The organism is Microbacterium sp. BK668 (assembly GCF_004362195.1).
Taxonomy (GTDB): domain Bacteria; phylum Actinomycetota; class Actinomycetes; order Actinomycetales; family Microbacteriaceae; genus Microbacterium.
Genome location: NZ_SNWG01000001.1, coordinates 340,294 through 397,964, shown reverse-complemented (window position 1 = coordinate 397,964; position 57,671 = coordinate 340,294). Strand labels below are relative to the sequence as shown.

The window sequence follows — 57,671 nt, the reverse complement described above, 5'->3', positions numbered from 1 at the left end:
CGCCGGCATGGGCGGTGCCGGGATGCGTTCGTCGCCGTGGTCGACGACGTGGCCGAAGCGATCCGAGCCCGACTCCCACGCGCTCCGCGCCTCGACGATCTCCTCGTGGGAGCGCCCGACGAAGTTCCACCACATGACGATGTCGTCCTCGAAGGGCTCCCCGCCGAGGAGGAACAGCGCCGCGCCGCCCGGCGCCTCGATCTCGAGCTCCTCGCGGTCCATGCCGAGGTAGAGCAGATGGCTGCGGTCGAGGTCGACGGATGCCGCGGCATCCGTCGCTATTCGAGCGACCCCCTCGACCCCCACGAGCGCGTACTCCCACGACGGATCGAGCGGGAGGCGCACGCGCGAGCCCGCCGGGATCTGCAGCTCCGCCCCGACGATCGGCGTGTACGCCGACGCCGGGGAGACGACGCCCCCCAGCGCTCCCATGACGACGATCGCCGCGCCGGCGTCGCCGCGGGTCGCCTCGAGGGGGAGACGAGGCAGCTCCTCGTGACGCTCGAAGGCGGGATCTCCGTGCCGTCGCGACTCCGGCAGCGCGACCCACAGCTGCAGTGCGTCGAGGGGCACGGCGTCCTCCCCGACCGAGTACTCGGAGTGGGAGATGCCGGCACCGCTGGTCATGAGGTTGAGCGCGCCGCGCCGGACGACGACGTCGCTGCCGACCGAGTCGCGATGGCGCACGTCGCCGGCGAAGGGCCAGGTGACGGTCTGCAGACCGATGTGCGGATGCGGCTCGACGCGCATCTTCGTCTCCTGCGGGCCGAAGCGGTCGAGGAAGCACCAGGCGCCGACCGTGGGCAGGTCGCGCTGGGGGAGCGCCCGGTGGACGGCCATCGCGCGCACGCCGCCGAGCGGCACCTCGCGGGACTCCAGCAGCAGCGCCCGCGGACCGCACGCACCGGCTGCCTGGGCGAGCTCGGGCGCCTCGGCGTCGAGACGGGTCATGATCGCGCGCTCATTCCGGCCGCGGGTGCTCGGGCCAGTCCACGGAGAGTCCCGGCACGTCCTGGCCGCGCAGGTACGCGGACACGACCGGGCAGTGCGGCACGACCGTCTCGCCGCGGGCCGCGACATCGGTCATGGCGTCGCCGACCAGCCGCTGCGCGAGGCCCCGCCCACGGAAGGAGGGATCCACCTCGGTGTGCGGGAAGTGCAGGCGACCCTGTGGATCCGTGCGGAACATCGTGAAGCCGGCGACCGTGTCGCCCACGCGGATCTCGTAGCGGTGCGCGGTGTCGTTGCGGGTCACGGTGACGTCATCAGGCAGGTCGGCCACAGGCATCCTTTCGTCGTCACCCCACGGTAAGCGCGCCGCACCGTTTCCGCCACGGCAGGGGCCTGGTGGATGCCGCGGCACGGGTCTATCGTCTGCCTCGTGCACGGCATCCGTCCGCGCACCGCTCTTGGGGAGTGAACAGACCGTTCGCGCGATTCGAAGGGGAATCATGAAACGACGCATCATCGCCGCGCTCGCGGCGCTCGGCCTCGCGGCCGGGATGGCGCTGGCCGTCGCGCCCGCCGCACAGTCCGTCGAACCCGCCGGGTCGCCGTACGTCGCGCTCGGCGACTCCGAGGCGGCCGGCACGGGCAACCTGCCCTACGTCGACCAGTCGTGCCTGCGCTCGAAGAAGGCGTATCCCTCCGTGCTCGCGGCAAGCCTCGGCACCTCGGTCGTCTCCGCCGCCTGCGCCGGTGCCGACACCGACGACGTCCTCCTGCAGGTCGCGACGCTCGCCGCCACGGGAGACCTCGGACCCGCGACGCAGCTCGTGACCTTGACGGCGGGCTTCAACAACGTCGACTGGGGGGCGGGTCTTGCGGCCTGCGGCGAGAACGGCGACCCGCTCTCGTGCCAGCAGGCGCTGCTGGCGGCACAGCAGGCGGTGCAGGCGCTGCCCGTCCAGATCGCCACGATCATCGGGGCGATCCGCACGGCCGCGCCGAACGCGCAGATCGTCGTGACGGGGTATCCGCTCCTGTTCGGCGACGTCACGAACTTCTGCGCCGTCGGCGCTTCGCAGGGCGCCCCCGTCAAGTTCACGGCGGAGCAGACGATGCTGGTCAACTCCTTCATCGAGGGCGTGAACGCCGCCGTGGCGGGAGGCGTCGCGGGTTACCAGCAGCAGACCGGCGACCCCGGCATCCTGTTCGTCGACGTCGCGGCGGGCTTCGACGGCCACGGCCTGTGCGACACGGGCGACCGGTGGATCAGCGGGCTCGTGTCGGGCAAGACGACGTCGGATCGCGGGCTGCACCCGAACACGGCCGGCCAGCAGGCCTGGGCCGCGCTCATCGCCGACGCCCTCGTGCCCTAGCCCTCGTGCCCTAGCCCTCGTGCCCTAGCCCTCGTGCCCTAGCCCTCGGCCCCGGCTCGAGCATCCCGTCGTCTGCCGGGGGCGGGACGTTGCCGCGACCCTGGCAGACTCGGGTGGTGCCGCTGAATCTGCTCGACGCCGTGCCCGCGGGGGCGGATCCGGATGCCGCGTACACCGGCTTCGTCGAGTGGGCCGGCGACCGCGGCTTCGCCCTGTACCCCGCGCAGGACGAGGCGGTCATCGAGATCGTGTCGGGCTCCCACGTCATCCTGTCGACGCCGACCGGGACGGGCAAGTCGCTCGTCGCGATCGCGGCGCACGCCCACGCGCTCTCGCGCGGGGGCCGCACCTACTACACGGCTCCCATCAAGGCCCTCGTGAGCGAGAAGTTCTTCGCTCTCGCGGACATCTTCGGCGCGGGCAACGTGGGAATGGTGACCGGCGACTCGTCCGTGAACCCCGACGCCCCGATCGTGTGCTGCACGGCCGAGATCCTCGCGAACCTCGCCCTGCGCCAGGGCCCGGACGCCCCGGTCGACCAGGTCGTCATGGACGAGTTCCACTACTACGGCGATCCCGACCGGGGCTGGGCGTGGCAGGTGCCCCTGCTCCTGCTGCGCCGTGCGCAGTTCATCCTCATGTCGGCCACCCTCGGCGACGTCACGACGATCGCCGAGGACCTCGAGCGCCGCACCGGACGGCCGGTCGCCCGCATCACCGGCGTCGAGCGGCCGGTGCCGCTGCACTTCTCCTACGCGCGCACGCCCGTGCACGAGACCGTCGAAGAGCTGCTCCAGACGGGGCAGGCGCCGGTCTACATCGTGCACTTCTCCCAGGCGGCCGCGATGGAGCGAGCCCAGGCGCTGTCGTCGGTGCGCATCGTGTCGCGCGAGCAGCGGGACGCGATCGCCGACGCGATCGGCGGGTTCCGCTTCACGACGGCCTTCGGCCGCACCCTCTCGCGCTACGTCCGCGCGGGGATCGGGGTGCATCACGCCGGCATGCTCCCCCGCTATCGGCGCCTGGTCGAGACCCTCGCGCAGCGCGGACTGCTGCGCGTCATCTGCGGCACCGACACGCTCGGCGTCGGCATCAACGTCCCCATCCGCACGGTCCTCATCACGGCGCTCGCCAAGTACGACGGGCAGCGGATGCGGCAGCTCACCGCCCGCGAGTTTCATCAGGTCGCCGGCCGAGCCGGCCGTGCGGGGTACGACACCGCGGGAACCGTCGTCGTCATGGCGCCGGAGCACGAGATCGAGAACGCGGTCGCCGTGGCCAAGGCCGGAAGCGACCCGAAGAAGCTCAAGAAGGTCGTGCGCAAGAAGGCCCCGCAGGGCTTCGTGAACTGGGGCGAGGCATCCTTCGAGCGACTCGTCGCGGCAGAGCCCGAGCCGCTCGTGCCGCAGCTGCAGCTCACGGCGGCGATGCTCATCAACGTCATCGCGCGCGGCGGCGACGTCTTCGAGAATGTGCGCGCCCTCGTCCGCGACAATCACGAGCCGCGCGCCCGGCAGTTCGACCTGGCCCGGCGGGCTCTGGCGATCTTCCGCACGCTGCTGGCCGCCGACGTCGTCGAGATCGACCGCGCGAGCGGGGAGATCCGCCTCACGGTCGACCTCCAGCCGAACTTCGCCCTCAACCAGCCCCTGTCGCCGTTCGCGCTCGCCGCGATCGATCTGCTCGACCCGGCCGACGTCGGAGACTCGCCTCGCCGCCGGATCGATCCGCCCGAATCCTCCGACGCGGGCGGCGATCTCCGACCGGCGGAAGGGCTCCGCCGCAGCGCGGGGACCGGTCATTACGCCCTCGACGTCGTGAGCGTCATCGAGGCGACGCTCGACGACCCGCGGCCCGTGCTGTCTCAGCAGCAGTTCCTCGCGCGCGGCGAGGCCGTCGCGGCGATGAAGCGCGAGGGTCTCGACTACGAGGAGCGGATGGACGCCCTCGAGGACGTGACCTATCCGAAGCCGCTCGAAGAGCTCCTCGCCCAGGCGTACGAGGTCTTCGCGTCGAGCCAGCCGTGGGTGCGGGACTTCGAGCTCTCGCCCAAGTCCGTCGTGCGCGACATGTTCGAGCGCGCGCTGTCGTTCGCGGAGTTCATCTCCACCTACCAGCTCGCCCGCAGCGAGGGCCTCGTGCTCCGCTACCTGAGCGACGCCTACCGCGCGATCCGTCAGACCGTGCCGGCCGAGGCGCAGACGGAGTCGCTGCACGACCTGGTCGCCTGGCTCGGCGAGCTCGTGCGTCAGGTCGACTCGAGCCTCGTCGACGAGTGGGAGGCGCTCGTCAATCCGGCGGCGTCGCCGGATGCGCCGGTCGTCCCGCCCGCTCCGCCCTCTGTGCTCACCAATCGCCGGGCCTTCGTCGTGCTCGTGCGCAACGAGCTGTTCCGCCGTGTGCAGCTCGCGGCGCTCCAGAGGGACGACGAGCTGGAGGCGCTCGACCCCGAGGTGGACTGGCCCGCAGCGTTGGACGCCTACTACGACGAGCACGACGAGCTCCTGACCGGCGGTGCCGCGCGCTCGCCGCGGCTGGTCGAGATCGACGAGGCGGATGCCGCATCCTCCGGCGTGTGGCGCGTCGAGCAGATCCTCGACGACCCCGCCGGCGATCACGACTGGCGGATCCGCGGCGAGGTCGACCTCGCCGCGTCCGAGGAGGCGGGGACGGCCGTGGTGCGGATCACGCAGGTCCTCCGGCTCTGAGCACCTGTCCTCCCCAGCCGTCGCGCCGCCGGGGAGACGAGGGATTGATGCCGCGGCCCACGCGCTGTCCGCGCACGCGGTTATCGTGAAGAGGTGACTCCCCGACCCGGCTCCTCCTCGTCGTGGGACGCCGACCCGTACGCCGATCTGGCGTGGAGTCCCGACGACCTCGTTCCGCCCGACGACCTCGACGCGCCGCCCGACGACGCGTGGGGGTCGGGACCGGCCGCCCCCGCCGGAGTGCCCGCGGGTGCCGCGGGGCGACAGCGCGATCTCGTCGGCGCCGACCCTCGCGCGATCCTGCACGAGGTCTACGGGTACGACACGTTCCGCGGCGAGCAGGCGGCGATCGTCGAGCATGTCATCGCCGGCGGCGACGCCGTCGTCCTCATGCCGACCGGCGGCGGCAAGAGCGTGACGTACCAGGTCCCGGCGCTCGCGCGGCCCGGCACGGGGCTCGTCATCAGTCCGCTGATCGCCCTCATGCACGATCAGGTCGACGCGCTCCTGGCCAACGGCGTGCGCGCGGCCTATCTCAACTCCACGCAGTCTCCCGGCGAGCGCGGCGCGGTGGAGCAGGCGTATCTCGCAGGAGAGCTCGACCTCCTCTACGTGGCCCCGGAGCGCCTGTCCGCGGCATCCACCACGTCTCTGCTGCAGCGCGGCAGGCTGAGCGTCATCGCGATCGACGAGGCGCACTGCGTCTCGCAGTGGGGGCACGACTTCCGGCCCGACTACCTCGCGCTCGGCGACCTCGGAGAGCGATTCCCCGGCGTGCCCCGCCTGGCCCTCACGGCGACGGCGACGCGGGAGACGCACCGCGAGCTCACGAAGCGGCTGAGCCTCCCGGACGCCCGGCACTTCGTCGCGAGCTTCGACCGCCCCAACATCCAGTACCGGATCGAGCCGAAGAACGAGCCGCGCAAGCAGCTCGTCGCCTTCATCCGCGCCCTGCGCGAGGCGATCCCCGACGAGGGGACCGCCGGCATCGTCTACGCCCTGAGCCGCAAGTCGGTCGAGCAGCTGGCCGAGTACCTGCAGAGCCAAGGGATCGAGGCGCTGCCGTACCATGCGGGTCTCGACTCCGCGGTCCGCGCGCATCATCAGGCCCGGTTCCTCCGCGAGGAGAACATCGTCATGGTCGCGACGATCGCCTTCGGTATGGGGATCGACAAGCCGGACGTGCGGTTCGTCGCGCACGTCGACCTGCCGAAGTCCGTCGAGGGGTACTACCAGGAGACGGGTCGTGCCGGCCGCGACGGCGAACCGGCGGTGGCCTGGATGGCGTACGGCCTCGGCGACGTCGTGCAGCAGCGCCGGCTCATCGACCAGAGCCCCGGCGACCGCGCCTTCAAGATGCGCCTGGGGCAGCACCTCGACGCGATGCTCGCGCTGTGCGAGACGGTGTCGTGCCGTCGCCAGAACCTGCTCGCCTACTTCGGCCAGGAGTCCGAGCCGTGCGGCAACTGCGACACGTGCCTCCAGCCCCCCGAGACCTGGGACGGCACCGTCGCGGCGCAGAAGCTCATGTCGACGATCGTGCGACTGCAGCGGGAGCGCGGGCAGTCGTTCGGCGCCGGCCAGCACATCGACATCCTGCGAGGGAACCTGACCGACCGCGTGCGGCAGCAGCGCCACGACGACCTCGCGACCTTCGGGATCGGCGCCGATCTCTCCGAGCAGGACTGGCGCGGAGTCGTGCGGCAGCTGCTCGCGCAGGGCCTCCTCGTCTCGCGCGGCGAATACGGCACCCTCGGGCTCGGCGAGGCGGCGGCCGACGTGCTCCGCGGAGATCGGCAGGTGCCCCTCCGCCGTGATGTGCTCGGCCGGCGGGGCGGGTCGTCTGGCGTCCGCCGTGCGACCGTGTCCGAGACGATCGAGCCCGAGGACCGCGGCCTGTTCGAGGCACTCCGGGCCTGGCGTGCCGAGACCGCCCGGGCCCAGGGCGTGCCGGCGTACGTCGTCTTCAACGACGCGACGCTGCGCGCGCTCGCCGCGGCCCGCCCGGCCGCGCTGAGCGACCTCGACGGCATCGCGGGCATCGGCGCGAAGAAGCGCGAGACCTACGGCGAGGCCGTGCTCGCGGTCGTCGCCGCCGCCTGAGGCTCGGAAGGCCCCGGGTCCGGTCCCTTGCCGCGGCATCCCCACTCTTCACTGGCCGCGGCATCCCTCCCGTCCACTTGCCGAGGCAGGCCTCCCGTCCACTTGCTGCGGCATCCCCCCTGTTCACTGGGCGCGTTTCGTCGCTCGGATGCCGCGGACCCGGCGGTGTGCGCCAGGTGAAGCGCGGCGTCGGACGGCGGCGTCGGACGGCGGCCGCGGCATCCCCCCGTTGATTGGGCGCGTTTCGTCGCTCGGATGCCGCGCACCCGGCGGTTTGCGCCAGGTGAAGCGCGGCGTCGGACGGCGGCGTCGGACGGCGGCCGAGGCATCCGGCGCCGTAGGCTGGCGACAGCGTCGTCGATGAAGACGGATGGAGGGCTCGTGGGTCTCAGCAACATCGAGATCGCGCAGGCGGCCGAGATGCTGCCCATCGCGCAGATCGCCGCCCGGCTCGGCATCCCGGAGGAGAGCCTCGAGCCGTACGGCCGCCACAAGGCGAAGATCTCGCTCGACCACCTCGAGTCCCTCCACGATCGGCCGCAGGGCAGGCTCGTCCTCGTGACGGCGGTCTCGCCCACACCGGCGGGCGAGGGGAAGACCACCACGACGGTCGGCCTCGGCGACGCCCTCACGCGCATCGGCCAGCGGGCCGTGGTGTGCCTCCGCGAGCCCGCGCTCGGCCCCGTCTTCGGCATGAAGGGGGGCGCAGCCGGCGGCGGATACGCGCAGATCGTGCCGATGGAGGACATCAACCTCCACTTCACCGGAGACTTCTCGGCCATCGCCGTGGCGACGAACCTCCTCGCGGCGCTCATCGACAACCACATCCATCAGGGCAACGCGCTCGGCATCGACGTGCGGCGGGTCACCTGGCGCCGCGTCCTCGACGTCAACGATCGCGCGCTGCGCGACGTCGTGACCGGGCTCGGCGGGCCCGGCAACGGCTACCCGCGCGAGTCGGGCTTCGACATCGTCGTCGCGAGCGAGGTGATGGCCGTGTTCTGCCTCGCGACCGGCATCGCCGATCTCAAGGAGCGCCTCGGCGACATCGTCATCGGCTACACACGTGAGCGCCGGCCCGTCACGGCGCGAGACCTCCACGCGCAAGGCGCGATGACGGCGATCCTCCGTGACGCTCTCGCCCCGAACCTCGTGCAGACTCTCGAGCACACGCCGGCCCTCGTCCATGGCGGCCCCTTCGCCAACATCGCGCACGGGTGCAACTCCGCCATCGCGACCCGATCGGCCCTTCGGCTCGCCGACTACGTCGTGACGGAGGCCGGGTTCGGCGCCGACCTCGGAGCCGAGAAGTTCGTCGACATCCTCTGCCGCTCCACGGGCCTTCGCCCATCCGCGGCGGTCATCGTCGCCACGGTCCGCGCCATGAAGTACCACGGCGGTGTCGAGGTCGCAGATCTGCCCGTCGAGAACGTCGCGGCCCTCGAGCACGGCACGGTCAACCTGATCCGTCATCTGACGACGGTGCGCGAGACGTGGGGCCTGCCGGCCGTCGTGGCGATCAACCACCGGGCGGAAGACACGGATGCCGAGGTCTCGGCCCTCATCGCGGCCGTCGAGCGCGCCGGCTCGACGGCGATCGTCGCCAGGCACTTCGCCGAGGGCGGTGCGGGCGCGGAAGAGCTCGCGCGCGAAGTCGTCCGGCTCTGCGACGAGCCCGGCGATCTCCGCTTCACGTACGCGGACGAGGCGACGCTGTGGGAGAAGATGCGCACGATCGCCACCCGCGTCTACGGCGCGGCCGACATCACCGCGTCGACCGCCGTGCGCGCGCAGATCCGCCGCCTGCAGGACGACGGCTACGGCCACTACCCCGTCTGCGTCGCGAAGACGCAGTACTCGTTCTCGACCGATCCGCGACTGCGGGGAGCCCCGAGCGGGCACGTCGTCGACATCCGCGAGGTCCGGCTCGCCGCCGGGGCGAAGTTCGTCGTCATGATCTGCGGCGACATCATGACGATGCCGGGCCTCCCCGCGGAGCCGGCCGCGAACACGATCGACGTCGACGACGCGGGGCGGATCGTCGGACTCTTCTAGCGGCCGCGGTCCCCCGCCGCGACGGCGGGCCGCGACGGTGGGCCGCGACGGCGAGCCGCACCGGCGAGCCGTGCCGGCACGCCCCGTCGGCGCGCCCCGTCGGGTCAGGCGAGCACGAGCATCGCGACCGCGAGCCACGCGACGACCGAGAGCCCGACCGTCATCGTGCCGAGCGCCCGCGCGGAGGTTGCCGGCGTCCGGCGCCACGCGCACACCCAGCCCACCGCGACGATCGCGAGCGCCGCCAGCGTGACCGCCCGCACGCCGATGCCGACATCGCCGGCGGCGACCCCCGCTCCGATCTGCGAGAACCCGATGACGCCCCACGGCACGATCCCCACCACGGCGCCCCACGCGCCGGGCCGACGCCAGGTGGGAGCAGTGCCCGGATCGATCCCCACGAGCACCACCGCCACGCCCGTGGCCGCATAGATCGGGACGAGCGACGTCAGCTCGGCGATGCCGTTCGCCTGCGCGACGAGGAACGTCAGGATCGCCGCCCCCTGCGACCAGCCGGCCACGAGCAGCGCATCCGTGCCACGCGTGGCCGGAGAGGTGCGGGATGCCTGGGCCGCCGCGGCTCGCGCTTCCGAGCGAGCGGATGCCGCGGCCAGCGCGTGGGCCACGGCGCCGCCGGCGAGCAGTGCCACGAGGGCGTAGCCCAGATCGACCGTCGCGATCACGGCGGTCACGGCATCCTGCCCGGCACGGAAGGTGGCGACGACCGGAGCCTGCGCGCGGGCACCGCTCGTCGTCAGCACGATCGCGAGCACGACCGCCTCGACGCCGTACGCCGCCGCCGCGAGCACGAGCGGCAGCTCAGCGGCCCGGGGCCGCCGACGCGGAGTCCGACCCGTCGACATCTCAGCGACCGGACGTCGCCGGCGGGTACGTGCGCACCCACGCCACGCGGAACCGGTGCGGCAGCGCCGCGGCATCCCGTTCCCCCTCCGCGGGCGGGAACTCGTACACGTCGAGCATGAGCTGCACGGGGTAGTCGATGGTCTGCGCGACCGTCTTGACCCATCGGTGGTCGATGAAGAAGCGCAGGCGCTCCGGCGTCCACTCGACGGCGTACTCGTGGAACTGCGTGAGGTCGCCGTCGACGCGGATCTTCTCGAAGTCCTCGCTCAGGCGCGGGTCGTTCTGCGGCTTGACGCCGACTCCGACCCATCCTCCCGTGTCGTCGATCTCGGCCCCGAAGATCTCGGCGATGCAGATCTCGCCGCAGTCGTCCGGGGCGTCCTCGAAGCCGATCGGCCAGAGCGCGACCATCGCGTCCGGGTGATGGATGGCGGCGAGCCGCGCCTCGACGACGCCGAACCGGGCGAGCCAGAGCCTGCGCTCCGGCTGCGCCTCGCGAACGACGAGACCGGGTCGGAACCGGTGCTGCCCGATCCCGGAGCCGAGCGGACCCGACGACTGGCCGGTCTGCAGATGCGACACGCGCAGCTCGCCGTCGAGGTCCGGAGCCCAGGGCGGCGTCTCCGCCTCGATCCGCAGCTCCAGGCCCGGTGCTCCCACCGTGTAGCGCGCCGCCGCCCGCTCGCGGGAGGACCAGTGCGGGGTGTAGAAGGGCCACCACAGCGTCTCGTCGAGGACGCCCTCGTCGAAGCGCTCCTCGATGTCGGGCGTCCGGCCGGTGAGGTCGAGCGGCGACATGTCGAGCACCCAGACGTTGAAGGTCAGCTCGCCGTCACGCCAGGGCCGGCTCGCGGATCCGCGGTGCTCGAAGCCCGCCCGGCGGCACAGCGCGTTCGACGCGGCGTTCTCGACGCCGGGGTACGCCACGAGCAGGTGCCGATCGCCGGCCTCCCGCACTCCGCCGATCACCAGCCTCAGCGCCGCTCCGGCGACGCCGCGACCCTGGAACTCGGGGACGACGCTCCATCCGGTCTCGTAGGCGGGCATGCCGTCGTGCTCGACCGTCCACCATCCGATGCCGCCGGCGGGCTCGCCGTCGACCTCGATCCGGAACATGCGCGCGTGCCCGGCCTCCCACGACAGGAGGTAGCGCTCATGCCGGGCGAGAAGTTCGTCGCTGTTCTCGGGGCGACCGAGGTACCGGGTCATCTCCGGGGTGTTGAGCCGCTCGAGCAGGGGCAGGTCATCCGGCCCCCAGGGCGCGATCGTGACGCTCATCGCATCGCCTCGAAGATCCAGATGTTGACGGGCATGTCCCCCTCGGGGGCCGGGAAGACACCGGTGCCGCGCAGTTCGAACCCGATCCGGCGGCAGAGGGCGTTGGATGCCGCGTTCCCCGCCCCCGCATACCCCACCACCGGGTGGTCTCTGCGAGCCGCGGCGGCCATCACCACGCGGGTGAGCGCCTCGGTCGCGACGCCGCGTCCCTGCCACGCCGGCTCGACGGCGCAGCCGATCTCATAGGCGGGCGCCCCATCGTGCTGTTCGAGCCACCAGCCCGCGTAGCCCGCGGGGATCCCGTCGATCTCGATGCGGAACATCGCTCCCTCGCCGGAGTCGGCGAACGCGAGGTACTGCTCATGCCGTGCCGCGAGTTCGTCGTGCGATTCGATCCCGCCGAGGAACCGCGTCATCTCAGCGGTGTTCGCCCGTGCGAGCACAGCGAGGTCCTCGGCCCGCCAGGGCTCGAGGGAGAGGTGGGGGGATGCTGCCACCGAGCTCACGCCGGAAGTCTAGGCGTGGCGACCCCCACCCCGCAGGGCGGTACGCAGCGCCGGAACAGGCGATCTGCCCAAGGCCGGATGATTCCGCGCCCGAAGGTCCTGCCTCGGGCAGATCGCCTGTTCTCAGCCGCGTCGATGGGCCGGATGTCAGGTTCGCACAATCGAGCACCGATCGGCGGCGCGGCATCCTTGTGATCTCCAGCCAACCGATTAGGGCCGACGTTGTGGGACTCCTACCGTTGAATCCTGACTTTCCCGTTCCGCGCCGAAAGGTGAAACATGGCTGACGCCGCCGTCCGTCCCAAGAAGCCCGCCACGAGCAAGCGCACGCCGGCAGGGGGTGCGCCCACCGCGCCGCACACCGCCGCCGAGGCATCCGAGCCCCGCATCGACATCGCTCGCGTGACCGATCTGATCCTGGGCACGTGGGCCGCCACGCGCCGGGAAGCGCGCGAGGTGATCAAGGACCCGGCCTTCTGGCGCGTCGAGGGCCAGCCGATGCCCGAGCACCGGGAGCGAGTTCTCGCGCAGCTGCACGCCCTCGTCGACGCGGGAGGCTCCCGCCGGGCGTACCCCGAAGAGTACGGCGGGCACAACGACAACGGCGCCAACATCGCCGGATTCCAGGAGCTCGTGCTGGCCGACCCCAGCCTTCAGATCAAGTCGGGCGTGCAGTGGGGCCTCTTCGGCTCGGCGATCCACCAGCTCGGCACCAAGGAGCACCACGACAGGTGGCTTCCCGCCGTCATGAGCCTCGATCTCCCCGGCGCCTTCGCCATGACCGAGACCGGCCACGGCTCCGACGTCGCCGCGATCGGCACGACGGCGACGTACGACCCCGACACCGAGGAGTTCGTCATCCACACGCCGTTCCGCGCGGCGTGGAAGGACTACCTCGGCAACGCGGCGCTGCACGGCAAGGCCGCGACGGTCTTCGCGCAGCTGATCACCGGCGGCGTCAACTACGGCGTGCATTGCTTCTTCGTGCCGCTGCGCGACGATGCGGGCGAGTTCCTCCCCGGCATCGGCGGCGAGGACGACGGCGTCAAGGGCGGCCTCAACGGCATCGACAACGGGCGCCTGCACTTCGACCACGTCCGCATCCCCCGGACGAACCTGCTCAACCGCTACGGCGACGTCGCCGCCGACGGCACCTATTCCAGCGACATCCCGACCCCGGGCCGGCGCTTCTTCACGATGCTCGGAGCCCTCGTGCAGGGACGCGTGTCGCTCGACGGCGCCGCCACGACCGCTGCCGCTCTCGCCGAGTACATCGCCGTCACCTACGCCAACCAGCGGCGTCAGTTCGACTCCGGTGCCGGCACGCCCGAGGTCGTGCTGCTGGACTACGGCAAGCACCAGCGGCGCCTGCTCCCGCGTCTGGCCCAGACGTACGCGCAGTTCTTCTCGCACGATGAGCTGCTGAGGAAGTTCGACGGCGTCTTCAGCGGCCGCACCGACACATCCGCGGAGCGCGAAGACCTCGAGACCCTCGCGGCGGCGCTCAAGCCGCTCTCGACGTGGAACGCCCTCGACACGATCCAGGAGTGCCGCGAGGCGTGCGGGGGCGCGGGCTTCCTCGCCGAGAACCGGCTCGTAGGGCTGCACCAGGACCTGGACGTATACGTCACGTTCGAGGGGGACAACAACGTCCTCCTGCAGCTCGTGGGCAAGCGGCTCCTGTCGGACTACGCCAAGCAGTTCAAGGGGAAGGATGCCGCGGCCCTCGCCCGCATCGCGGTCGGCCAGACCGCGGGCAAGGTCTTCCACGGCGCGGGCCTGCGCCAGCTCGGCCAGTCCGTCGCCGACTTCGGCTCGACGGCGCGCTCGGTCGAGCTGGGCCTGCGCGCCGACCAGCAGCACGAGCTGCTGTCGGGTCGTGTGCAGCAGATGATCGCCGACATCGCGGGACGTCTGCGCCCGGCGTCCAAGCTCTCGCGAGAAGAGGCGGCTGCGCTCTTCAACGCCAATCAGGCCGAGCTCATCGAGGCGGCACGGGCGCACGGCGAGCTGCTGCAGTGGGAGGCGTTCACCGACGCGGTCAACGCCGTCACCGACGAGGGCACCAGGCGCGTCCTCGTCTGGCTGCGCGACCTCTTCGGCCTCAGCCTGATCGAGAAGCACCTCGCGTGGTACCTCATCCACGGCCGCCTCTCGGCACAGCGCGCCGGCGCCGTCTCCGCGTACATCGACCGGCTGTGCGCGCGGCTGCGTCCGCACGCTCAGGACCTCGTCGACGCCTTCGGGTTCGCGCCCGAGCACGTGCGCGCCCCCATCGCCTCCGGAGCCGAGGCCGATCGCCAGACCGAGGCGGCCGCGTACTATGCGGCGCTCGCGGCGTCGGGCAGCGCTCCCATCTCGGAGAAGTCCCTCAAGAAGTAGTCCGGCCGTCGGCCACCGGCCCCGTCCGCGCGCGCGGGCGGGGCCGCGTCGTTCCGCCCCGCGTCGACGCCGACCCGCCGGTCGCATGTCGGCGGGCGGTCCTAGGCTGTCGGGATGAACGCCGCCCTCCGCACGGATCCCGACGGGGTCGCCCGCTGCGCCTGGGTCGGCGACGACGCCGAATACCGCCGCTACCACGACGAGGAGTGGGGCACCCCCCTCCACGGCGACCGGGCGCTGTTCGAGAAGATGAGCCTCGAGGGCTTCCAGGCCGGGCTGTCGTGGATCACCATCCTGCGCAAGCGCCCGCGGTTCCGTGAGGTCTTCGCGGGCTTCGAGCCCGGGGCCGTCGCGCGCTTCGACGACGACGATGTCGAGCGGCTCATGGGCGACGCGGGGATCGTGCGCAATCGCGCCAAGATCCTCGCCACGATCGCCAACGCCCGGATCGTCACGGCGATGTGCGAGGGAGAGCTCGACGAGCTGCTGTGGTCGTTCGCCCCCTCCACCGAGCGACCGCGCCCGCAGAGCTTGGCCGACGTGCCCGCCACGACATCGGAGTCGGATGCCGCGTCCCGCGCCCTGCGCACGCGAGGCTTCCGATTCGTCGGGCCGACGACGATCTACGCGCTCATGCAGTCGACCGGGATGGTCGACGACCACATCGAGGGGTGCTGGCGCGCCGGGTGAACCCGCGGCCGGGCCGCCCGCCGTCCCGTCGTCGGATCACGCTCCCTTCCGCGCACCGAATCCGAACGGTCACCCGTTCGTAACAAAGCGGTGCAGTTTCCGCTGATAGCTTCGGCGCAGCGAGCAACACAGCTGACTCGGCGGGGCTGCCATTCGGACCGCCGGGGTCGTTCCGAATCGCCCCTCGCCGCATCCCGAATCACCCGAGTTCACTGAGGGGGCAACTCGTGAAGTACAAGCATGTTCGTGCATCGAGTCTGGCGGCGGTAGCCGTCGTCGTCGGACTTCTCAGCGCAGTAGGAGCCACTGGGGCGGCTTCCGCGGCGGACGAGACCATCAGCGGCGAGGGCCGCGTGACACTGGACTTCAGCGTCACCCCCGGCTCGGTGTCGGTAGAGGTCTGGACGCACAGTCTGTCCACGGTCCCGGCCTACGGCGCTGCCATCGTCCAGGATGTCGACGGCCAGCGCTACAGCTACGGGCCGGAGCTCTACCAACCCGATGAGGAGAAGACCTACTACCGGGTGCTCGCCGGTCGCACGTGCGCCGACCTCGGAGGCGGCGCGATCGCCTTCGCGTTCGGCTTCGGCAGTCTCGAGGCGACCGCGCCCGACTGGATCGGCGAGCCTCTCTCGTACCCCGACCCGCGCATCACGGTCGTCGGCTGCGACGCCCCGCCGCCGCCTCCGCCGGTCGACCCCGTCACACCGCCCGTCGTGGTCACGCCGACCGACGGCGGCACCACGGCGCCGGTCCCCGGCACCACGCAGCCCGTCGCCACCAACAAGCTCCCCGCGGCCAAGACCGACGGCGCGGAGCTCGCGGGTTCGTCCCCGTCGCCGCTCCTCGGCTTCGCCGTGACGATCGGAGCGATCCTCGCCGCCGCCATCGGCGGCCGAGTGACGGGATCGCTCACGCGCCGATGATCCACGGAGCGACCCGCGCCCGCGGGGCGCTCGTCGCCGCGGCCCTCGCCGTCTGCGTCGTCCTGCCGGGGTGTGCGACACCCCGGCAGGACGACGCGGGCCTCGCCGGATCGGCGCCGACGACCACGCAGGCGCCCCCACCGTCCGCCACGCCGTCCCCGGCGGCCCCTTCGCCGTCGGCCGCCCTCGGGCTGGTGCCTGTCGCCGTGCCCACCCGGCTCGTCTTCCCGGCGGCCCGGATCGACGGACCCGTCGAGGAGTACACGGCGGACGACGCCGCGGCCGAGGGCGGGATCAACCCCGCCGGACTGGACACGATCTCGTGGTACTCCGGCGTCGCCGATCCCATGCCCGGCACCGACGCCCGCAACACGGTCTACATCTTCGGCCACTCCTGGATCGAGCCGGCGGTGTTCAACGACCTGAAGAGCGTGCGACCGGGCGACGAGGCCACCCTCACGACGTCGAACGGCGAGCTGGTCTACCGCGTCGACGAGATCCTCACGATGTCGAAGCCCGACTTCACGCAGGATCCCCGCGTCGCCGCGATCGTCCCGGGCCGCCTCGCGCTGGTGACCTGCTTCCGCCCGGAGGGGTGGGATCCGAACGCCCGCGCTCCCGACAACACCGTGGTGCTGCTTCAGCTCGTGGGAGCGCGGCCCGCCGACTGAGGACGCGAGGTGTCCTCGGTGTGCGGCAGACTGGCGGGGGTTTCAGCCGGCCGAGGAGGGCACATGGCACAGGGGCAGCAGTCGGAGACCGTCCACGTCGCCGATTCGCACGAGGTGATCCGGGTCGTGGGGGCCCGCGAGAACAACCTCAAGAACGTGAGCGTCGACATCCCGAAGCGGCGCCTGACGGTCTTCACCGGCGTGAGCGGCTCGGGCAAGTCCTCGCTCGTCTTCGCGACGATCGCGAACGAGTCTCAGCGGCTCATCAACGAGACCTACCCCACCTTCGTGCAGCAGTTCATGGGTCAGCTCAACCGGCCCGAGGTGGACGCGCTCGAGAACGTCAGCCCGGCGATCATCGTGGATCAGGAGCGGATGGGGTCCAACGCGCGGTCGACCGTCGGCACCGCCACCGACGCGCACGCGATGTTGAGGCTGCTCTTCAGCCGGCTCGGCCGGCCGCACGTGGGATCGCCCCAGGCGTTCTCGTTCAACATCCCGTCCGTCTCCGGCGCCGGTGCCGTCACCTTCGAGAAGGGCGGCAAGAAGGTCAAGGAGCGGCGCTCCTTCGAGATCACGGGCGGCATGTGCCCGCGGTGCGAGGGGCTGGGCGAGGTGAGCGAGGTCGATCTCGATGAGCTGTACGACCGGGAGAAGTCGATCGCCGAGGGCGCGCTCACGATCCCCGGCTACAGCGTCGACGGGTGGATGGTGCGGCAGTTCGCCGAGTCGGGCTTCCTCGATCCCGACAAGAAGATCAAGGACTTCACCGAGCAGGAGCTCGCCGACTTCCTCTACAAGGAGCCGGTCAAGGTCAAGATCCAGGGCATCAACATGACCTACGAGGGTCTCGTCCCCAAGCTGACGAAGTCGATGCTGCAGAAGGACCGCGAGTCGCTGCAGGCGCATGTCCGTGCGTTCGTCGATCGGGCGGTCAAGTTCACGGCCTGTCCCGACTGCGGCGGGACGCGGCTGAACGAGGGGGCACGGTCGTCGAAGATCCGCGGCGTCAGCATCGCGGATGCCGCGGCCATGCAGATCACGGATCTCGCGACGTGGCTCGACACCGTCGACGACCCGGAGGTGGCGCCTCTCCTGAAGACCCTCCGCGAGACCATCGCCTCGTTCATCGAGATCGGGCTCGGCTACCTCTCCCTGGACCGCTCCTCGGGCACCCTCTCCGGAGGCGAGGCGCAGAGGACGAAGATGATCCGGCACCTCGGCTCACCCCTCACCGACATCAGCTACGTCTTCGACGAGCCGACGGCGGGCCTTCATCCTCACGACATCCAGCGCATGAACCGCCTGCTGCAGCAGCTGCGCGACAAGGGCAACACCGTGCTCGTCGTCGAGCACAAGCCCGAGGTCATCGAGATCGCCGACCACATCGTCGACCTGGGGCCGGGTGCGGGGCGCGCGGGCGGCGAGATCCAGTACGAGGGGGATGTCGCGGGGCTGCGCACCTCGGGAACGATCACGGGCCGCCACCTCGACGATCGTGCCCGCCTGAAGGAGTCGACCCGGGCTGCCAAGGGCGCCCTGCCGATCCGCGGGGCGGCGCAGCACAACCTGCGCGACGTCGACGTCGACATCCCGCTCGGCATCCTCACGGTCGTCACGGGTGTCGCCGGTTCGGGCAAGTCGTCGCTGATCCACGGCAATGTGCCGGCCTTCGACGATGTGATCGTCGTGGACCAATCGCCCATCAAGGGCAATCGGCGTTCGAGCCCGGCCACGTACACGGGCATCCTCGACACCGTGCGCTCGGCGTTCGCCAAGGCGAACGGAGTCAAGCCGGCGCTGTTCAGCGCGAACTCGGAGGGCGCCTGCCCCGCGTGCCGCGGTCTCGGCGTCATCATCACCAACCTCGGCTTCACGCAGACGGTCGAGACGCTGTGCGAGCTCTGCGGGGGCTCGGGCTTCAGCGACGAGGTGCTCGAGTACCGGCTCGATGGCAGGAACATCGCCGAGGTGCTCGCGATGTCCGCGTCCGAGGCCGCGGAGTTCCTCGGCAAGGGCCCGGCCCACTCGATCCTCGTGCGGATGATCGACGTGGGGCTCGGGTACATCACGCTCGGCCAGGCTCTCAACACCCTCTCCGGCGGAGAGCGGCAGCGGCTCAAGCTCGCGATCTCGATGGCGAAGAAGGGGGCGGTCTACGTCCTCGACGAGCCGACCACGGGGCTGCACCTCGCCGACGTCGACAACATGCTGGCGATGCTCGACCGGCTGGTCGACGCCGGCAACAGCGTCATCGTCATCGAACATCATCAGGCGGTGATGGCGCATGCCGACTGGATCATCGACCTCGGGCCCGGCGCCGGCCACGACGGAGGCCGGGTCGTCTTCGAGGGGACACCGGCCGACCTCGTCGCCCGGGGCGAGACGCTGACCGCGACGCACCTGAAGGCGTACGTCGGGGGCTGAGGCTTCTCGGGGTGCGGCGCGTTCCGTATGCGGCGCTTCGCGCCCCTCGCTCGACGGCCGGAACCGCCCGGGCGCTGAGCGTCAGCCGAGGGCGTCGTGGAGGTGGCGGGCGCCGTGGCGCAGCACTTTGACGACGACCCCCCGTCGGGCGAGCTCCGCGATCGTGCGCGTCTCCTCGTCGGTGTCGCGGCCGAGAGCGTGGACGTTCGTCACCACCAGCACATCGCCGCGCGTGAGCCGGCCGAAGAGCCGGAAGAGGCGCTCCTCCCACGACTCGAGCGTCTCGGGCGCGGGGTGGCGGAATCCTTCGATCGGCACGCCGAAGCGGGTCAGCTCGTCGCGCTGCTCGACGATCGAGGGCATGTCGTCGCGTGCGACGACCAGTCCGACGAGGCGGGATCCCGCCGGCCGCGCGAGCCACCAGTCCCGGTCGCGCTGCAGCTCCGTGAAGCACTTCGGGCACTCCGTGGCCGCGTGCGGCAGGTGGAGCGGAGCCGTCTCGGCGCGCACGGCCGCAGGCTCCGTCGTCTCGAACAGCTCCGCCATGGCGCACCTCCGCTCCCATTGTGCCTCGCGAAGCGCGCCTTCAGTGACGCAGAAGCCGATCAGTCACCGTCCTCGAGGCGCAGCTCGAGGCTCAGCTGATCCGCGTCGAGCTCTGCGAGGGCGTGCCGCAGAACGGCGGTGCTGTAGATGCCGCCCGACGACAGCTCGGTGAGCCGGCGCCGCATCACCTCGATCATCGCCAGCCGAAGCTCGAGCACCTCGCGGACGGCGGCGGTCTCGGCGTCGTCGGGAGGCTCGACGAGCCGAGATCCGACGCGCTCGACGAGATCCGCCGGGAAGGCCGAGCCGTCGCGCTTGGCGAGGGCCGGGCCGGAGAGCGCGGATGCCGCGGCCCGGCGGAGCTCGTCGTCGAGACGCACCTGCTCTGCCCGGCTGACGGTGTCGGCCGCGGAGTCGTCGATGCGCAGCATCCTGACCAGCCACGGAAGCGTGAGTCCCTGGAGCATGAGGCTCCCCACCGCGACGAGGAAGGCGACGAAGACGAGCAGCGGCCGGTCCGATGTCTCGACCGGAAGCGTCTGCGCGGCCGCGAGGGTGACGACGCCGCGCATCCCGGCCCAGACGATGACCGTCCCGTGCTTCCAGCCGAGCGGCGACGCCTGGTAGTAGTCCAGGTCGGCGAGCGCGCGGGAGACGCGCGTGCGCATCATGCCGATGCGGCGCTGCCGGCGCTCGGGATCCGTCCGGCGCGGCTCCGGCCGCGCCGTCCGCCCCGGAGGCGCCCCACGGCCCGGCGGTGGCAGTGCGCCGCTCTCGATGGCGTCGATGCGCTCATGGAACGACTGGAGTCTGTCTCGCGACGCCAGCTTCCGCCGGGCGCGCCGGCTCTGCAGCCACACGAGGAGCGAGACGTAGGCGGCCCGCACCGCCAGGATGATCCCGAACGCCGTCACCGCGAGCCACGCCGCGTGTCCGATGCCCTGCTCGTCCTCGAAGTTGGCCAGGAGCAGATCTTTGAGCTCCAGGCCCATGAGCAGGAAGACCCCGCCTTCGAGCACGAGTTCGATCGTCCGCCAGTTGAGCTCGTCCGACAGTCGCTGCTCGGGCGTGAACCAGCGCGCGGCGCCCTGACCCGTGACGATGCCGGCGACCACGGCGGCGACGAGCCCCGACCCCTCCAGCTGCTCGGTGGGGATGTATGCGATGAAGGGGACGACGATGCCGATCGCCGTGTTCGCCGCGGAGTTGTGCACGAGGTGGCGGATGCGGAGGTTGATCCAGCCCACCACGGCGCCGATCACGACGGCGATGAAGACGCCCCAGAGGAACGACCCGAGCACGCCCCCCTCGGGAACGCTCCCGGTCACGGCGATCGCGACGGCGACGCGGAGGATCACGAGGGAGGTCGCGTCGTTCAGCAGGCTCTCACCCTCGAGGAGCGTCACGACGCGCCGGGAGATGCCGAGCCGCCGCACGATGGCGGTCGCGACGGCATCCGTCGGGCTCAGGATCGCCCCGAGTGCCAGCGCGAGGTAGAAGCCCAGTCCCGGCACGACGGCCGAGAAGAAGAAAGCGAGCGCGACCGAGCTCAGCAGAACGAGGAGCACCGAGAGTCCGGCCACGGCGCCGAAGTCCCGGCGGAACTCGATCGCGGGCAGCTGGACCGCCGCCGAGTACAGCAGCGGCGGGAGGATGCCGACGAGGATGATCTCGGGGTCCACCGTGAACGCCGGGACGAACGGCAGAAGGCTCACGCCGAGGCCGAGGCCCACGAGCAGCAGCGGCCCCGCGATCCGGACCTTCGGGGCGATGGCCGTCGTCACCGCGATCGCGAGGATCGCGACGACGGCTAGGACGAGGGCCTCCATCGATCAGAGGACGCCGAGCGCGCGTACGGCGTCGCGCTCCGCCACCAGTTCGGCGACGGATGCCTCGAACCGCGCGCGCGATCGATCGTCGAGGTCGAGGCCCTCCACCACGCGATAGCCCGAGCCGCCGGAGGTCACGGGGAACGAGCAGACGAGTCCCTCCGGGACGCCGTACTCCCCCCGGGAGACGACGGCGGCGGAGGTCCACCGGGGGCCGGTGCCGGCCTGCTCGTCACGCACGTGCTCGATCGCCGCGTTCGCGGCCGAGGCGACCGACGACGAGCCCCGGACCTCGATGATCTCGGCGCCGCGCTTGGCGACGCGCGGGACGAAGCTCTCGTCGAGCCAGTCGATCGCAGCGTCTCGGCCGCCGAGCCGCTCGGCCAGAGCGTCGACGACGGGCACTCCTCGCGCCGTCGCATGCGAGACGTCGGGGAACTGCGTGGCCGAGTGATTCCCCCAGATCGCGACGCCCTCGATCTCGTCGGCGCGGACGTCGAGCGCCTCGATGAGCTGCGCGACCGCGCGGTTGTGATCGAGACGCGTGAGCGCCGTGAAGCGATCCGCGGGCACGGCGCCGGCGCGCGCCGAGGCGAGAAGCGCGTTCGTGTTGGCCGGGTTGCCCACGACGACGACCCGGACGTCGGATGCCGCGGCCTCGCCGATCGCCTCGCCCTGAGGTCCGAAGATGCCGGCGTTGGCGGCCAGCAGATCGGCGCGCTCCATGCCCGGTCCCCGCGGCCGAGCGCCGACGAGAAGACCGACGCTGCACCCCTCGAACGCCGTGCGCGGATCGTCGGTGACCTCGACGTCCTCGAGAAGCGGGAAGGCGCAGTCCTGGAGCTCGAGGGCCGCACCCTCCGCCGAGCGCAGGCCCTGGGGGATCTCGAGGAGCCGCAGACGCACGGGGCGATCGGGCCCCAGCATGTCGCCGGCGGCGATCCGGAACAGCAGGGCGTAGCCGATCTGGCCGCCGGCGCCCGTGATCGTCACGGTCGTGGGTGAGGTCGCCATGGCACCGAGCCTATTCCCGGGCCTGTGCGCAAGGGGGGCGCCGTTTCGAGTGCGGGCGGGCCGCTCGGGGTACCGTGACCCCATGACGTTCAACGACAACGCCCGGGTCGGGGGCAACACGGCGAAGCGCCGCGGTGCCGGGGTCGCAGTCGCCGGCGGCGGCGTCGCGGGTCTCGGTGCGCTCGCGGTGCTGCTGTTCAGCCTCTTCACCGGTACGGACATCTCGGGGGTCGTCGGCCCGCTCACCGGTGGCGGGGGCAGCGGCCAGGAGAGCGAGGTCGCGAACTGCGAGACCGGCTCGGATGCGAACGCGCGCGACGACTGCAGGCTCGCCGCGGCATCCCTCAATCTCGACCAGTACTGGTCGGAGAACATCGAGGGCTATCGGCAGCCGCAGCTCATCATCGTCGATGGACAGACCTCGACCGCATGCGGGACCGCCTCCAACGCCACGGGGCCCTTCTACTGCCCGCCCGAGGAGACGGTGTACGTCGATCCGACGTTCTTCGCGCTTCTGCGCGAGCGGTTCGACGCGACCGCGGGCCCGCTCGCCCAGCTCTACGTGCTCGCGCACGAGTACGGCCACCACATCCAGCACCTGAGCGGCGTCATGGACCGCTACCCCGACAACGGATCGGGGCCCGACAGCAACGGCGTGCGCACCGAGCTGCAGGCGGACTGCCTCGCGGGGGCGTGGGTCGCGCACGCGGGCGAGCAGACGGACGAGAACGGCGTCGCATTCCTCCAGCGGCCGACGCCCGAGCAGGTGCGCGACGCGATCAACGCCGCGCAGTCGGTGGGCGACGACCACATCCAGCGCGAGTCGGGAGCGCCCGTGAACCCGGAGTCCTGGACCCACGGCTCGAGCGAGCAGCGGGAGCGCTGGTTCGAGACCGGGTATCAGGGCGGCTACCAGGCCTGCGACACCTTCTCGGTCTCCGGAAGCCGGCTATGAGCCCTCCCGCGCACCTCGACGACATCCTCTACCCCCGGATCAAGCCGTACGAGCGCGGTCAGCTGATCGTGGGGGACGGTCAGCGGGTGTACTGGGAGCAGAGCGGCAATCCGGAGGGCAAGCCGGTCGTCTTCCTGCACGGCGGTCCCGGCGGGGGGACATCGCCGTGGCATCGCCGGTTCTTCGATCCCGAGAGGTACCGCATCGTGCTGCTCGACCAGCGCGGCTGCGGACGCAGCACCCCGCACGCGAGCGAACCGGACGCCGACCTGCGCTTCAACACGACGTGGCACCTCGTCGCCGACATCGAGCTGCTGCGGCGCAACCTGGGCATCGAGCGGTGGCAGGTGTTCGGCGGGTCGTGGGGGAGCGCCCTGGCCCTCGCGTACGCGCAGGCGCACCCGACGTCGGTGAGTGAGCTCGTGCTGCGCGGGGTCTTCACGCTCCGTCGCATGGAGCTGGAGTGGTTCTACGAGGGCGGGGCGTCGGCGGTCTTCCCCGACCTGTGGGAGGAGTTCCTCGCGCCCATCCCCGTGCTGGAGCGCTCGCGCATGATCGAGGCCTACGCGCGTCGGCTGGCCGACCCCGATCCGGCCGTCCACGAGCCGGCGGGCCTGGCGTGGACCCGCTGGGAGGCCTCGACCCTCACGCTCCTGCCCAATCCCGACCTCGTCGCGACGATGACCGATCCGAAGAAGGCCGTCGCCTTCGCGCGGATCGAGAACCACTTCTTCATGCACGGCGGCTGGTTCGAGGAGGGGCAGCTCATCGCGGGCGTGGACGCGATCCGCGACGTCCCCGCCGTCATCGTGCAGGGTCGCTACGACGTGTGCACGCCGCCCATGACGGCGTGGGACCTCCACCGCGCGTGGCCGGAGGCCGAGCTCGTGATCATCCCGGATGCCGGGCATGCGGCGTCGGAGCCCGGCATCGCCCGGGCGCTGCGCGAGGCCACCGACCGCTTCGCAGCCTGATCGAGCCCCTGATCAGGGGTCCTGGTCAGGAGCCCTTCGATCACCGACCCCGGATGAGGTCGGCCGCCCGCTCGCCGATGACGATCGCAGGAGCGTTGGTGTGACCGCGGATGATCGTGGGGATGACGGATGCGTCGGCGACGCGGAGCCCGTCCACTCCGCGGACGCGCAGCTCGGGGTCGACGACGGACGCGGCGTCCGTCCCCATCCGCGCAGTCCCGACCGGGTGATAGAGGGTGTGCGAATAGCGGCGCAGGGACAGCTCGGCCCGCTCCTGGGCGCTCATGCGCTCGCCGCCCTCGGGCTGCACCCACTCGCCCGTCGTGACGGCACGAAGGGCATCGGTCGCGATGAGCCGTTCGCACTCGGCGAGTCCGGCGAGCATCGTGGCGCGGTCGATGCCGTCCGGGTCGGTCAGGTAGCCGGGGTCGATGAGGGGCTTCACCGTCGGGTCGGCGGAGGCGAGCCGGATCGTGCCCCGGCTGCGCGGCCGGAGGAGGATCGCTCCGACCGTGAGCCCCTCGGCCGGCAGCGGGACGAGCCCCTCCCCCACGTACGGCGCCGGGGCGAAGATGATCTCGATGTCCGGCAGGTTCGCGGCCATGCCGGCGCGGTCGGCCACCTCGGTCCGGATGAAGCCGTAGGCCTCCCCGACGTTGGACGTCAGCATCCCCCGCCTCGCCGCGAGATAGCGGGCGAGCTCGGTCAGCCTCTCCGCGGTGTAGAGCGTGCCGCCCTTCGCGGCCGGCGCGAGCCCCGCGACCAGGTGGTCCTGGAGATTCGCGCCGACCTCCGGACTGTGCACGAGGACCGGGATGCCGTGCCCGGCGAGGTGATCGGAGGGTCCGATCCCGCTCAGCAGCAGGAGCTGGGGGGTGTTGACGGCGCCGCCGGCGAGTACGACCTCGCGGGTCGCGAGGGCATGCCGGGGGATGCCGTCGATCTCGACGTAGACCCCCGTCGCACGCGGCTTCTCGGCGGTGGCTCGATCGAAGGTGACCGACCGGACGTGGGCGCGCGTCACCACCCGGAGGCTGCGTCGTCCAGCGGCCGGACGGAGGTACGCATCGGCTGTCGACGCCCGCGCGCCGCGGCGCTGCGAGACCATCGTCTGGGCGAACCCCTGACCGCTCGCGAGGTTCGGCGGGGTGACGGGATGCCCCCGCTCGGCCGCCGCCCTGAGGAAGGACGCCGTGTGCGGGCGGGGATCGCGCTGGTGCTCGACGTGCTGCGCTCCGTCACTGCCCTGCGTCTCGTCGACCGGGTCCTCCGTCCGCTCCACCCGCCGGAAGTACGGGACGAGGGCGTTCCACGACCAGGCGGGGCCGGCGACGTCCGCCCACTCGTCGTAGTCCGCCGCGAACCCGCGGATCCACATCATCGCGTTGAGCGACGATGAGCCGCCGAGCGTCTTGCCACGCGGCCAGTAGATCGCGCGGTCCTCGAGCTCGCGCTGGGGGACGGTGTCGTACGACCAGTCGTACTCGCCGCGGAAGAGCGCCTTGAAGGCGGCCGGAACGTGCAGCGGCAGGGCCGTGTCGGGCCCGCCGGCCTCCAGCAGGAGCACCGAGACGCCCGGGTCCTCGCTCAGCCGCGCGGCCAGGGCGGCCCCGGCGGAGCCCGCGCCGACGACGATGTAGTCGGCGGCGAGGTCGCCGCCGCGCCGCGAAGGTGTCATCCGCGGAACGCCTGGAGCATGGTCCCCACGAGGCCGGCCCAGTCGCGCGTCATCTGGAACCGGCTGAAGCCCTCGCTGACGGCGGCTCCCGTGCGGGAGGTGACGAACCAGGGGGGCTTGGGCAGCGCCGAGAACGTCCCGGGCCGGCCGATCGCGCTGAGCGAGCGGGGGAAGGGGCGGAAGGGCCCGCGCACGACGGTGCGCTCGACGTGGTCGAGAAGGAGGGAGTTGTGGACGATCCCGATACCGCTGCCGACGTCGTCGATGGTGGAACCGGGGAATCCGCCCCACGTGAGCGTCGGCTGCAGGAATGCGAATGCCGTCCACGTGTTGATCGCGATCGCGCCATAGCGGAGGTCGGCGATCGCTCGCTCGAAGCCCGCGCCGAGCGCGTCCTGCGTCACGGGATCGATGAGCACGTTGGCCCCGAGCGTGCCCGCGAGCCGGTCGTCGGCGTGGGCCACGGCGCGGTCGAGGAACTCCTGCCCGAGACCGGGGAGCTCCACGACGCCCAGGACGGGCGCGAAGTACTCCGTACGCTCGAGGGCCGCGGCATCCTGGTCCCCATCGATCTCGACGAGGGCGCGCGTGCCGCCCGCGAACCACTGCCCGGACGGATAGTCCGCGGCCGCGGCTCGCAGCTTCTCGGCGCTCCGCGGGTACCAGACCGGGCGCGTCGGCGCGGCCGCGTACGCCTTCTCGAGCGCCGCGAGGAACGCGTCGCGCTGGGGCCAGTCGGAGCTCACGACGACGACCTGACCGGCGATGCAGTTGTGCCCCGCGTTCTGCAGGCGCATCGTCGCGACGTGCTCCGCCTGGAACTGCAGATCCGCCTCGGTCCACGTGCCCGGCACGACGAGGATCGGCGAGACGCCTCCGAGCTCGGCCGTGATCGGCTTCTGCAGGAGGGGGCGGTTCTCGGCGCGGCGCCGCTTCGTCTCGGCCGCCCCGGCACCGGAGGAGGGTCCCCACACGATGGTGTCGAAGGTCGGTGCGGCGCCGGTGATGTGCACGTGGGCGACGTCGGGATGCTGCGTGAGGTAGGCCCCGACATCGCCCCCTCCGGTCACGATGCGCAGCAGCGCGAGCTCGATGAGAGGCGCGAGTGCGCGCTCGAAGACGGGGACGAGCGCGTCCTGGGTCGGGTTGACCTTGAGGATCACGACGCGATTGTGCGCGAGGAGTTCGTAGAAGACGTCGAGGATGGGGATCGACGACTGGTTCCCGGCTCCGAGCACGAGGCCGATGCCGCCGGGCGTCGTGGGATGGAGCTGAGCGAGTCCGGCGCTGCGCGCCGCCTCGGCTTCGGTGATCCCCGGCTGGAGCCAGATCTCGCCCGAGTGTCCCGAGAGGAGGAGGGCGTCGACCGGGTCGAGCGGAAAGGCGTGCACGCGCACGCGGCCGCCGGGCGCGGCATCCGTCTTGACGCCGTCGAGCGGTCCGGCGCCCTTCGCGAGCTTCGCGAGGGTGCGACGGTAGGCGTCCAGCGCGAGGATCACGGCGTGCGGCCCGCCGAGCCACTCCTCGCCGCGCAGCGGATGGCCGGGTCCCAGACCCTTCGACGTCGCGGCGACGTCGGCCCACGTCGCCGCGTCGGCCACGACGGTCGCGCGGACGCGATCGAGCAGCCGCGCCCGCTGACCGAGCGTGAGGTGCGACCAGGCCGCCGATCCGATCGCCAGATCGGTCAGAGCGGCGTCGAGCGCTGAAGCGACCGCGGGGGCCGCGGGCGCGGTCGCGCTCTTCGAGGGGCTCTTCGCGGCGGTGTTCGCGGTGGACGGCACGGCGCTCTCCTTCGGGCGGGGTGGGATCAGCTTACGGCTGCCGTCCGGGCGGCGGCTGAGACTCGGTGTCAGGCGAGGCGCCACCGGGTGCCGGCGTCGCGTGCCGGCGTCGCGTGCCGGCGTCGCGTGCCGCCCCCGGGTGCCGCCGTCGCCTGCCCGCGCCATCTATCCGCCCCGCCCGACCCCTGCCCGCACCGGGGTAGGAGATCGCGCCGGCGCAGGACGGCTGCGGCCACCCTCGTCCTACGCTCGTCCCGTCTCCTACGCTCGTAACGCACGAGCGCGCCGCCGCGGCGCGGCGCGGCGCCGACACGGGCGCGGCGGGAGGTCAGTGCGGGAGCGCGGCGCCCACCGCGCGGAGCCCCGCGAGGGTTTCGGTGAAGCTCGTCGAGAGCGGCGACAGGCCGATGCGCAGACCCCCGGGGTCGCGGTAGTCGGGGATGACGTCCTGCTCCCACAGCGCGGCCGTCACGGCGCGCATCGCGGGGTGGGAGAAGGTCACGTGGCCGCCTCGTTCCGAGGCATCCCGAGGCGAGGCCAGCTCGACCCCGAGCGGCACCAGAAGCTCGTCCGCCACCCGCAAGGCGAACTCGGTGAGGGCGACCGACTTCTCGCGGATGGCCGGCATGCCGGTCTCCTCGATCATCGCGAGGGTGTCCTGCATCGCCAGCATGCCGAGGATGGGGGGCGTCCCCGACAGGAAGCGACGCATTCCCGCCGCGGGCGAGTACCGCGGCCCCATCGCGAAGACGTCCGCCGCCCCCATCCAGCCCTGGATCGGCTGCGCGAGCGCCGCCTGATGCCGGGCCGCGACGTAGGCGAAAGCCGGCGAGCCGGGACCGCCGTTGAGGTACTTGTACGTGCACCCGACGGCGAGGTCGAACCCCCACGCGTCGGCCTCTACCGGCACCGACCCGGCGGAGTGGCAGAGGTCCCACAGCACGAGCGCGCCCGCATCGTGGGCGATGCGCGTGAGGGACGCGGCATCCGCCAGGTGCCCCGAACGGTAGGCGACGTGACTCAGCACCACGACCGCGGTGTCGGGACCGACCGCCGCCGCAAGCGCCGGTGCGTCCACGCCGGAGCGCTGGTCGACCTCGATCCACCGCACCCGCCCGCCGCGCTCCGCGGCGATGCCCTCGACGAGATAGCGGTCGGTGGGGAAGTTGTCGCGGTCGAGGACGATCTCCACCCTCGCGGGGTCGGCTGACCGCTGCGCGTCGAAAGCGGCGCGCACGAGCTTGTAGAGGAGCACGGTCGTGGAATCGCCGATGACGGTCTGCCCGCCCGCCGCACCGATCGCGACCCGCCCGATCGTGTCGCCGATCGCGAACGGGAGGTCCATCCAGGCCTCGTCCCAGCCGCGGATGAGTCGCCCGCCCCACTCGTCGCGGATGAACCGGTCGAGCCGGTCGGCCGTCGCCTTCGGGGGGCGCCCGAGCGAGTTGCCGTCGAAGTAGACCAGCGACGACCCGGCACCGACGAACCGGTCGCGGTACGCGCGGAGCGGGTCGGCCTCGTCGAGCCGGGATGCCTCGGCTGCGAGCGCCTCGAGGCGTCCGGCCGCGTCGGTCGCGGCGCGCATCTCAGTGCTCATCGCGCACCACCTCCTCTTCGGGGACGACGGTGGCCGCGGCGAGCCATGCCGGGATCTCGTCGAGCGTCGCCGGCGGTTCCCCCGGCACGAACGTCGCGACCGCGTGCGTCGCCTCCGTGCCCGGCCACGGGTCCGCCAGGGCGGCGATCAGCGCGGCGCCCCGCACGCCGGCGCGGTCGAGAGCCGCCAGCTCGCCCGGCTGGACGCCGGCGGGCCGGTCGCCGTTGCCGAGGTCCGTGCCGTACAGGATGCGACCGCCCGCCTCCCGGAAGGCCGACAGGTTCGCCTCGGCGTTCGCGGCCGCATCGGGATCGCCGGCATGGATCTCGAGGGTCGAGATCCACACCTGCGCGGCAGCGGCCCGGGCCATCAGCCGCAACCCGAGGCGCTCGCTGAAGGGGGTGTGGGCGAGGACGTCGATCCCGGCGTCCAGCGCGAGTCGCGTCATCCTCTCGCCCTCGACGTGCGCCACCACGGGCAGGCCGCGCTCGTGCGCGCACGAGACGACGGCATCGAGCGTGTCGCGGTCGAGGACGGGGCCGGCGGCTGCGTTGAGCGCCACCTTGATGACGGATGCCCCGCACCCGGCCTGCTCGTCGACCCGCGTGCGGGCGCCACCGGGCACGCCGGGTGCCGTCGAGGCATCCGTCACCTCCCGGGCTATGGCCGCCGGGGCCCACGGGCGCCCCAGTGGATAGCCGCCCGGCGCGGTCAGGAAGGCGCCCGCATACGACAGGAGCGGAAAGCCCTGCTTCGGCCGGCGGGCGAGCGCGACGGGATCGCCGCCGAGATCGACCGCAGCCGCGATCCCGTGCGGCGCGAGCCGGTGCTCGTCGAGAAGGTGCAGGTGCACGTGGTGGTCGGTGAAGGGCGGCAGCACCGTGCCGTGCTCGCCCGTCAGGGCGCGACGGCCGGGTGCGGCGCCCGGCCCGAGCAGCTCGCGGACCGCGAAGGGATCGGCGTGCGTCATCAGATCTCCGTCCGGACGGCGAACAGCTCGGGGAAGAAGGTGAGCTCCAGCGCTCGCCGGAGGAAGGAGGCGCCGCTCGAACCGCCCGTGCCGGTCTTCAGCCCGATGATGCGCTCGACGGTCTTGAGGTGCCGGAAGCGCCAGAGCTGGAAGTTGTCCTCGAGATCGACCAGCTCCTCGCACGTCTCGTACGCCGCCCAGTGCCTCTGCGGGTCGGCGTAGATGCCGGCGAAGACGGGCACGAGCTCGGGGACGAAGGTCCACGCCGTCGTCACGTCCCGCTCGAGCGCCGCGGCGGGGATGGGGTAGCCGTCGCGGGCCAGAAGCCCGAGGAACTCGTCGTACAGGCTCGGCGCGAGCAGCGCCGCGTGCACGAGCGCGTACGCCTGCGGATCGGATTCGAAGACCCGCAGCATGCCGGGATGCTTGTTGCCGAGGGTGAACTCGACCGCCCGGTACTGCGCCGACTGGAAGCCGCTCGCGTTGCCGAGCACTCCGCGGAACTGCGCGTACTCGGCCGGCGTGAGGGTCGCCAGGACCGACCACTGCTCGGTCAGCGTGCGCTGGATGTGCTTGACCCGCGCGATGCACTTGAGCGCCGGGGCGAGCTGATCCTCGCGCAGCAGGCGGCACGCCGCTTCGAGCTCGTGCAGCACGAGCTTGAGCCACAGCTCCGTGGTCTGGTGCTGCACGATGAACAGCAGCTCGTCGTGGTGCTCGGGGTCGCTCAGCGGCCGCTGCGCCGACAGGAGCGTCGCGAGGTCGAGGTAGCCGCCGTAGGTCATCCGGTCGGCGAAGTCGGTGACGACCGATCCCTCGATCGCCCTCGTGTTGCCTTCGACGCCGTCGGTCACCCAGTCACTGTAACCACGTTGGATGCCTCGGCGTCAGGCCCGACGGCACTCAGATGATCGCGAGCTCGCGCAGCTTCGACTCGACGTCCGCGTTGGACGGCTCGACGTGATGGCTGGCATCGGGATACACGACGACCGGGATGTTCGTGCGCCCCGAGATCTCCCGCGCGACATCCGCGGCGTCCGGATCCGTCATGAGATCGACGTACCGGTACGGCACGCCCAGCTCGTCCAGCTGCCTCTTCGTGCGGCGGCAGTCGCCGCACCATTCGGCGCCGAACATCGTGATGGTCGAGGAGGAGGACATCCTTCCATCCTCCTTCATGCATCCTGGACGATCGCCGATGCTGGGGGATTCCCATGCGTCTCGGCAACCCCTTCGTCGCCTTCTCCCCGCCCGTGCGACGATGGTCGCCTGTGCAACTCTCGATCATCGTCCCCACCTACAACGAGGCCCCGAACGTCGGGGAACTCGTCGATCGGGTTGCCGCGGCGACCGAGGGCATCGACGCCGAGCTGATCTTCGTCGACGACAGCACGGATGCCACACCCGACGAGGTGCGGCGGGTCGCGGCATCCGCCCCCCTTCCGGTGCGCCTCATCCACCGCGAGAAGCGCACCGGAGGTCTCGGCGGCGCCGTGCTCGAGGGACTCCTCGCCGCCGAGGCGGATGCGTGTCTCGTGATGGACGGGGATCTCCAGCATCCGCCGGAGGAGATCCCTGCCCTCTTCCACCGCTACCGCCGCGGCGATGCCGACGTCGTCGTGGCATCGAGGTACTCCGGCGGCGGGACGTCCGGCGGTCTCTCCGACCGCACGCGGGTCGCCGTGTCGAAGGCGTCCACCGCGCTCACGCGCGCGATGTTCCCCATCCGGCTCAAGGACGTCACCGACCCCATGACGGGGTTCTTCCTCGTCGACCGGCACGCGATCGAGCTCGACACGCTCAAGCCCCGCGGCTTCAAGATCCTGCTCGAGATGCTTGCGCGGAAGAACCTGCGCGTGGCGGAGGTTCCGTTCGACTTCGCGGGGCGGCACGCGGGGGAGTCCAAGGCGTCGATGCGGCAAGGCATCCACTTCCTCACTCAGCTGACGCTGCTCCGGTTCGGCAAGATGTCGCTCTTCGCACTCATCGGCGCCGTCGGCGCGGTCGCGAACCTCGCCATCATGTGGGCACTGACGCACGCCGGGGTGGACTACATCGCCGCGGCGGTGATCGCGGCCGAGATGACGATCGTCGGCAACTTCCTGCTGCAGGAGCGCTATGTCTTCCAGGACATGACCGGGGCGGCGTCGGGGGTGTGGTCCCGCTTCGCGAAGTCGTTCGCGTTCAACAACGCCGAGGCGCTCATCCGCATCCCCGTGCTCGCCTTCATGGTGCAGACCTGGCACATCTCCGCCGTCTTCGCCGCGGCGATCACCCTCATCCTGGCCTTCTTCGTGCGCTTCATGTTCCACTCGCTCGTCGTGTACGCCCCCCGCCGGGCGGGCGCGCAGCCCAGTCGGGTGCGGCGGCTCGTGGAAGACCTCGACGCGCAGGCGATGTCGCCGGGCGAGCTCTAGTCAGGGCAGGGCTCGACGAGCCGCGGAGTCGGCCGGCCGGCTCCGTTGACGGCCGGCCGAATCTCCTCGCCGGGGCTGACGACAGCCTCAGCCGAACGACGCCACGAGGTCGGGCGCGGCATCGTCGTCCCGCTGGTGGGTCGCGGTCATCACCTCCAGCGCCCGGCGCAGCGCGGTGCTCGACGTGTGCACGGTGTAGGGGAAGTACACGACCTCCACCCCGACCTGCGCGAACTCCTGCTCGAGCCTCGCGCCCTTCTCGGTGCCGCGCCAGTCGTCGCCCTTGAAGAAGTGCGTGAACCGGAGCTCGCGCCAGGTGTCGAGCTTGTCCGGCACCGTCTCGACGTGGACGCGATCGACGTACGAGATGCTTCGCACGATCTCGGCGCGCTCCGTGCACGGCACGACCGGTTCGACCTTCTTCACGAGGCGGAGCATCTCGTCGCTGACGACGCCCGCGATCAGGAAATCGCAGTTCTCCTTGGCATGCCGAAGGATGTTGAGGTGCCCGACGTGGAACAGGTCGAACGCCCCGGCGGCATAGCCGATGCGCACAGTCATGATTCCCCCAAGCGAATCCCGCGGCGTCCCAAGCGCCGCGTCTGTGGCGGTCACGTTACACCTCATCCGCCGACAGGGACAGAGCGTCTTCGCCGCTCACGGTCCCACCGCGGTCATCCGGACATCGTCGAACGAGGTCTTCACGGGTGCCGTAGCGCTGCCCGACATGTAGGTCCACAGCAGCAGGGAGCCCGCCGACTGCAGCGCCGCGGTCGTGTCGGTCGCGGTCGCCTGCCAGGTCGCCGGCTCGGTCGTTCCCTGCGGCCAGAGCTTCGCCGACAGGGTCGTCGTCCCGTTCGAGGAAGCCGCGCGGACAGCCACGCTGTACCAGGCTCCCGGCGTCGTCATCCGGATGCTCAGGGCCGTGCGGCTCAGCAGGGTCTCCGTCCCGCCGGTGCGCCGGATGAGGTCGAGGTAGGGCACGGTCCCGCTCACGTAGATCTTCAGCCGGTAGTCCGCCGTCGAGCTCACCGCGCGCGGCGAGATCACCGTGTACAGCGCTCCGGAGGTCGAGGTCCTGTCCCACGAGACGTTCAGCCGCACCTCGGACGACAGGTTGCGCACGGTCGCGGCCTCGACCTGTGCGGACGTTCCCGCCGTGGTCAGGCTCATCGATCCGACCCCGCCGGCGACGGCGAACCGGGATGCCGTGCCCGTGAGCGTCCACCCTCCGCCCACGTCGGCCGTCCCCCAGCCGTTCGCCACGGTCCGCCCGAAGTCGTCCGCCACGAGAGCGCTCGGGGGCGGCGGCGGGGGTGGCGGGGCGGTCACGGTGACGCTGCGGGTCGCGGTGTGGGTCGCGCCCTTGTCGTCGGTGACGGTGAGGCCGACGGTGTACGTGCCGTCGGCGGTGTAGGTGCGGGTCGCGGTCGCGCCGGCCGCGGTGGTGCCGTCGCCGAAGGTCCAGGCCCACGAGGCGATCGTGCCGTCGGGGTCGGTCGAGCCGGCTCCGCTGACGGTGACGGTCCGCCCGCTGATGGTCGGCGTGCCGATGACGGCGGTGGGCGGCTGGTTGGCCGGCGCAGCGACGGTGACGCTGCGGGTCGCGGTGTGGGTCGCGCCCTTGTCGTCGGTGACGGTGAGGCCGACGGTGTACGTGCCGTCGGCGGTGTAGGTGCGGGTCGCGGTCGCGCCGGTCGCGGTGGTGCCGTCGCCGAAGGTCCAGGCCCACGAGGCGATTGTGCCGTCGGGGTCGGTCGAGCCGGCTCCGCTGACGGTGACGGTCCGCCCGCTGACGGTCGGCGTGCCGATGACGGCGGTCGGCGGCTGGTTGGCCGGCGGTGGGGCACCGATCCCGCCCACCGCCGAGTACGCGTCGAAGAGGGTGCTCACGCTGGTCCCCGCCGAGCTCGACAGGTACACATACGCGCCTACGCCGCCCGAAGCCTGGAGAGCGGCCGAGGCATCCGTCGTCGTCAACGACCACGCGGACGGCTCGGTCGCACCGGTCCACACCTTCGTGCGAAGGGTCGTGGGCGCCGTGCCGCTCAGCTCGAAGCGCACTCTCACCGGCGTGCCGGCGGCGACGCCGTTGCCGACGCGCTGAGTTCCGAGGATCGTCTCGGCGCCGTTGAGCACGCGCCTGAGCGTCACGACGGTGGCCGTGGACGAGAGCTGGAGGGTCGAGCGGTAGTCGCTGGCACCCAGGTCGCGGCCGACCAGCGAGACGTAGACGCCGGACCCGCCGGGCGCCACCGAGGTCGACACGTCGGTCGTGACCGACAGATCCGTCGACCGGAACAGCGTCGCGTCGACCGTCCGGCCCTGACCGGGCGTGGTGAGGATGCGTCCCTTCGCGCCGTCCACCGTGAACGACGAGGCGCTCGAGCTCGGCACCCACGACTGCCCGGTGTCGGCCGTCCCCCACCCGGAGGTCGTCGTCCGCGTGAAGGTGTCGGTGAGACGCGGGACGGGCGGGGCGGTGCGCATCGTGAAGACCGGCGAGGTGACCGTGTCGCCGCCGGCCTTCACGACGGCCCGCCACTCGTAGGTCGCATCCGGGGCGAGCCCCGACCAGGTGGTGCCCGCCACGCCGCCGGCGACCGGCACCGTCGCGATCGGCTCGAACGGAGCCGGCTCGGGTGCCGTCAGCTCGAACGGCAGCACGAAGGACGAGTTCGCGTCGGTCTCGTAGCGATCGAGCTTGGGCGAGTACGTCGTGGCGGTCATCGTGTTGGCACCGGGGTCGAACGTGTAGTACCGGAGCCAGCCGTCTCCGCCGTTGGCGCGGTCCTGGTAGTCCGTCATGAGCTGGTGCACCGGCTGACCGCACGTGTTCGGATCCGTGCGATTGGCCTCGCCCTCATCGCCGTTGTGCTCGTGACCGGCGATGACGATCCTGATCTGGCAGTGCGTCGCGACGAAGTCGCTCCACAGCGCCGCCTGCGAGGTGCCGCCCGGCCGCTGCGTTCCCGTCCACCGACTCCCCGACACCGTCAGGAAGCTGTGGGTGACCATCACGACGGTGCGATCCGGATGCGCGCGCAGCACGCGGTCCGCCCAGTCCAGCGCGTACCCGGGCGCCTCCCATTCGAGGTTCAGCACCAGGAAGTCCTTGCCGCCGGCGGAGAACAGCGAGTAGCTGTCGAAGTTCTTCCGGTCGATCGGGTCGGGGCCGAACTGGTTCTGGCCGAGGTATCCGCCGTACTTCGTGGTCGCGGTGTTCCAGCCCGCCTGCGCGTACCGCGACACCGGGAAGTAGGTGTCGTACGGCCCGATGGCGCCGGTGGCGTTGTCGAAGTCGTGATTGCCCGGCACCACCGAGTTCGGCTCGTTGGCGGCATCCAGGATTCCGAGCGCCGCCGAGGTCAGGCCCCACTGGGTGGGGTTGGTGTACTCGCTCACCAGGTCGCCGACGTGCACGGTGAACGCGACGCCCAGCCGGTCGCTGTTGTCGACGACCCACTGCGACTGCTGGTTCATCGTCGCCTGGCGATTGTTGTACGTGTAGTTCTGGGTGTCGGGGATGACGACGATCGAGAAGGGATCCGCGTCGGTCTGACCCGGCACGGTCCCGCCCTGACGCCGGCCCTCGAAGGACACCGTGGCGGCGTCGCCGTCGGGGTCCGTGGCCGTGACCCGCAGATCGGCGCTCGCGCCCACCGTCGACCCGTCGGCCGGTGAGACGAGCGCGACGCCGGGCGGCGCGGCGGTCGCCGGCGGGGCGAAGGCGATCGAGAGGGATCCGGCGATCAGTCCCCACGTGACGGCGATCGCCAGGTCTCTTCTGCGATGGGTTCTTCGGGTAGGTGTGCTCATGGCAACTCCCCAGTCGCAAGATGGGCGCGATTATCGCACCGCGCGGCGCGCCCCACAATGAGGCACTGCATCCGACGGCGCTCGGCTGGCAGGATGAAGCCTCGGATGCCGGGGGAGGGCCTCATGCGGAGAAAGGCCGTGGGCGGCATCGCCGCGCAGTCCGTGCAGGCACTCATCAGCCTCGTCCTCCAGATCATGGTCTCGCGGATCCTCGGGATCGAGGACTTCGGCCAGTTCGCCATCCTCTACGGCGTCATCGTTCTCGCCACCGCCGTCATCACGGGCCTCGTGGGTGACACGCTGGTCGTGCTGGAGCGCGGACGCGGCCCGATTCGCGCCGGGCTCGAGGTGACGCTCGCCCTGGTCACCGCCCTGGCCGCGATCGCGGCCGGAGTCCTCGCGGGGGCGACGGGCTTCCTCCCACCGGTCGAGGCGCTGCTGTTCGCGCTGGCCCTCGCGGCGTTCGCCGTCGAGGAGATCGTGCGGCGTCTGCTCATGGCGAGCCTCGCGTTCCCGCGGGTGATCGCCGCGGACTCGACCGGCTTCGTCGTCGCGCTGATCGTGCTCGGAGGCGTCTGGCTCGTCCAGCCGCTCACGCTCGGCGCCTTCCTGGGCGCCATCGCGGCGGGCCAGACGGTCGCGATCGTCGTGGGGTGGCTCCTCGTGCCGCGCGAGGACCGGTTCCTCGTCGGGCTCCGCGGCGCCGATCAGCGCGCCGTGTGGAGGTACGGTTCATGGCGCGGGCTGCAGCAGACCCTGCGGCCCGCGATGTTCACGGTGACCCGTCTGCTGGTCCTGTCGTTCGCGGGGCTGACGGCCGTCGGCGAGCTGGAGGCCGCGCGGACCTACACCTCGCCGCTGATCCTGGTCGTCGGCGGCTTCTCGTCGTACCTCTTCGTGCGGTTCGCCGGCAAGCATCGCGAAGGCGAGGGGGCCGGCTCGCTGCGCGAGGCGGACCGCGTCGTGCTGGTGCTGGTGGGGCTCACCATCGCGATGGGCGTCGTCGCCGTCGCGCTCGCCCCGTGGCTGGGACCGCTCGCCTTCGGCGTCGAGCTGAGCACGGTCGCGGTCGTCGCCTGGATCGCCTACGGGGCGTCCGTGGCGATGGTGACGCCCTACGGTGCGCTGGGGGCGGTGACGGGACGGCAGACGGCCGTCTTCCTGATCCGCCTCGCCGACACCGTGCTGGGGCTCGCGGCGGTCACGGTGATGCTGGCGTCCGGGGTGTCGCCCGCCGTCGTCCCGTTCGCCCTGGCGGTGGCCTCGCTGCTGGGCGGCGCGGGCCTCAGGTGGCTCGCCACGAGGCCGGGCGACACGGCTGCGTCACATTCTGAGGGCGCTCCCGACTCCGGGTGATAGCATCCAGGCCACATCTCAGCTGTCGACAAAGGGGCAGGCAGTGGAGGACGTTCCTTACGGACGCATTCTTCGAGAGGGCTGGCTGATCATGCTGATCGCCATCCTCCTCGGTGGCGCGGCCGCGTTCGGGGTGGCGAGGACGCTGCCCGAGACCTACACGGCGACCTCCACGCTCCTGCTCAAGGTCGAGTCGACGCAGGCGTCGCTGTTCGAGCGCAACGAGTTCAGCCTCGCGCGCATCAAGACCTATCCGGCACTCGTGGACAGTCCCGACGTCATCGACGGCGTCCGAGACGATCTCGGTCTGAGCGAGGAGGAGTACAGCGACCGCGACATCCGCCGCATGCTGTCGGCCGACAACGCGCTCGACACCGTGCTGCTCACCGTCCGGGCCGACGCGCCGACCGCGGCGATGGCCGCGGACATGGCCAACTCCGCGGCGCGCAACCTGTCGCGGCTCATCCGCACGACGGAGAACTCCCGCACCGATCTGCGCTACGACGTGAGCCTCGACCAGGTGATCCCCGCGGTCGAGCCGGCCTCGCCGTCATCGCCGCAGGTGCTGGCCATCACGGGGCTCGGCCTCATCGCAGGCTTCGCGGCGGGCGCGATCGTCGCGGTGTATCGCACCACGACGAACCGGCACCTGCGCACCATCTCCGATGTGCGCCGCGCGTCGGGGCTTCCCGTCGTCGGGAGGCTTCCCCGCCGTTCCCGCCTGCCGCGAGCGCAGCAGGAGGCGGCCGAGGAGGCCGCCTTCGAGGACGCCGTCAACAACCTCTTCGCCCTCGCGGGAACCGAGGTCTCGCGTTTCGTGCTCATCCCCGTCACGACGGGAAGCGTCGAAGAGCAGATGCTGCGGGAGTTCCTGGTCGCCTTCGAGGCCGCCGGGCGACGTGCGTGCGTGCTCGACCTCCGCCCCGACACGAAGCCGGGGGCGGATGTGCGCTCTCTCACCGAGGTCCTCGACCACGTCCCGACCGAGTCCCACGGCGTCCCGACCCGCCGGTCGCCGGCGGTGTCGACCGTGTACGCCATGACGAGCCGGATCCCGACGTCGACGCTCGAGGCCGAGATCCCCGCCGCCGTCGTCCGGCTGGGCCTGGACTTCGACATCGTCCTGATCGTGACGCCCCCCACGGCCTCGAAGCTGATCGAGGCGACCGTCGCGACGGGAGCCGGCGTGGTGCTGGCGATCCGCCACAACGTCACCTCTGCGACCGACCTCGTCTCGATCGCGACCCGCCTGCGGGTCATGGGCGTCCATCCTCTCGGCGTGCTCATGGCGCACGCGGGCCCCCGCGACGTCGGCGTGGCCGCCGAGAGCTGGCGCGAGAGCGACCGCATCGCGATCCGCTCCGTCGAGGCGGCGCCAGAGGGGCCGGTCGCCCTCGTTCTCGACGAGGAGGCCGGCGGTGCCCCGGACGTCGAGGGCGCGGCGGGCCCGTTCCCCGGCGATGACACCGGCGCGCCCGCGGGGTCAGCGCGTGCCGACGTACCGGCAGAGGGCGACGCCGACCCGTTCCCGGCGGACACCTCCGACGAGCGGGACGCGGAGCCGGCGGCCGTCGGCGCCGAGGCGACGCCCGCCGCGGATCGTCCGGCGACGCGCAGCGGGAAAGGTCGTGGAACGGGCTGAGCGCCCGCCCCACGGCGACGGGCGTCACCCCAGCCGCCAGCGGGTGGTCGCGGTCGGTGTGCTCTTCGTCCTGCTCATCCTCAGCGTGATCCCCTGGCGCAGCGACACGATCTACCAGGGGGGCGTGGATGCCGTCGTCGTCGGCAAGGCGATCATCGCGGTCTTCACCCTCGCGCTGGCGATGGTGCTCTACACGCGCACCCCCCTCAAGGTCCCGATCGGGCTGGGTCCCGCCGCCGTGCTCGTCACCGTCCTGCTGATCTCGCTGCTCGGGTCCATCGTCTCGGGCTACTCCGCCGCCACGTCGGTGATCGTCGTGCGCATCGGGATCGCGATGGCGACCGTGCTGCTCGTGCTCTCGTCGGTGCGGTGGGAGTTCGCCCTCGGCGGCATGATGGCGGCGATGGCCGTGTGGGCCGTCGTGGCGGCGACGACGGGCATCGGCACCCTGTTCTCCGAGGGCCGGCTCGGCGGCCGGGTGCCCGAGATCCATCCCAACGAGGTCGCGGGGCTCGCCGGGGCCCCGCTGGTGGCGATGGTGATCTGGATGCTGCGCACCCGCGTGCGCCCATGGCGCGTCCTGGTCGCGGTGCTGCTGCTGGCCATCGTCATCGCGAGCGGATCGCGGACCGCTCTGCTGGGCGTCCTGATCGCGATCGGCATCGCTCTCCTCACGAACGGCCTGCCCAGTCGCGGAGTCGTCTACCTGATCCTCGTCACCCTGCCGGTGGTCTACACCGTCGTCTTCTTCACGGGCATCGTCGAGAGTCTCGTCACCCGCAGCGGCTCCACGGACGCCACGTCGGCGCTCGACGCCCGGTTCGAGGCGTGGCGGGTCGTGCTCGCCTGGGACTGGCAGTCGTGGCAGAAGTGGATCGGGGTCGGGCTCGCGGTCAAGAAGGTGAAGGTGAATCTCCAGTGGCGCGAGGACCAGGTGCTGGACAGCAGCTGGGCATCCCTGCTGGCCCAGACCGGCCTTCTCGGCACGGTCCTCGTGGCGGGGCTCGTGGCGTGGTGCCTGATCGGCGCGCTCGTGTCGTCCTCTCGTCGCGGCGCCCTCCTGCCGCTCCTCGTCCTGCTCGTGCTGCGGTCGTTCACCGAGAGCGGGCTCGTCGACAGCGCCGTCCCCTTCCTGCTCTTCCTCGTGCTCGCGACGCTCCTCACGCACCGCTCCCGGCATGCGGGCGACCTGCCGCCACCGCTCGAACACCGAGACGACTCCCAGCGCGCCCCCGCCGTGCGGGGCCTACTATGACGGTGACCGCGCAGCTTGGGGATGCGCGGCGACTTCGGTGCGAGGGGTGCACTCATGTCTGACACAGGCGTTTCTCCGGGCCGCGGCGCGGGCTGGATGCGGTGGATCGGCTTCGCGCTGGCGGGGATCCTGGTCGTGGCGCTCACGGTGTGGGCGTTCATGAGCTTCCGGCCGGCGTCGGAGGCCGGCGCAGCTGCGCCCACGCCGAGCGCCACACGGAGCGCCGATGTGGACCCTCAGGTCGCCTCGCCCACCCCGCAGCCGACGGAGTTCCCGGCACCGGCCCCCGGGGCGACCGATCCCGTGAGCAAGCCGGAGTCCGGCACCGAGGTGCCGCTCGATCAACCGGCGACAGCGGCCGGGGACGTCGTCGTCGAGGTCACATCGCTCGAGCCGCGCAGCATCGAGCGGTCGGCGCCCGGCGAGCCGAGCGGGCCGGCACTCGCGGTCACGGTCCGGATCTCCAACAACGGCGCGGACGCTCTCGACACGTCCGGCGCCAACGTCAGCCTCGAGTACGGCGGGGACGACCGCATTCCGGCCGTCGCCGTCTCGGGCGGGGACTCCACCCTGTGGCCGTCGTCGGTCGCCGCGGGTGCCACCTCGTCGGCCGTCTTCGTCTTTTCAAAACCCGAGGGTGCGTCCGGCGACATCCGTGTTATCGTCGACCTGCTGGCGACGGAGCCAGACGTCGTCTTCGTGGGGCCCGAACCCTGAGAATCCGGCGAACTTGGGGAATGTAGTCGAGGGCTACAGGGGATGTAGTCCTTGGCGACGCACGACATCTGGGGAGATGTATCGTGGGCGCTTTCGCATCGAAGGGCTTCGGCCGTTCCCGTTCGCTGGTCGCGGCTGTCGCGACCTCGATCGCCGTCATCGTCGGGTCTCTGGTCGCGCTGACCCCCGCTCACGCCGACGTCAGTCCGCCCCCGGGCGAGGCATCCACCGTCACCGCCGACGCCCTGCCCACCGTGCAGATCAACGGCATCGTGTGGGACCAGGCCGTCGTCGGCAACGTCGTCTACGCCGCCGGGCGGTTCACCAGCGCCCGGCCGGCCGGCGCCGCGGCGGGAACCAACGAGACGCCGCGTCAGAACCTGCTGGCCTACGACATCACCACCGGCAACCTCATCACGACGTTCAACCCGACGATCAACGGCCAGGTGCGTCAGGTCGAGGCATCCCCCGACGGCACGCGGCTGTACATCGTCGGCGACTTCACGACGGTCAACAACCAGACCCGCAACCGCGTCGCGGCGTTCGACCTCCCGGGCGGCACGCTCTCGCCGTTCAACCCGAACTCCAACGGCGCGACGCTCGGCATCGACGCCACCAACACGACGGTGTACATCACGGGAACCTTCGGGCGCATGAGCAACGTCGACCGGGCCGGGGCCGCCGCCGTCACACGTGACGGCGCGCTGCTGCCGTGGGCGCCGGTCCTCGAAGGACGCCAGGGGCGCGTCGTCGTCGTCTCGCCCGACGGCTCGAAGGTCGTGCTCGGCGGGAACTTCCAGACCCTCAACGACAGCAGCAACCCGGGGTACGGGCTGGCCATGGTCCATGCGACGACCGCTGCGCTCCTGCCGTTCTCGGCCAACAACGTGATCCGCAACGCCGGCCTCGACGCGGCGATCTGGTCGCTCAAGTCCGACGGCGACGACATCTACGGCACCGGCTACGTCTTCGGCAGCGGCGGCAACCTCGAGGGAAGCTTCCGGGCCTCGTGGAGCACGGGCGACCTCATCTGGGTCAACGACTGCCACGGCGACCTCTACGACGTGCAGCCGTACGGGGACGCGGTCTACCAGGCGGGGCATCCGCACTACTGCGGCAGCCTCGTCGGCGGCTTCCCACAGAGCGACCCGTGGACGTTCTACCGCGGCACCGCGGTCTCGAAGGCGGTCGAGCGGACCACGCCGTTCGGTCTGAACCTCGGCTACTTCGACTTCGGCGGAAACCCCGCACCGAAGCTCCTGCACTGGTTCCCGACGTTCAACGCCGCCAACGTCAGCGGTGCGTCGCAGGGGCCGTGGACGGTCACCGCCAGCGGCGACTACGTCGTGTTCGGCGGCGAGTTCACGCGCGTGAACAACACCGGCCAGCAGGGACTCGTGCGCTTCGCCGTTCCCGGCAAGGCTCCGAACGCCCAGGGACCGCTCCTGTGGAACACGGACTGGCCGGCGACCGCACTCGCGCTCAGCGGCGGAGCCGTCCGGGTCAGCTGGCCGCTGAACTGGGATCGCGACAGCGAGTTCCTCAAGTACGAGGTGCTCCGCAACAACGTCGTCATCAAGACGTTCGAGAACGTGCGCTCCAAGCCCAAGGACTGGGGCCTGCCGCCGATGGCGTTCATGGACACGAACGTGACCAACGGCACCTCGTACACCTATCGCGTCCGCGCGACCGACGCCCAGAACCACTCGATCCTCGGCGGGACGTCGACGGTCACGGCATCCGGCACGACGACGGCGTCCGCTTACCGCGACACCGTTCTGGCCGACAAGCCCCTGAGCTACTGGCCGCTCGACGACTCGTCCCCGACCGTCTCGTACGACTGGGCGGGCGCGTCGGATCTGACGGTCAACTCCGGCGTGACGCGCGGCACGAGCGGTGCGATGACGAACGAGACGCGCCCCGCGTCGGCATTCGACGGCAGCGGGAACGGCTTCGCCTCGACGACGTACGCGATCGCCGGTCCGAACACGTTCGGGATCGAGGCGTGGTTCAAGACGACCACGACCGCCGGCGGCAAGATCGTCGGGTTCGGCAACAGCTCGACCGGCACGTCGTCGAACTACGACCGTCACATCTACATGGAGCCCAACGGGAAGATCACCTTCGGGGTCTGGATCGGCTCGGCCGCGACCGTGACCTCGCCGAGCGCGTACAACGACGGGCAGTGGCACCACGTCACGGCGGGTGAGAGCGAGAACGGCCTCGTCCTGTACATCGACGGCGTTCGCGTCGGGCAGCGCTCGGATGTGACGACGGCGCAGCCGTACAACGGCTACTGGCGCGTCGGAGGCGACAGCCCGTGGTCGGGCAACGCCTTCTTCGCCGGTGACATCGACGAGGTGGCGATCTACCCCGCCCCGCTGACCAAGCAGCAGACGCAGGCGCACTACACCGCCTCCGGGCGCACGCTCGAGGGATCGACGCCGCCGGCGGACGCATACGGGCAGGCGGTCTACGGACTCGAGCCGGCGCTGTACTGGCGGCTGGGCGAGTCGGCGGGCTCCGTCGCCGCCGATGCCTCCGGGTCGAACCAGAAGGGCACGTACTTCGGAGCGGTCGACAAGGGCGCCTCGGGAGCGCTCGCGGGCGTGAGCAACACGGCTGCGACGTTCGACGGCGGTCAGGTGATCAGCGAGGGCTCGTGGAGCAACCCCCGCTCGTACTCGCTGGAGGCGTGGTTCAAGACGACCACGACGACCGGCGGGAAGATCGTCGGCTTCGGCTCGAGCCCGAACGGCAACTCGGGCAGCTACGACCGGCACGTGTACATGCGTGACGACGGCCGCCTCGTGTACGGCGTCTGGACCGGCTTCACGAACACGATCGAGACCGCTGAGGCGTACAACGACGGCCAATGGCACCACCTGGTCGCCACGCAGGGGGCGGGAGGCATGCGCCTGTACGTCGACGGCGCCTTGAAGGGCACGAACCCGCAGACCGACGCCGAGAACTACACGGGCTACTGGCACGTGGGCGGCGACAACACGTGGGGATCCAGCACCAACGAGTTCCACGGCGTGATCGACGAGGTCGCGGTGTACATGGCTCCGATGCCGCCGGCCGACGTCGCCAGCCACTACACCCTGGGCAGCAACGCCCAGCCCGTGAACTCCCCGCCGACCGCCGACTTCGTCCCGACGACGACGAAGCTCAAGGTCAGCGTGAACGCCTCGACGTCGGCGGACACCGACGGCACCATCACCGGCTACAGCTGGAACTGGGGCGATGGCACGCCGGCCGGCACCGGCATGACGGCGGATCACACGTACGCAGCTCCCGGCACGTACACGGTGACCCTGACGGTGACCGACGACAAGGGCGCCACGGGCACGAAGGCGCTGACGGTCGAGCCTGTTGCCAACCAAGCGCCGACCGCGTCGTTCACGTCGCCTGTGTCGGGGATGACGGTGAACGTGGATGCCTCGGGCTCGAACGACCCCGACGGCACCATCACGGGCTACAGCTGGAACTGGGGTGACAACACGGCGGCGGGCACGGGGGTGACGGCCAGCCACACCTACGCTGCCGCGGGCACCTACACCGTGACGCTCACCGTGACCGACAACGACGGCACGACGGGGACGAAGACGGCGAGCGTGACGGTGGCTCCGGCTCCCAACCAGGCTCCGACCGCCTCGTTCACCGCCACTCCGACCAACCTGACGGTCGCCCTGAACGCCGGGGCGTCGAATGACCCGGACGGCACCATCGTGGGCTACGCCTGGAAGTTCGGAGACAACACCACCGGCACCGGAGTGACCGCGTCGAAGACATATGCCGCAGCGGGCACATACACGGTCGAGCTCACGGTCACCGACAACAACGGGGCGACCAACACGACCACGCGATCGGTCACCGTCACCGCACCGCCGGCCGGCACGCCGTTCGCAGCGGATGACTTCAACCGTGCGAACGGCACGCTGGGGACGTCGCAGACGGGCGGCGCCTGGACCCAGACCGCCGGAGTGACGAACGTCGGGATCGAGAACAACACCGCGCGGCTCACGACCTCGGCGGCGGGCCAGACGCGCAGTGCCACGCTCAACTCCGCCACGTCGACCAGCACCGACCTGACGTTCTCGTTCACCACATCGGCCACACCTACCGGCGCCCGGATGTTCGTCTCCGCGCTCGGTCGCGTGGTCGGTGCCGACGACTACCGCGCTCGGTGGGTCATCGCGACCAACGGTGCCGTGCAGGCGCAGCTGTCGCGAGGCGGGACGGTGATGGTGTGGCAGGACCTCCCTGCCGCGAACAACATCGCTCCGGGGACGAAGTACAACGTGCGTCTGCAGGTCTTCGGCACGGGGACCACGACGCTGCGCAGCAAGATCTGGGCCAACGGCACGGCTGAGCCGGCGGCGTGGCAGCTGAGCACGACCGACACGACGGCCGCTCTTCAGGTCGCGGGGTACACCGGGATGACGACCTACGCCGGCACCGGGTTCTCCGGGCTGCCGTTCAACGTCTTCTTCGACGACTATCGAGCTGCGGCGGTGACCCCCTGACATTCACGGCCTCGTACCAGCGCCTCGCCGCGGCCCAGAAGGGCCGCGCGCGGGGCGCGCCGGCGTACTCCGTCTACGTCAACCGGCCCGTCGGGCGATTCTTCGCCGCGGCCGCGTTCTCGGCCGGGCTCACGCCGAACCAGGTCTCGCTCGTCAGCGCCGCGTTCACCTTCACGGGGATCGTGCTCCTCGCGACAGTGCCGCCGTCGCTGCTGCTCGGGGTCGGTGTCTGGCTGCTCCTCGCCGTCGGCTACGCGTGGGACAGCGCTGACGGGCAGGTGGCCCGGCTGCGCGGTGGCGGATCGCTGGTCGGCGAGTGGCTCGACCACATCCTCGACTCCGCCAAGCTCGTCTCGCTCCATGTCGCCGTCGCCATCGGTGCCTACCGCTTCTTCGAGCTGCCCGACGCGCGGTGGCTGCTCGTTCCCCTCGGCTTCGCGATCGTGTCCACCGTGACCTTCTTCGGCATGATCCTCAACGACCTGCTGCGTGGCAAGCGGGGCGTGCCACAGGCTGCGGAGGCCGGCGGCTCGTCGCCCCTGCGCGCGTTGCTCGGGCTCCCGACCGACTACGGCGTCTGGTGCCTCGCGTTCGTGCTGTGGGGTGCGACCGGCTGGTTCATGCTCGTCTACACGCTTCTCTTCCTCGCGGCCATCGCGTACCTGGCGGCCGCGCTGGCAGTGTGGTTCCGCAGGATGAAGGCGCTCGGCTAGCCGAATCCGCTCACTCATTCGAGGCGAGGGATAGAGGGGCGGCTGTGAGAATCGTCTCATTCTCACAGGGCTATGACATGCCGGCTGTTATCGTTTTGCAACATTGCTTCCCGGTAATGCCAGGTGTGTCCCGAGCGCGCCTTCATTCCCGCTGCCGGGATACCCGATTCCCCGGAGATCTTCTCTTGCGTTCCACCCTGCCCTCGCTCGCTGCTGCCCTCACGCTCGCCCTCGCCTTACCGGGCGCCGCTGTCCTCGGCGCCCAGGAGGCGTCCGCCCTCGACGGCGCGTCGACCTCCACCGCCGTCTTCTCCGATGACATGACCCGGACCGTCTCGTCGGGTCTCGGCACCTCCACGAGCGGCGGCTCCTACACCGTCTCCGACCCCTCCGCGTTCTCCGTGGACGGCGGCTCGGCGCTCGCCGTCGTCGAGCGGCCGGGAACCTCGGTCGCAGCCCGTCCGGCCGCCGTGTCGCTTGCGGATGGGACGTCGTCCGTCGAGTTCACGCTCGATCAGCTCCCCCGGTCGGGCGGCGGCGTCTACCTCAGCCTTCAGTCCCGCCTCACCGACGCCGGCCGGTACCACGTGCAGGCGCGCGTCGACCCCCAGGGCCGCGTCCTCATCGAGGCGCTGCGTCTCAACGGCTCGCAGCAGACGTCGCTCGGTCGGCTCTACGTGCCGAACTTCACGGCGGCAGCCGGCACGCCCTTGCGCCTGGAGACCCGCATCTCGGGCGACCAGGCGTCGATCGACGCCCGTGTCTCCCCGGTCGGCTCGACCCGCACCACCTGGGATCTCTCGGTCACGGACACCGCCGCCAACCGCCTCGTCGGTGCCGGCGGCGTCGGCGTGGGCGTCTACGTCTCGTCGAGCAGCCCGGGACAGGCTGTGCGCTTCGACGACCTGACCATCGCGAAGACGTCGTCGGATGCCGCGGTTCCCGCCCCCGCGCCGACGCCCACTCCGACTCCGACGCCCACTCCGACTCCGACGCCGACCCCGACCCCGACGCCGGCTCCGACCGAGCCTGCACCCCCGACGGCGCCCACCGTCCCGGTGTCGACGACCTGGAACGAGAGCGGAGCGCGCGGCGACACCGGTGCCGCGGCGGTCGGCTCGACGCGCTACGCCGTCCCCGCGGCAGCCGTGTACGTGGACGCGTCCGCCCCGGCCGGCGGCACCGGCACGGTGACCGCGCCCTACGCCTCCATCCAGACGGCGATCGACCGGTCCGCGAGCGGTGCGGTGATCGTCCTGCGGGGCGGCACGTACCACCAGAGCGCCACCGTTCCGGCGGGCAAGGCCGTCACGATCCAGTCCTACCCGGGCGAGGCCGTCTGGCTCGACGGGACGGAGCGGCTGACGAACTGGACGCCGTCAGGCGCCGCGTTCTACAGCTCCGGCTGGACCTACGACTTCGACGCGTCGCCCTCCTTCACCAAGGGCCAGGCCGACGGCACCGCTCCGGGGTGGCAGTGGCTGAACGCCGCGTATCCCATGGCGGCCAACCCCGAGCAGGTCTTCATCGACGGCGTCCAGCAGCGCGAGGTCTCGTCGCTCTCGCAGCTCGCGCCCGGCACCTTCTTCACCGACACCGCCGGCGACCGTCTCTACCTCGGCACCAACCCGGCCGGCCACGAGGTCCGCGCGAGCACCCTCACGAAGGCCCTCTCGCTGCGCGGCGAGGGAACGACCGTGCGAGGGATCGGCATCCGCGGCTACGCCACGTCCGTCTGGATGATGGGCGCGGTCACGGTCGAGGCGCCGCGGAACACCCTCGAGAACGTCGAGATCCACGACACCGCCACGACCGGCCTCTTCGTCGGCGCCGCGGACGCAACGGTGCGCGACGTCACCCTCGCCCGCAACGGCCTCATGGGACTCGGCGCGAACTTCGCCGACCGCCTCTCGATCGACGGTCTTCTCGCCGTCGAGAACAACAGCGAGCACTTCAACCACGCGCCCGTCTCGGGCGGGGTGAAGATCGCCAAGTCGCGTGGCTTCACGATCACCTCGTCCGCGTTCCTCCGCAACGACGGCCCCGGGGTGTGGACCGACCAGTCGGTGTACGACACGCGGATCTCCGGATCGGACTTCGTCGAGAACAAGGGGAACGGTGTGTTCCTCGAGATCTCGCAGAAGGTCGACTTCGTCAACAACCTGCTGCTGAACAACGTCGACCACGCCGTGAAGATCAACAACACCGGCGGTGTGAATCTCTGGAACAACACGATCGTCGGCGGGAACCGCGTGCTCAACATCGTCCAGGACGAGCGCAGCGCGAACGACGCATCGGTCCCGGGCCACGACCCGCGCTACCCCTTCCCCGACCCGACCATGCCCTGGGTGATCCGCGACATCTCGGTCGGAAACAACGTCATCGCCCAGAGCACCGGCAACTGCACGATCTGTGTTGAGGACTACTCGCACAAGTACGCCGCGAGCGACCTCAACATCCGCCTGAACGGCAACGTCGTGCAGCGGGACGCCGCGAACCGGCCGTCGTGGTTCGTCGTCTGGTCGCGCGGCGCCGCGAACGTGAACCCGTACGTCTTCTACACGTTCGCCGAGTACCGCTCGACGACGGGTCAGGACGCGCGCTCGATCGCCGTCGAGGGCCGCACGGTGACGGATGCCGCGGGCCGGCTGCTCCCGGACATCGCCGCGCAGTCCTCCGCCGTCGCCCTGACCCCCCCGTCGGCTGTCGTCGGATACCTCGGCAGCAGCACCCCGACGATCGGTGCGCGCTTCCCGTAAGCCCATCGCGTTTCCACGGGACAGCGCCCGGGACGCGGCCGATCCTCGGCCCGCCTCCCGGGCGCTGTCGCGCGCGGGACCCGCGGCGGAGGATGGGCCCGCCCTCCGGTGGCGAGCCCATCCGAGCCGCTGGACTATCGCGTCACTGCGCCGGTCCCGCGAAGAATCCGTCGTAGCTGTACACGATCGGCACCGCCGTGGCGCTGGCCGACAAGTAGCTGTTGATGCCGACGTATCCTGGCGCCTGCAGCACGGCGGTGCTGTCCGTCGCCGTCAGAGCCCACGCCGTGGGCTCCGCGGTTCCCGCACGCCAGATCTTCGCCTTCAGCGTCGTCGCGTTGACGCCGGTGACCTGCACGCGGACGCTCAACGTGTCGGGACCGGTGACCGACAGGCCGGGGATCGTGATGCTCGTGAGCACCGTCTCCGCGCCGCCCACCGTGCGGGTCAGCCAGAGCGCCACCGCCCCGGTCGATGCGACCCGGAACTTGGCTCGGTAGTCGTTCGCGTTGTCGATCTGCCGGCCGATCGCCGAGAAGTAGTACCCGCCCCCCGTAGACGGCTGGTTGATCCCCACCGTGAAGCGCTCCTCGGTGTTCGTCGAGGGGGTCGCTCCAGGCAGCGACGCCGTGTAGCTGTTGCCCGCGGACAGGCTCACCTTCCCCACGCCGTCGGCGACCGAGAACTTGCTCAGGGCTGTCGCCGTGCCGGGGTTCATGGACCACACGCCGCCCGTCTCGGAGCTGCCCCAGCCATTGGTCGCCGTCCGTTCGAACGAGTCCTTGGCCCAGACGAGGGGCGCGGTCACGGTGACCTGCTTCGACGTCGAGTTCGTCGCCCCCCGGTTGTCGGTGACCGTGAGCGCGACGGTGTAGGTCCCGGGCGCCGCATAGAGGTGGGAGCTCGTGCTGCCGGACCCGCCTGATCCGTCGCCGAAGTCCCACGCCCACGTCGACACCGCGCCGTCGGCATCCGTCGACCCGGTCCCGTCCACCGTCGCCGTCAGGTCGGTCACCGCGGCGGTGAACGACGCGGTGGGCGCCTGGTTGGCGACGACGGTCACGTCGCGGGAGACGGTCGATGTCGCCCCTCGATCATCCGTCACGGTGAGCGTCACGGTGTAGACCCCGGCGGTGGCGTAGGCGTGCTGCGCGGTGCTGCCCGTCCCGCTGCTCCCGTCGCCGAAGTTCCACGCCCAGCTCGTCACCGTGCCGTCACCGTCGGTGGACCCCGTGCCGTCGAACGACGCGGTGAGCAGGTCCGTCGTGGAGGTGAAGGCGGCCACCGGCGGGGTGTTCGGCGCCAGTGTCGTCGTGACGCTCTTCGTGATCGTCCCGACGGCGCCGCGGTCGTCCGTCACCGTCAGCTTCACCGCATACGTCCCCGCGCCGGCGTACGCGTGCGTCGCCGTGGCCCCGGCCCCGGTCTGGCCGTCCCCGAAGTCCCACGCGTAGCTCGCGATCGTGCCGTCGGTGTCGGTCGACCCGCTCGCGTCGAACGCGACGCTGAGGTTCGTCACCGTCGACGTGAAGGCGGCCGTCGGCGCCTTGTTCGGGGCGACGGTGACGACCTTCGTCGTCGTGCTGACCAGCGACGTCGCGTCGGTCACCTTCAGGGTGATCGTGTACGTTCCCGCCTGCGCGTAGGTGTGCGAGGAGGTCACGCCGGTCGCCGTCGATCCGTCGCCGAACGTCCAGTCGTACCCGGTGATGTTGCCGTCCGCATCGGACGAGGCCGAGGCATCCACGCTCACCGCGAGCTCGTTCGACGTCGCGGTGAACGAGGCGACCGGAGCGCGTTCGGCCGGGGTGCGGCCCGCCGCGGCGTAGTGCGCGCGGATGCGCTGCTCACTGAGCACCGCCGGGTACACCGCCACCTCGTCGAGCGTGCCGGTGATGTAGTTGCTCGACGTGCTGCCGAAGGTGCGGTCCCCGCCGATCCGCCAGTGGCCGCGGTAGTTCTGCGCCGTCGCCACGCCGTTGCTCGCGACGAGCTTGGTGTCGACCCACAGCTTCATGCCGTCCGGCCCTTGGGAGGCGACCGCGTAGTGCCACAGGCCGTCGTTGTAGGCGGCCGGGCTCACGAGGCTCACCTGCGAGCCGTTGTTCACCCCGAAGCTGAGACGGCCGTTGCTCTGCATCACGATGTGCCGGTCGTAGCTCGAGCTCAGGCCGCTCGCCGCATTGCCGAAGCCGACGAGCTTTCCGCCCGTCGTGCTCGTCGACTTGAACCAGACCTCCGCCGTGAACGCCCGTGGGGCGTTGGTGGCCTCCTGGGCGACCACGAGACCCGAAAGCAGTCCGTTGAAGCTGGTCGAGGTGTCGCCGGTGATCGCGCCCGGCTGGCTCCGGGTCACCGTGCCGGTCTGGTTGCCCGTCGTGCCGCCGGCGGCGAAGTCGCCGACCGGCCCTGCCGCGGTCTCGTTGAGACGCCAGTACAGGTCGGGCGCGTCCGCCGACACCTCGGTGCCGTAGGCGTCCGAGGGGGCGGCGCCCCACGCGCCCGAACGACCGCTCGCGAGGTAGTGCGCCTGGATGTCGCTCTTGCTCAGCGCCTTGCTGTATACCGCGACGTCGTCGATGCTGCCCGCCAGCGCTGCGTCGCTCGGCCGGTTGGCGAACCCCGTCGTCTGGTCCGCGCCGATGCGCCAGTAGCCCTCGTACGTCTTGGGCGTCGTCGCACTCTGGTCGCGTCCGACTCGGATCCCGTCGACGTAGAGCTCCATCCCGCCGCTGCCGACGGTGCCGACGAGGTGGTGCCACTGGCCGTCGTTGATGCTCCCTCTGCTGAAGACGGTGCGGTACGCCCCGTCGTTGATCGCGAAGTTGGCGCGCCCGGACGAATCGAGATAGAGCACGCGGTCGGTGAGGGCGGACGTGGACGTCCCGGTCGACGAGTTGCCGTACCCGACGATGCGCCCGCCGCGCGTGCTCGTCGTCTTGACCCAGGCCTCGACGGATGCCGTCGTCCCGGCGGTCTCCGCGTCGGTCGTGGTCATGCGGGGGTTGCTGCCTCCGGCCGAGGTGACCGCCCCGTCCGCGTCGTTGGTGAGCGCGCCCGCGGAGGCGAGCGTCAGGCTCAGCAGGGTCCCGGGAGCATCGCCGACGTCGTCGTAGAGGCGGGTCCCGGTCGTCTCGCCCAGTCGCCAGTAGTGCGTCGGCGCGCTGCTGCGGACCGCCGACCGGTAGGTGGATGCCGCGGCATCCGACACCGTGATGTACGGCGACCACGCGCTCCACTGCACGTTGCCGTCGGCATCCTTGGCCCGCACCTGGTAGCGCACCTGTGCGCCCGGGGTCTGGCCGGTGTCGGTGACGCTCAGGCTCGGCAGCTTCCAGAACTCGCTGTCGGTGCGGGTGAAGGTGGCGATCTTCGTCGCGGGACTGCGGAACACGTCATACGTGATCGTCGTGTTGTCGCGGTCCCACACGCTGCCGAAGGGCACCCGCACAGTCCCTGCCTCGTTGGAGTACGGTGCCGGTGTGAAGGCCGTGTTGTTCAGCGGCGCCACCGCGTGCGGCAAGATGGGCCGACGCGCGAAGCGCACCAGGCCCTGCTGGTTCGTGGTGTTGACCTTGGGGAACTCGCCGCCGAGCACGATGTAGTCGGCGTTGCCCGTGACCGACCAGGCGGCCTGCCGGGCCGAGGTGTAGGTGCCGAACTCGAGATCGGGGTACCAGTGCAGGAGCCCCGCGTAGGGGTGGCCCGTGAAGTCCCACCCGTAGGCGTCCTTCTTCGTGATGGTGCCGACCGGGAACGTGGGTTCGGCGCTCGCCTTCATCCAGCGCGAGCGCGGGCTGGTGTCGGGGAAGCCTCCGACGACCGTGCAGTCGTGGCGGTGCCCCACCGAGTACAGCACCTGCCCCTGCGGGAAGCTCGAGTAGGTGTCGCCGAGGCAGTCGTTGATCCAGTTGATCTTGCCCGTGTAGGGGTCGGCGGCGAAGGTCCCTTCGAAGGAGGCTCCGGCGCCGAAGGCGTAGCCGGTCCCGAACACCTGCGTTCCGTCGGTGCTGAGGCTGGAGATCGCACCGTTGAGGCCCGCCGTCTTGATCGTGTCGGTGACGGCCCACGGCATCGCATCGCCGGTCGAGGCATCCAGGGATCCCATGCCGTACGCGGTCTGGCCGTTGAGCAGCGTGAACGATCCCGCGATGATCACCCGGGACCGGTCGGGGCTCGTGACCATGTCCCACACGAACCCGTCTCCTGCGGCCGAGGGGGCCCACGAGGTCAGGGTTCCCGTCGTGGTGTTCCAGGCGGCGAGCTCGGTGCGGGCCTGCCCGCCGCTCGAGCGGAAGTTGCCCCCGATGTACACCGTGTTCCCGGCGAACGCGAAGCCGCGCACCTGGCCGTCGGTGCGCGGCGCCCAGGGCAGGAGCGCGCCGGTGGCGACATCGAAGGCGGCGACGTGCGAGCGTGCCTGCCCGTCGGCCAGGGTGAAGTCGCCGCCGAAGTAGACCGTCTTGCCATCGGGCGTCGCGCGGACGATGAGCCCCTGCGCGTCGAAGGAGTGCGAGAAGTTGGGAAGCGGGTTGCCGGTCGTGATGTCGAAGGCGAAGACGTTCTTCGCGTCGATCTCGCCGGCACCGCCGGCAGCGACCCCCGGCGGACGGGCCTTGGTGAAGCTGCCGGTGACGTAGACGTTGTTGCCGACGACGGCCTGACTCCACACCACGCCGTTGATCTGCCAGGTCGGAAGGACGTCGGTCGTCACGGTGTCGGGAAGCGGCGGGGGATCGGCCGCGGCGGCGCGCGTCGAGGGCACGACGACCAGGGCCAGTGTCGCGACGACCATGGCGAGGGCGACGATGACGGCGGTGATGCGCCGTGCAGACTCACCCGTCCGGTCGAAGATGGTGCTGTGCATGCGGAGTCCTCCGGTCGAGGCTGCGTGGTTCGGGCGGTGCGAAGGTGCGGGGATCATGTCAGCTCAGGCCTCCGCGGAAGACGGCGGACGTGTGCGCCGCATCGAAGTCGACGACCAGCGTGATGGCGGATCGGGATTCCTCGGGGATCGCGAACGCGTAGACGGCCGTCGCGGTGCTGCCGGGCCGGAGCGTGCCCGAGAAGTCGCGCACCTCCGCCTCTTCGGCGTACACGGGTGCGACCGGCTGGCCGTCCTTGTCGAGCACCGTCAGGACGGACGTTCCGAGATCGATCGGCTCGGGCGAGCCGTTGGTCAGCTGAAGGCTCAGCCGGGCGAAGGCTCTCCCGGGGAAGCTTCCCGGGCCGGTCGCCGTCTCCTCCGCGTACGAGACCTCGGCGATGCGCACCGTGACACCGTCGGGGTAGGCGACGGGCTCGGCGGGGGTGACGGGCTTCGCCGACTGGGTCGGGGGAGCCGCGTCGCTTCCCCGACCGGCCTTCGGAACCGGCTGGTCCGCATCCGCGCCGGACGGAGGGGAGGGCGCGGATGCGGAAGGGGTCGGAGCGGAATCGGTCGGGGGGGCTGATCGGGGGGATGCCGACGCCGACGCGGACGGGCGCGATGGCGCGCCCTCGGCGGACTCCGGTGCGACGGAACACGCCGATAGGCCGATGCACAGCGCAGCCGCGGCGCACACAGCTGATGCACGAACAATCATGACGATTGTCCAATCCCCATACTCCGAGTCGGGGAGGACCCTGCGCTCCGCGCAGCGGCGCGCATTCGCCGTGCCAATTCCCAAGTGGCACGGTCCCCAGTGAGCACAGTGTAGGCCTGCTCGACCCCGCGCGCACCCCCGGTTCCGGCGGCTGCCCCGCTCAGTCGAGTGCGGGTGTCCATTGCCGGTCTCCGGGTGCCGCGCTCGGCGCGGGAGCGGTGTGTCGTCGGAGCGCGCGCAGGAGGCGTGCGTGGAACCGGTCCGTGCCGTACTCCCGCCGTGCCCGCGCGGCGTCGCGCCGTGCTCCGGCGCGGTAGTGCGTCCATCCGTCGCGCACCTGGAGCAGGCCCCGGGCGAGAGCCTCCTCGTCGTCGGACGGGACGAGGACGGCGGCCGAGAATCCGCTCGCCGCCTCCGCGAGCCCGGTGTGGTCGGCCACGACGACCGGCCGTTCGCTGAGCAGGGCCTCGATCACCACGTTGCCGAACGACTCGTCCAGCCGGGAGGGCACGACCGCCACGTCGGCATCCGCCAGTTCGCGCCAGACCGTCTCCCGGAAGCCCGTGAACCTGACCTGCGCTGCGAGGTCGAGCTGATCGACGAGTTCCCGCAGTTCCGTCTCGTACCACTCATACCCCGGGAAGACCGAGCCGACGATCTCGACATCGGTCTCGACACCCGCATCCCGCAGACGTGCGGCGGCCCGCAGCACGAGGTCCGTGCCCTTGCGCGGCGACAGCCGGCCGACGTAGACGACCCGGAGCGGCCCGGTGATCTCGAGGCGTGCCGGGCGGGCTTGCGCGGGTCCGACCACGCCGTTCGGGACGACGTCGGCGCGCAGCTGCCGATCCGCCGACTCCCAGCCGGCCACCCGGCGGCTCGTCTCGGAGTTGAACACGACGCCCGTCGCCAGCCGGAGCGGAGCGGTCAGCAGCGCGCGGGCGGGGCCGGAGAGTCCCGCCTCGGCCTCGTGCACGTAGACGACGGCGGGTGTCCCGCAGGTGCGTGCGGCCAGCGTCCAGAACGGCACCGTCACCGTGTTGACCAGCACGACATCCGGGTCGACCTCCCGCACGAGCCGGCGCATGCGCGGCAGCCGGGTGACGATGTCGCGCAGGAGCGCGGCCATCCCGCGCGGGCTGAGCATGCTCTTCCGGACGACGGGCGCGCTCAGCACGACCACCTCCGCGCCGGCCTCGCGCAGACGAGCGACGAGCGGTCCATCGCTCGCGCACGTCACGACCGTGCGCCAGCCGTCTCGCACGAGCCCGCGCGCCGCCTCGAGCATCATCCGGTCCGACCCGTAGAGGTCTCCGGAGGGGTTGGCGATCAGGATGGTGCCTTGCCGCGCGGGGTCGTCCGAGGGTGTCATGTCAGCGTTCCGGCCAGTACTCGTCGACGAGCGAGACGGTCGATGCGATGTTCGAGCGGCTCGAGGCGCCGAACACGATCGACTCCAGGTTGGGCAGCCCGCACACCCACTCGATCGCCTCGCGGGGCGGCACGGCACCGCTGGCGAAGACCGACATGGCGACCGCGCGGAACGGCCGCTTGTCCATGGCTTCGCGGTAGGCCTCCACGCCGCCCGACATGCGGAAGCCGAGCTTGTTGATGTTCGAGCAGACGATCGGGTTCTCGACCCCCGCGCGGTCCAGGTCGTCGAGCACGCGCGGGAGGTTCATCGTGATGAATCCGGGCTGCGCGCCGTAGCGGGCGGCCACATGATCGGCGAAGATGCGGAACGCGTCGGTGAAGCCGAGGCCCGACAGGAGGTCGACCACGACGTTCTGCAGCCAGATCACCGGAGTGGACAGCCCCGCGAACATCTTCAGCTCGGCGTCGACGAGCAGCGTCGAGACCCCTTCGATGTCCTTGCGCGCCAGCGACGAGGCGCCGCGCGCGATGCTGTCGAGCAGGCCCTCCTCGGGCAGGAACCGGCGGATGGCGCCGAGGAAGCCGTCATCCGTCACGGCATTGGCGTACTTGTGCGCGTAGGGCATGCATGGGAAGAACGTCATCCCCTCGTAGCGGGCGGAGTCGGCGCGCACCCGGTCGCAGACCTCCGCGATCCGATCGTGGGTCGTGCACATGAAGGTGCGCACGCCCTCGTCGTAGGCGGCGTCGAGGACCGCCATGATGTCGTCCACGTTCTGGAAGCGCATCTGCTGAGCGCGCGCCTTCTCCTCCGACATGTGGTTGACGCCGAAGAACTGGTTGTCTCCGAAGAGGAGCCGGTCCATGGTCCGGGTGGCTGTCGCTGTCATCTCACGCCCCCGCCATGAGTCCGCGCAAGGCGGCGCCGAAACCTCGTCTCGCCGCGGGGACCTGCCGCGCGGCAGAGCCCTCGCGGGTCAGCCGGGCGCCGTCCCGCGTCGCGTCCTCGCTGATCATCGCGATAACGCGGTCGGTGACGGCCGCGGACGCGAAGTCGTTCTCGCCTTCGACGGCGCCGTCGATGACCCTCTGCACGAATGCGTCGAGCTGCGCGCTGTACTCCTCGCCGCGGAGGTAGAACCACGGCGCCTCGGTGAGCTCCGTCGTGTATCGCACGTTCCATCCCGGGTGGTAGCCCTCGGGGATCGTCGCGCCGTCGCGCAGGTA

Annotated in this window: 40 protein-coding genes (2 of these 40 only partly in view); 19 read left to right on the top strand and 21 right to left on the bottom strand. The window is 71.2% G+C overall.

Annotated features, from left to right (window positions below; genetic code table 11):
• Window positions 1-951, bottom strand: the 5' portion of a protein-coding gene (locus EV279_RS01755; protein ID WP_133541224.1) for a pirin family protein. The gene continues 33 nt to the left of window position 1, outside the view; only the first 951 of its 984 coding nucleotides appear in the window; the start codon lies at window positions 949-951; its stop codon lies off the left edge, out of view.
• A 10-nt stretch (window positions 952-961) separates the two neighbouring features.
• Window positions 962-1,288, bottom strand: a complete 327-nt coding sequence (locus EV279_RS01750; RefSeq protein WP_133541223.1) for a GNAT family N-acetyltransferase — start codon at window positions 1,286-1,288, stop codon at window positions 962-964.
• A gap of 163 nt (window positions 1,289-1,451) precedes the next feature.
• Between EV279_RS01750 and EV279_RS01745 the strand changes: the two genes are divergently transcribed.
• The 4 genes from EV279_RS01745 to EV279_RS01730 all read left to right on the top strand — a co-directional run bounded on the left by EV279_RS01745 (window position 1,452) and on the right by EV279_RS01730 (window position 9,187).
• The gene (locus EV279_RS01745) at window positions 1,452-2,321 is read left to right on the top strand and encodes an SGNH/GDSL hydrolase family protein (protein WP_133541222.1); all 870 of its coding nucleotides are present in this window, start codon (window positions 1,452-1,454) and stop codon (window positions 2,319-2,321) included.
• A gap of 116 nt (window positions 2,322-2,437) precedes the next feature.
• The gene (locus EV279_RS01740) at window positions 2,438-5,029 is read left to right on the top strand and encodes a DEAD/DEAH box helicase (RefSeq protein ID WP_133541221.1); all 2,592 of its coding nucleotides are present in this window, start codon (window positions 2,438-2,440) and stop codon (window positions 5,027-5,029) included.
• A gap of 93 nt (window positions 5,030-5,122) precedes the next feature.
• Window positions 5,123-7,132, top strand: a complete 2,010-nt coding sequence (gene recQ / locus EV279_RS01735; RefSeq protein ID WP_133541220.1) for a DNA helicase RecQ — start codon at window positions 5,123-5,125, stop codon at window positions 7,130-7,132.
• 360 nt (window positions 7,133-7,492) lie between these two features.
• Window positions 7,493-9,187 carry a formate--tetrahydrofolate ligase gene (locus EV279_RS01730; protein WP_133541219.1) on the top strand — a complete coding sequence of 565 codons (1,695 nt, stop codon included), beginning with the start codon at window positions 7,493-7,495 and terminating at the stop codon, window positions 9,185-9,187.
• 104 nt (window positions 9,188-9,291) lie between these two features.
• Here the strand turns inward: EV279_RS01730 and EV279_RS01725 are convergent, their stop codons facing one another.
• From EV279_RS01725 to EV279_RS01715, 3 genes are read right to left on the bottom strand one after another with little or no spacing between them, the layout of a single operon-like run.
• A complete protein-coding gene (locus EV279_RS01725) occupies window positions 9,292-10,050 on the bottom strand; it encodes a hypothetical protein (RefSeq protein WP_133541218.1) in 759 nt (252 codons plus the stop codon).
• A 1-nt stretch (window position 10,051) separates the two neighbouring features.
• The gene (locus EV279_RS01720) at window positions 10,052-11,329 is read right to left on the bottom strand and encodes a GNAT family N-acetyltransferase (RefSeq protein WP_133541217.1); all 1,278 of its coding nucleotides are present in this window, start codon (window positions 11,327-11,329) and stop codon (window positions 10,052-10,054) included.
• Window positions 11,326-11,835, bottom strand: a complete 510-nt coding sequence (locus tag EV279_RS01715) for a GNAT family protein (protein ID WP_133541216.1) — start codon at window positions 11,833-11,835, stop codon at window positions 11,326-11,328. Before EV279_RS01715 ends, EV279_RS01720 begins: the two co-directional genes overlap by 4 nt.
• A gap of 279 nt (window positions 11,836-12,114) precedes the next feature.
• Between EV279_RS01715 and EV279_RS01710 the strand changes: the two genes are divergently transcribed.
• The 5 genes from EV279_RS01710 to EV279_RS01690 all read left to right on the top strand — a co-directional run bounded on the left by EV279_RS01710 (window position 12,115) and on the right by EV279_RS01690 (window position 18,931).
• Window positions 12,115-14,217, top strand: coding sequence for an acyl-CoA dehydrogenase (locus EV279_RS01710; RefSeq protein WP_133541215.1), 2,103 nt, complete (start codon window positions 12,115-12,117; stop codon window positions 14,215-14,217).
• Window positions 14,218-14,331: 114 nt separating this feature from the next.
• A complete protein-coding gene (locus EV279_RS01705; protein WP_133541214.1) occupies window positions 14,332-14,907 on the top strand; it encodes a DNA-3-methyladenine glycosylase I in 576 nt (191 codons plus the stop codon).
• Between the two features lie 227 nt (window positions 14,908-15,134).
• Window positions 15,135-15,833 (top strand): hypothetical protein, encoded by a 699-nt coding sequence (locus EV279_RS01700; protein WP_133541213.1) that lies wholly within the window; start codon window positions 15,135-15,137, stop codon window positions 15,831-15,833.
• Window positions 15,830-16,504, top strand: coding sequence for a class F sortase (locus tag EV279_RS01695; RefSeq protein WP_133541212.1), 675 nt, complete (start codon window positions 15,830-15,832; stop codon window positions 16,502-16,504). The genes EV279_RS01700 and EV279_RS01695 overlap by 4 nt, the downstream gene beginning before the upstream one ends.
• Before the next feature lie 63 nt (window positions 16,505-16,567).
• Window positions 16,568-18,931, top strand: a complete 2,364-nt coding sequence (locus EV279_RS01690) for an excinuclease ABC subunit UvrA (protein ID WP_133541211.1) — start codon at window positions 16,568-16,570, stop codon at window positions 18,929-18,931.
• An 81-nt stretch (window positions 18,932-19,012) separates the two neighbouring features.
• Here the strand turns inward: EV279_RS01690 and EV279_RS01685 are convergent, their stop codons facing one another.
• From EV279_RS01685 to EV279_RS01675, 3 genes are read right to left on the bottom strand one after another with little or no spacing between them, the layout of a single operon-like run.
• Window positions 19,013-19,477, bottom strand: a complete 465-nt coding sequence (locus tag EV279_RS01685) for a recombinase family protein (protein ID WP_133541210.1) — start codon at window positions 19,475-19,477, stop codon at window positions 19,013-19,015.
• 59 nt (window positions 19,478-19,536) lie between these two features.
• Window positions 19,537-21,306 carry a sodium:proton antiporter gene (locus EV279_RS01680; protein ID WP_133541209.1) on the bottom strand — a complete coding sequence of 590 codons (1,770 nt, stop codon included), beginning with the start codon at window positions 21,304-21,306 and terminating at the stop codon, window positions 19,537-19,539.
• Between the two features lie 3 nt (window positions 21,307-21,309).
• Window positions 21,310-22,320, bottom strand: coding sequence for a malate dehydrogenase (locus tag EV279_RS01675; RefSeq protein WP_133541208.1), 1,011 nt, complete (start codon window positions 22,318-22,320; stop codon window positions 21,310-21,312).
• Between the two features lie 82 nt (window positions 22,321-22,402).
• Between EV279_RS01675 and EV279_RS01670 the strand changes: the two genes are divergently transcribed.
• Together EV279_RS01670 and pip are read left to right on the top strand one after the other, a co-directional pair.
• Window positions 22,403-23,275: a neutral zinc metallopeptidase gene (locus EV279_RS01670; protein WP_133541207.1), complete on the top strand. Its 873-nt coding sequence runs from the start codon at window positions 22,403-22,405 to the stop codon at window positions 23,273-23,275.
• Window positions 23,272-24,249, top strand: coding sequence for a prolyl aminopeptidase (pip, locus tag EV279_RS01665; protein WP_133541206.1), 978 nt, complete (start codon window positions 23,272-23,274; stop codon window positions 24,247-24,249). The genes EV279_RS01670 and pip overlap by 4 nt, the downstream gene beginning before the upstream one ends.
• Before the next feature lie 40 nt (window positions 24,250-24,289).
• Here pip and EV279_RS01660 read toward each other — a convergent pair whose 3' ends face one another.
• The 6 genes from EV279_RS01660 to EV279_RS01635 form a co-directional block, all read right to left on the bottom strand.
• On the bottom strand, window positions 24,290-25,927 hold the full coding sequence (locus tag EV279_RS01660; protein WP_133541205.1) for a GMC family oxidoreductase N-terminal domain-containing protein: 1,638 nt from the start codon (window positions 25,925-25,927) through the stop codon (window positions 24,290-24,292).
• Window positions 25,924-27,711, bottom strand: coding sequence for an aldehyde dehydrogenase family protein (locus EV279_RS01655; RefSeq protein ID WP_243728396.1), 1,788 nt, complete (start codon window positions 27,709-27,711; stop codon window positions 25,924-25,926). Before EV279_RS01655 ends, EV279_RS01660 begins: the two co-directional genes overlap by 4 nt.
• Before the next feature lie 328 nt (window positions 27,712-28,039).
• Window positions 28,040-29,296: an aminotransferase class V-fold PLP-dependent enzyme gene (locus tag EV279_RS01650; RefSeq protein ID WP_133544497.1), complete on the bottom strand. Its 1,257-nt coding sequence runs from the start codon at window positions 29,294-29,296 to the stop codon at window positions 28,040-28,042.
• Between the two features lies 1 nt (window position 29,297).
• Window positions 29,298-30,278, bottom strand: coding sequence for a hypothetical protein (locus EV279_RS01645; protein WP_133541203.1), 981 nt, complete (start codon window positions 30,276-30,278; stop codon window positions 29,298-29,300).
• Entirely contained in the window at window positions 30,278-31,132 is an 855-nt protein-coding gene (gene kynA, locus EV279_RS01640; RefSeq protein WP_279526912.1) for a tryptophan 2,3-dioxygenase, read from the bottom strand. The genes EV279_RS01645 and kynA overlap by 1 nt, the downstream gene beginning before the upstream one ends.
• Window positions 31,133-31,181: 49 nt before the next feature.
• A complete protein-coding gene (locus EV279_RS01635; RefSeq protein WP_133541202.1) occupies window positions 31,182-31,439 on the bottom strand; it encodes a glutaredoxin domain-containing protein in 258 nt (85 codons plus the stop codon).
• A 110-nt stretch (window positions 31,440-31,549) separates the two neighbouring features.
• Between EV279_RS01635 and EV279_RS01630 the strand changes: the two genes are divergently transcribed.
• Window positions 31,550-32,695 carry a glycosyltransferase family 2 protein gene (locus EV279_RS01630; RefSeq protein ID WP_166644417.1) on the top strand — a complete coding sequence of 382 codons (1,146 nt, stop codon included), beginning with the start codon at window positions 31,550-31,552 and terminating at the stop codon, window positions 32,693-32,695.
• A gap of 87 nt (window positions 32,696-32,782) precedes the next feature.
• Here the strand turns inward: EV279_RS01630 and EV279_RS01625 are convergent, their stop codons facing one another.
• Window positions 32,783-33,256, bottom strand: a complete 474-nt coding sequence (locus tag EV279_RS01625; RefSeq protein WP_133541200.1) for an adenylyltransferase/cytidyltransferase family protein — start codon at window positions 33,254-33,256, stop codon at window positions 32,783-32,785.
• 96 nt (window positions 33,257-33,352) lie between these two features.
• On the bottom strand, window positions 33,353-36,514 hold the full coding sequence (locus EV279_RS01620; RefSeq protein WP_133541199.1) for a PKD domain-containing protein: 3,162 nt from the start codon (window positions 36,512-36,514) through the stop codon (window positions 33,353-33,355).
• Window positions 36,515-36,637: 123 nt separating this feature from the next.
• Here EV279_RS01620 and EV279_RS01615 point away from each other — a divergent pair, with 123 nt between their 5' ends.
• The 7 genes from EV279_RS01615 to EV279_RS01580 all read left to right on the top strand — a co-directional run bounded on the left by EV279_RS01615 (window position 36,638) and on the right by EV279_RS01580 (window position 49,485).
• Entirely contained in the window at window positions 36,638-37,870 is a 1,233-nt protein-coding gene (locus EV279_RS01615; protein WP_133541198.1) for a hypothetical protein, read from the top strand.
• Between the two features lie 43 nt (window positions 37,871-37,913).
• The gene (locus tag EV279_RS01610; RefSeq protein WP_133541197.1) at window positions 37,914-39,512 is read left to right on the top strand and encodes a hypothetical protein; all 1,599 of its coding nucleotides are present in this window, start codon (window positions 37,914-37,916) and stop codon (window positions 39,510-39,512) included.
• A complete protein-coding gene (locus tag EV279_RS01605; RefSeq protein WP_133541196.1) occupies window positions 39,499-40,767 on the top strand; it encodes an O-antigen ligase family protein in 1,269 nt (422 codons plus the stop codon). Before EV279_RS01610 ends, EV279_RS01605 begins: the two co-directional genes overlap by 14 nt.
• A 54-nt stretch (window positions 40,768-40,821) precedes the next feature.
• Window positions 40,822-41,484, top strand: coding sequence for a hypothetical protein (locus EV279_RS01600; RefSeq protein WP_133541195.1), 663 nt, complete (start codon window positions 40,822-40,824; stop codon window positions 41,482-41,484).
• 83 nt (window positions 41,485-41,567) lie between these two features.
• The gene (locus EV279_RS01595) at window positions 41,568-46,013 is read left to right on the top strand and encodes a LamG domain-containing protein (RefSeq protein WP_133541194.1); all 4,446 of its coding nucleotides are present in this window, start codon (window positions 41,568-41,570) and stop codon (window positions 46,011-46,013) included.
• Between the two features lie 182 nt (window positions 46,014-46,195).
• Window positions 46,196-46,726, top strand: coding sequence for a CDP-alcohol phosphatidyltransferase family protein (locus tag EV279_RS01590; protein WP_347876846.1), 531 nt, complete (start codon window positions 46,196-46,198; stop codon window positions 46,724-46,726).
• Between the two features lie 185 nt (window positions 46,727-46,911).
• Entirely contained in the window at window positions 46,912-49,485 is a 2,574-nt protein-coding gene (locus EV279_RS01580) for a right-handed parallel beta-helix repeat-containing protein (protein ID WP_166644416.1), read from the top strand.
• Window positions 49,486-49,627: 142 nt separating this feature from the next.
• Here the strand turns inward: EV279_RS01580 and EV279_RS01575 are convergent, their stop codons facing one another.
• From EV279_RS01575 to EV279_RS01555, 5 genes are all read right to left on the bottom strand, one after another.
• Entirely contained in the window at window positions 49,628-54,352 is a 4,725-nt protein-coding gene (locus EV279_RS01575; protein WP_166644415.1) for a PKD domain-containing protein, read from the bottom strand.
• A gap of 58 nt (window positions 54,353-54,410) precedes the next feature.
• The gene (locus EV279_RS16765; RefSeq protein ID WP_166644414.1) at window positions 54,411-54,758 is read right to left on the bottom strand and encodes a DUF4352 domain-containing protein; all 348 of its coding nucleotides are present in this window, start codon (window positions 54,756-54,758) and stop codon (window positions 54,411-54,413) included.
• Window positions 54,759-55,230: 472 nt separating this feature from the next.
• The gene (locus tag EV279_RS01565; protein WP_133541189.1) at window positions 55,231-56,442 is read right to left on the bottom strand and encodes a glycosyltransferase; all 1,212 of its coding nucleotides are present in this window, start codon (window positions 56,440-56,442) and stop codon (window positions 55,231-55,233) included.
• 1 nt (window position 56,443) lies between these two features.
• Window positions 56,444-57,334, bottom strand: coding sequence for a hypothetical protein (locus EV279_RS01560; protein ID WP_208109447.1), 891 nt, complete (start codon window positions 57,332-57,334; stop codon window positions 56,444-56,446).
• A 1-nt stretch (window position 57,335) separates the two neighbouring features.
• Window positions 57,336-57,671, bottom strand: partial view of a Gfo/Idh/MocA family oxidoreductase gene (locus tag EV279_RS01555; RefSeq protein ID WP_133541188.1) — the end only. 777 nt of this gene lie beyond the right edge of the window; the window shows 336 of its 1,113 coding nt (coding positions 778-1,113); the start codon falls outside the window, past its right edge — the gene reads right to left on this strand; its stop codon occupies window positions 57,336-57,338.

What these genes read in the sequence shown, in the direction of transcription:
- EV279_RS01565 (WP_133541189.1), bottom strand. Translation starts at nt 56,442, where the DNA reads ATGACACCCTCGGACGACCCCGCGCGGCAAGGCACCATCCTGATCGCC.
- EV279_RS01615 (WP_133541198.1), top strand. Translation starts at nt 36,638, where the DNA reads ATGCGGAGAAAGGCCGTGGGCGGCATCGCCGCGCAGTCCGTGCAGGCA.
- EV279_RS01745 (WP_133541222.1), top strand. Translation starts at nt 1,452, where the DNA reads ATGAAACGACGCATCATCGCCGCGCTCGCGGCGCTCGGCCTCGCGGCC.
- EV279_RS01575 (WP_166644415.1), bottom strand. Translation starts at nt 54,352, where the DNA reads ATGCACAGCACCATCTTCGACCGGACGGGTGAGTCTGCACGGCGCATC.
- EV279_RS01730 (WP_133541219.1), top strand. Translation starts at nt 7,493, where the DNA reads ATGAAGACGGATGGAGGGCTCGTGGGTCTCAGCAACATCGAGATCGCG.
- EV279_RS01695 (WP_133541212.1), top strand. Translation starts at nt 15,830, where the DNA reads ATGATCCACGGAGCGACCCGCGCCCGCGGGGCGCTCGTCGCCGCGGCC.
- EV279_RS01750 (WP_133541223.1), bottom strand. Translation starts at nt 1,288, where the DNA reads ATGCCTGTGGCCGACCTGCCTGATGACGTCACCGTGACCCGCAACGAC.
- EV279_RS01625 (WP_133541200.1), bottom strand. Translation starts at nt 33,256, where the DNA reads ATGACTGTGCGCATCGGCTATGCCGCCGGGGCGTTCGACCTGTTCCAC.
- EV279_RS01690 (WP_133541211.1), top strand. Translation starts at nt 16,568, where the DNA reads ATGGCACAGGGGCAGCAGTCGGAGACCGTCCACGTCGCCGATTCGCAC.
- EV279_RS01650 (WP_133544497.1), bottom strand. Translation starts at nt 29,296, where the DNA reads ATGCGCGCCGCGACCGACGCGGCCGGACGCCTCGAGGCGCTCGCAGCC.
- EV279_RS01725 (WP_133541218.1), bottom strand. Translation starts at nt 10,050, where the DNA reads ATGTCGACGGGTCGGACTCCGCGTCGGCGGCCCCGGGCCGCTGAGCTG.
- EV279_RS01660 (WP_133541205.1), bottom strand. Translation starts at nt 25,927, where the DNA reads ATGACACCTTCGCGGCGCGGCGGCGACCTCGCCGCCGACTACATCGTC.
- pip (WP_133541206.1), top strand. Translation starts at nt 23,272, where the DNA reads ATGAGCCCTCCCGCGCACCTCGACGACATCCTCTACCCCCGGATCAAG.
- EV279_RS01675 (WP_133541208.1), bottom strand. Translation starts at nt 22,320, where the DNA reads ATGGCGACCTCACCCACGACCGTGACGATCACGGGCGCCGGCGGCCAG.
- EV279_RS01560 (WP_208109447.1), bottom strand. Translation starts at nt 57,334, where the DNA reads ATGACAGCGACAGCCACCCGGACCATGGACCGGCTCCTCTTCGGAGAC.
- EV279_RS01600 (WP_133541195.1), top strand. Translation starts at nt 40,822, where the DNA reads ATGTCTGACACAGGCGTTTCTCCGGGCCGCGGCGCGGGCTGGATGCGG.
- EV279_RS01620 (WP_133541199.1), bottom strand. Translation starts at nt 36,514, where the DNA reads ATGAGCACACCTACCCGAAGAACCCATCGCAGAAGAGACCTGGCGATC.
- EV279_RS01635 (WP_133541202.1), bottom strand. Translation starts at nt 31,439, where the DNA reads ATGTCCTCCTCCTCGACCATCACGATGTTCGGCGCCGAATGGTGCGGC.
- EV279_RS01645 (WP_133541203.1), bottom strand. Translation starts at nt 30,278, where the DNA reads ATGACGCACGCCGATCCCTTCGCGGTCCGCGAGCTGCTCGGGCCGGGC.
- EV279_RS01670 (WP_133541207.1), top strand. Translation starts at nt 22,403, where the DNA reads ATGACGTTCAACGACAACGCCCGGGTCGGGGGCAACACGGCGAAGCGC.
- EV279_RS01710 (WP_133541215.1), top strand. Translation starts at nt 12,115, where the DNA reads ATGGCTGACGCCGCCGTCCGTCCCAAGAAGCCCGCCACGAGCAAGCGC.
- EV279_RS01685 (WP_133541210.1), bottom strand. Translation starts at nt 19,477, where the DNA reads ATGGCGGAGCTGTTCGAGACGACGGAGCCTGCGGCCGTGCGCGCCGAG.
- EV279_RS01705 (WP_133541214.1), top strand. Translation starts at nt 14,332, where the DNA reads ATGAACGCCGCCCTCCGCACGGATCCCGACGGGGTCGCCCGCTGCGCC.
- EV279_RS01680 (WP_133541209.1), bottom strand. Translation starts at nt 21,306, where the DNA reads ATGGAGGCCCTCGTCCTAGCCGTCGTCGCGATCCTCGCGATCGCGGTG.
- EV279_RS01720 (WP_133541217.1), bottom strand. Translation starts at nt 11,329, where the DNA reads ATGAGCGTCACGATCGCGCCCTGGGGGCCGGATGACCTGCCCCTGCTC.